Annotated in this window: 57 protein-coding genes and 1 other RNA gene (2 of these 58 only partly in view); 35 read left to right on the top strand and 23 right to left on the bottom strand. The window is 60.9% G+C overall.

Annotation, left to right across the window (positions count from 1 at the left end; translation table 11 throughout):
• From dgcN to ACU0FH_RS17190, 4 genes are all read left to right on the top strand, one after another.
• Positions 1-350 carry the 3' portion of an N-acetyltransferase DgcN gene (gene dgcN, locus ACU0FH_RS17205; protein ID WP_446195894.1) on the top strand. Its footprint begins 652 nt before the window's first position, so the window shows 350 of its 1,002 coding nt (coding positions 653-1,002); its start codon lies off the left edge, out of view; its stop codon occupies positions 348-350.
• Between the two features lie 78 nt (positions 351-428).
• Positions 429-1,394 (top strand): N-acetyl-D-Glu racemase DgcA, encoded by a 966-nt coding sequence (gene dgcA / locus ACU0FH_RS17200; protein WP_446195893.1) that lies wholly within the window; start codon positions 429-431, stop codon positions 1,392-1,394.
• Between the two features lie 10 nt (positions 1,395-1,404).
• Positions 1,405-2,268: a D-amino-acid transaminase gene (locus ACU0FH_RS17195; protein WP_446195892.1), complete on the top strand. Its 864-nt coding sequence runs from the start codon at positions 1,405-1,407 to the stop codon at positions 2,266-2,268.
• A 139-nt stretch (positions 2,269-2,407) separates the two neighbouring features.
• Positions 2,408-3,352 carry an alpha/beta fold hydrolase gene (locus ACU0FH_RS17190; RefSeq protein WP_446195891.1) on the top strand — a complete coding sequence of 315 codons (945 nt, stop codon included), beginning with the start codon at positions 2,408-2,410 and terminating at the stop codon, positions 3,350-3,352.
• A 36-nt stretch (positions 3,353-3,388) separates the two neighbouring features.
• Here the strand turns inward: ACU0FH_RS17190 and ACU0FH_RS17185 are convergent, their stop codons facing one another.
• Both ACU0FH_RS17185 and ACU0FH_RS17180 read right to left on the bottom strand, forming a co-directional pair.
• Positions 3,389-3,703 carry a DUF1244 domain-containing protein gene (locus ACU0FH_RS17185; protein ID WP_446195890.1) on the bottom strand — a complete coding sequence of 105 codons (315 nt, stop codon included), beginning with the start codon at positions 3,701-3,703 and terminating at the stop codon, positions 3,389-3,391.
• 151 nt (positions 3,704-3,854) lie between these two features.
• Positions 3,855-4,280 (bottom strand): N-formylglutamate amidohydrolase, encoded by a 426-nt coding sequence (locus ACU0FH_RS17180; RefSeq protein ID WP_446196109.1) that lies wholly within the window; start codon positions 4,278-4,280, stop codon positions 3,855-3,857.
• 290 nt (positions 4,281-4,570) lie between these two features.
• Between ACU0FH_RS17180 and pyk the strand changes: the two genes are divergently transcribed.
• The 4 genes from pyk (at position 4,571) to rplT (ending at position 6,977) form a co-directional block, all read left to right on the top strand.
• Positions 4,571-6,016 (top strand): pyruvate kinase, encoded by a 1,446-nt coding sequence (gene pyk, locus ACU0FH_RS17175; protein ID WP_238372366.1) that lies wholly within the window; start codon positions 4,571-4,573, stop codon positions 6,014-6,016.
• A 3-nt stretch (positions 6,017-6,019) separates the two neighbouring features.
• Entirely contained in the window at positions 6,020-6,265 is a 246-nt protein-coding gene (locus ACU0FH_RS17170; RefSeq protein ID WP_446195889.1) for a hypothetical protein, read from the top strand.
• 130 nt (positions 6,266-6,395) lie between these two features.
• On the top strand, positions 6,396-6,596 hold the full coding sequence (gene rpmI / locus ACU0FH_RS17165) for a 50S ribosomal protein L35 (protein WP_238372368.1): 201 nt from the start codon (positions 6,396-6,398) through the stop codon (positions 6,594-6,596).
• Positions 6,597-6,611: 15 nt separating this feature from the next.
• Entirely contained in the window at positions 6,612-6,977 is a 366-nt protein-coding gene (gene rplT / locus ACU0FH_RS17160) for a 50S ribosomal protein L20 (protein ID WP_446195888.1), read from the top strand.
• 71 nt (positions 6,978-7,048) lie between these two features.
• Here the strand turns inward: rplT and ACU0FH_RS17155 are convergent, their stop codons facing one another.
• Positions 7,049-7,447 (bottom strand): DUF4174 domain-containing protein, encoded by a 399-nt coding sequence (locus ACU0FH_RS17155; protein WP_446195886.1) that lies wholly within the window; start codon positions 7,445-7,447, stop codon positions 7,049-7,051.
• Positions 7,448-7,704: 257 nt separating this feature from the next.
• Here ACU0FH_RS17155 and ACU0FH_RS17150 point away from each other — a divergent pair, with 257 nt between their 5' ends.
• The gene (locus ACU0FH_RS17150) at positions 7,705-8,487 is read left to right on the top strand and encodes a MauE/DoxX family redox-associated membrane protein (RefSeq protein WP_446196108.1); all 783 of its coding nucleotides are present in this window, start codon (positions 7,705-7,707) and stop codon (positions 8,485-8,487) included.
• On the opposite strand, the gene ACU0FH_RS17145 is transcribed toward ACU0FH_RS17150, so the two are convergent.
• On the bottom strand, positions 8,468-9,652 hold the full coding sequence (locus ACU0FH_RS17145; protein ID WP_446195885.1) for a YbfB/YjiJ family MFS transporter: 1,185 nt from the start codon (positions 9,650-9,652) through the stop codon (positions 8,468-8,470). The genes ACU0FH_RS17150 and ACU0FH_RS17145 overlap by 20 nt on opposite strands.
• A gap of 189 nt (positions 9,653-9,841) precedes the next feature.
• Between ACU0FH_RS17145 and pheS the strand changes: the two genes are divergently transcribed.
• From pheS to pheT, 3 genes are all read left to right on the top strand, one after another.
• The gene (gene pheS, locus ACU0FH_RS17140) at positions 9,842-10,915 is read left to right on the top strand and encodes a phenylalanine--tRNA ligase subunit alpha (RefSeq protein WP_446195884.1); all 1,074 of its coding nucleotides are present in this window, start codon (positions 9,842-9,844) and stop codon (positions 10,913-10,915) included.
• Positions 10,916-11,008: 93 nt separating this feature from the next.
• Positions 11,009-11,287, top strand: coding sequence for a YrhK family protein (locus ACU0FH_RS17135; protein WP_446195883.1), 279 nt, complete (start codon positions 11,009-11,011; stop codon positions 11,285-11,287).
• A gap of 16 nt (positions 11,288-11,303) precedes the next feature.
• Positions 11,304-13,700 carry a phenylalanine--tRNA ligase subunit beta gene (pheT, locus tag ACU0FH_RS17130; protein WP_446195882.1) on the top strand — a complete coding sequence of 799 codons (2,397 nt, stop codon included), beginning with the start codon at positions 11,304-11,306 and terminating at the stop codon, positions 13,698-13,700.
• Positions 13,701-13,713: 13 nt separating this feature from the next.
• On the opposite strand, the gene ACU0FH_RS17125 is transcribed toward pheT, so the two are convergent.
• A complete protein-coding gene (locus ACU0FH_RS17125) occupies positions 13,714-14,475 on the bottom strand; it encodes an ion transporter (RefSeq protein WP_446195880.1) in 762 nt (253 codons plus the stop codon).
• 125 nt (positions 14,476-14,600) lie between these two features.
• Between ACU0FH_RS17125 and ACU0FH_RS17120 the strand changes: the two genes are divergently transcribed.
• Positions 14,601-15,050 carry a YtoQ family protein gene (locus ACU0FH_RS17120; RefSeq protein WP_088632288.1) on the top strand — a complete coding sequence of 150 codons (450 nt, stop codon included), beginning with the start codon at positions 14,601-14,603 and terminating at the stop codon, positions 15,048-15,050.
• A 19-nt stretch (positions 15,051-15,069) separates the two neighbouring features.
• Here ACU0FH_RS17120 and ACU0FH_RS17115 read toward each other — a convergent pair whose 3' ends face one another.
• Positions 15,070-15,768: a glutathione S-transferase family protein gene (locus ACU0FH_RS17115; RefSeq protein ID WP_446195878.1), complete on the bottom strand. Its 699-nt coding sequence runs from the start codon at positions 15,766-15,768 to the stop codon at positions 15,070-15,072.
• 141 nt (positions 15,769-15,909) lie between these two features.
• On the opposite strand from ACU0FH_RS17115, the gene mscL reads away from it, so the two are divergent.
• Positions 15,910-16,341: a large conductance mechanosensitive channel protein MscL gene (gene mscL, locus ACU0FH_RS17110; RefSeq protein ID WP_446195876.1), complete on the top strand. Its 432-nt coding sequence runs from the start codon at positions 15,910-15,912 to the stop codon at positions 16,339-16,341.
• Positions 16,342-16,405: 64 nt separating this feature from the next.
• Here the strand turns inward: mscL and ald are convergent, their stop codons facing one another.
• The gene (gene ald / locus ACU0FH_RS17105) at positions 16,406-17,527 is read right to left on the bottom strand and encodes an alanine dehydrogenase (protein WP_446195875.1); all 1,122 of its coding nucleotides are present in this window, start codon (positions 17,525-17,527) and stop codon (positions 16,406-16,408) included.
• A gap of 138 nt (positions 17,528-17,665) precedes the next feature.
• Between ald and ACU0FH_RS17100 the strand changes: the two genes are divergently transcribed.
• The gene (locus ACU0FH_RS17100; RefSeq protein ID WP_088632284.1) at positions 17,666-18,124 is read left to right on the top strand and encodes an Lrp/AsnC family transcriptional regulator; all 459 of its coding nucleotides are present in this window, start codon (positions 17,666-17,668) and stop codon (positions 18,122-18,124) included.
• A gap of 86 nt (positions 18,125-18,210) precedes the next feature.
• Here ACU0FH_RS17100 and ACU0FH_RS17095 read toward each other — a convergent pair whose 3' ends face one another.
• Positions 18,211-18,807 carry a LysE family translocator gene (locus tag ACU0FH_RS17095; protein WP_446195874.1) on the bottom strand — a complete coding sequence of 199 codons (597 nt, stop codon included), beginning with the start codon at positions 18,805-18,807 and terminating at the stop codon, positions 18,211-18,213.
• A 186-nt stretch (positions 18,808-18,993) separates the two neighbouring features.
• On the opposite strand from ACU0FH_RS17095, the gene ACU0FH_RS17090 reads away from it, so the two are divergent.
• From ACU0FH_RS17090 to ACU0FH_RS17075, 4 genes are all read left to right on the top strand, one after another.
• A complete protein-coding gene (locus tag ACU0FH_RS17090; protein WP_446195873.1) occupies positions 18,994-20,574 on the top strand; it encodes a GMC family oxidoreductase in 1,581 nt (526 codons plus the stop codon).
• A 169-nt stretch (positions 20,575-20,743) separates the two neighbouring features.
• Positions 20,744-21,103 (top strand): hypothetical protein, encoded by a 360-nt coding sequence (locus ACU0FH_RS17085; RefSeq protein ID WP_446195872.1) that lies wholly within the window; start codon positions 20,744-20,746, stop codon positions 21,101-21,103.
• A 95-nt stretch (positions 21,104-21,198) separates the two neighbouring features.
• A complete protein-coding gene (locus tag ACU0FH_RS17080; protein WP_446195871.1) occupies positions 21,199-21,333 on the top strand; it encodes a hypothetical protein in 135 nt (44 codons plus the stop codon).
• 94 nt (positions 21,334-21,427) lie between these two features.
• Positions 21,428-22,153, top strand: coding sequence for an STAS/SEC14 domain-containing protein (locus ACU0FH_RS17075; RefSeq protein WP_446195870.1), 726 nt, complete (start codon positions 21,428-21,430; stop codon positions 22,151-22,153).
• A 95-nt stretch (positions 22,154-22,248) separates the two neighbouring features.
• Here the strand turns inward: ACU0FH_RS17075 and rpsU are convergent, their stop codons facing one another.
• The gene (rpsU, locus tag ACU0FH_RS17070; RefSeq protein WP_007118112.1) at positions 22,249-22,455 is read right to left on the bottom strand and encodes a 30S ribosomal protein S21; all 207 of its coding nucleotides are present in this window, start codon (positions 22,453-22,455) and stop codon (positions 22,249-22,251) included.
• Positions 22,456-22,571: 116 nt separating this feature from the next.
• Between rpsU and ACU0FH_RS17065 the strand changes: the two genes are divergently transcribed.
• From ACU0FH_RS17065 to ACU0FH_RS17055, 3 genes are all read left to right on the top strand, one after another.
• Complete coding sequence (locus ACU0FH_RS17065; protein WP_446195868.1) at positions 22,572-23,264, top strand: COQ9 family protein; 693 nt, start codon at positions 22,572-22,574, stop codon at positions 23,262-23,264.
• Between the two features lie 113 nt (positions 23,265-23,377).
• Positions 23,378-24,367: an NAD(P)H-quinone oxidoreductase gene (locus ACU0FH_RS17060; protein WP_446195866.1), complete on the top strand. Its 990-nt coding sequence runs from the start codon at positions 23,378-23,380 to the stop codon at positions 24,365-24,367.
• 507 nt (positions 24,368-24,874) lie between these two features.
• Positions 24,875-25,570: a VPLPA-CTERM sorting domain-containing protein gene (locus ACU0FH_RS17055; RefSeq protein ID WP_446195865.1), complete on the top strand. Its 696-nt coding sequence runs from the start codon at positions 24,875-24,877 to the stop codon at positions 25,568-25,570.
• A gap of 129 nt (positions 25,571-25,699) precedes the next feature.
• Here the strand turns inward: ACU0FH_RS17055 and ACU0FH_RS17050 are convergent, their stop codons facing one another.
• Complete coding sequence (locus tag ACU0FH_RS17050; protein WP_446195864.1) at positions 25,700-26,347, bottom strand: ribonuclease T2 family protein; 648 nt, start codon at positions 26,345-26,347, stop codon at positions 25,700-25,702.
• A gap of 134 nt (positions 26,348-26,481) precedes the next feature.
• On the opposite strand from ACU0FH_RS17050, the gene ACU0FH_RS17045 reads away from it, so the two are divergent.
• A complete protein-coding gene (locus ACU0FH_RS17045) occupies positions 26,482-27,249 on the top strand; it encodes a DUF1013 domain-containing protein (RefSeq protein WP_446195862.1) in 768 nt (255 codons plus the stop codon).
• Positions 27,250-27,304: 55 nt separating this feature from the next.
• On the opposite strand, the gene ACU0FH_RS17040 is transcribed toward ACU0FH_RS17045, so the two are convergent.
• Positions 27,305-28,171, bottom strand: coding sequence for an alpha/beta hydrolase fold domain-containing protein (locus ACU0FH_RS17040; protein ID WP_446195860.1), 867 nt, complete (start codon positions 28,169-28,171; stop codon positions 27,305-27,307).
• Positions 28,172-28,436: 265 nt separating this feature from the next.
• On the opposite strand from ACU0FH_RS17040, the gene ACU0FH_RS17035 reads away from it, so the two are divergent.
• Complete coding sequence (locus tag ACU0FH_RS17035; protein WP_446195858.1) at positions 28,437-29,621, top strand: type III PLP-dependent enzyme; 1,185 nt, start codon at positions 28,437-28,439, stop codon at positions 29,619-29,621.
• A gap of 133 nt (positions 29,622-29,754) precedes the next feature.
• Here ACU0FH_RS17035 and ACU0FH_RS17030 read toward each other — a convergent pair whose 3' ends face one another.
• The 7 genes from ACU0FH_RS17030 to ACU0FH_RS17000 all read right to left on the bottom strand — a co-directional run bounded on the left by ACU0FH_RS17030 (position 29,755) and on the right by ACU0FH_RS17000 (position 36,102).
• Entirely contained in the window at positions 29,755-31,185 is a 1,431-nt protein-coding gene (locus tag ACU0FH_RS17030; protein ID WP_446195856.1) for a UdgX family uracil-DNA binding protein, read from the bottom strand.
• On the bottom strand, positions 31,185-32,420 hold the full coding sequence (locus ACU0FH_RS17025) for a putative DNA modification/repair radical SAM protein (RefSeq protein WP_446195854.1): 1,236 nt from the start codon (positions 32,418-32,420) through the stop codon (positions 31,185-31,187). Before ACU0FH_RS17025 ends, ACU0FH_RS17030 begins: the two co-directional genes overlap by 1 nt.
• Before the next feature lie 103 nt (positions 32,421-32,523).
• Entirely contained in the window at positions 32,524-33,117 is a 594-nt protein-coding gene (gene recR, locus ACU0FH_RS17020) for a recombination mediator RecR (RefSeq protein ID WP_446195852.1), read from the bottom strand.
• Between the two features lie 7 nt (positions 33,118-33,124).
• Positions 33,125-33,469 carry a YbaB/EbfC family nucleoid-associated protein gene (locus tag ACU0FH_RS17015; RefSeq protein ID WP_088632269.1) on the bottom strand — a complete coding sequence of 115 codons (345 nt, stop codon included), beginning with the start codon at positions 33,467-33,469 and terminating at the stop codon, positions 33,125-33,127.
• Between the two features lie 32 nt (positions 33,470-33,501).
• The gene (locus ACU0FH_RS17010) at positions 33,502-33,900 is read right to left on the bottom strand and encodes a RidA family protein (protein WP_446195850.1); all 399 of its coding nucleotides are present in this window, start codon (positions 33,898-33,900) and stop codon (positions 33,502-33,504) included.
• The gene (locus tag ACU0FH_RS17005; RefSeq protein ID WP_446195849.1) at positions 33,893-35,644 is read right to left on the bottom strand and encodes a DNA polymerase III subunit gamma/tau; all 1,752 of its coding nucleotides are present in this window, start codon (positions 35,642-35,644) and stop codon (positions 33,893-33,895) included. Before ACU0FH_RS17005 ends, ACU0FH_RS17010 begins: the two co-directional genes overlap by 8 nt.
• A 71-nt stretch (positions 35,645-35,715) precedes the next feature.
• Positions 35,716-36,102, bottom strand: coding sequence for a YidH family protein (locus ACU0FH_RS17000; protein ID WP_446195848.1), 387 nt, complete (start codon positions 36,100-36,102; stop codon positions 35,716-35,718).
• Positions 36,103-36,179: 77 nt separating this feature from the next.
• Between ACU0FH_RS17000 and ypfJ the strand changes: the two genes are divergently transcribed.
• Positions 36,180-37,025, top strand: coding sequence for a KPN_02809 family neutral zinc metallopeptidase (gene ypfJ / locus ACU0FH_RS16995; protein WP_446195847.1), 846 nt, complete (start codon positions 36,180-36,182; stop codon positions 37,023-37,025).
• 99 nt (positions 37,026-37,124) lie between these two features.
• Here ypfJ and ffs read toward each other — a convergent pair.
• Positions 37,125-37,223, bottom strand: an RNA gene (gene ffs, locus ACU0FH_RS16990) — signal recognition particle sRNA small type.
• Between the two features lie 44 nt (positions 37,224-37,267).
• A complete protein-coding gene (locus ACU0FH_RS16985; protein ID WP_446195846.1) occupies positions 37,268-39,145 on the bottom strand; it encodes a 5'-nucleotidase C-terminal domain-containing protein in 1,878 nt (625 codons plus the stop codon).
• A 340-nt stretch (positions 39,146-39,485) separates the two neighbouring features.
• Between ACU0FH_RS16985 and nudC the strand changes: the two genes are divergently transcribed.
• The gene (gene nudC, locus ACU0FH_RS16980) at positions 39,486-40,463 is read left to right on the top strand and encodes an NAD(+) diphosphatase (RefSeq protein WP_446195845.1); all 978 of its coding nucleotides are present in this window, start codon (positions 39,486-39,488) and stop codon (positions 40,461-40,463) included.
• 60 nt (positions 40,464-40,523) lie between these two features.
• Positions 40,524-40,991 (top strand): SRPBCC family protein, encoded by a 468-nt coding sequence (locus ACU0FH_RS16975; protein ID WP_446195843.1) that lies wholly within the window; start codon positions 40,524-40,526, stop codon positions 40,989-40,991.
• 14 nt (positions 40,992-41,005) lie between these two features.
• On the opposite strand, the gene ACU0FH_RS16970 is transcribed toward ACU0FH_RS16975, so the two are convergent.
• On the bottom strand, positions 41,006-41,833 hold the full coding sequence (locus ACU0FH_RS16970) for a prephenate dehydratase (protein ID WP_446195841.1): 828 nt from the start codon (positions 41,831-41,833) through the stop codon (positions 41,006-41,008).
• A gap of 110 nt (positions 41,834-41,943) precedes the next feature.
• Between ACU0FH_RS16970 and ACU0FH_RS16965 the strand changes: the two genes are divergently transcribed.
• The 5 genes from ACU0FH_RS16965 to ACU0FH_RS16945 all read left to right on the top strand — a co-directional run bounded on the left by ACU0FH_RS16965 (position 41,944) and on the right by ACU0FH_RS16945 (position 48,371).
• Positions 41,944-42,447, top strand: a complete 504-nt coding sequence (locus tag ACU0FH_RS16965) for a c-type cytochrome (RefSeq protein ID WP_238372401.1) — start codon at positions 41,944-41,946, stop codon at positions 42,445-42,447.
• A gap of 312 nt (positions 42,448-42,759) precedes the next feature.
• Positions 42,760-44,586, top strand: a complete 1,827-nt coding sequence (locus ACU0FH_RS16960; RefSeq protein WP_446196107.1) for an extracellular solute-binding protein — start codon at positions 42,760-42,762, stop codon at positions 44,584-44,586.
• A 7-nt stretch (positions 44,587-44,593) separates the two neighbouring features.
• Positions 44,594-45,691 carry a microcin C ABC transporter permease YejB gene (locus ACU0FH_RS16955; RefSeq protein ID WP_088632258.1) on the top strand — a complete coding sequence of 366 codons (1,098 nt, stop codon included), beginning with the start codon at positions 44,594-44,596 and terminating at the stop codon, positions 45,689-45,691.
• Positions 45,691-46,797 (top strand): ABC transporter permease, encoded by a 1,107-nt coding sequence (locus tag ACU0FH_RS16950; RefSeq protein WP_446195838.1) that lies wholly within the window; start codon positions 45,691-45,693, stop codon positions 46,795-46,797. Before ACU0FH_RS16955 ends, ACU0FH_RS16950 begins: the two co-directional genes overlap by 1 nt.
• Positions 46,794-48,371 (top strand): ABC transporter ATP-binding protein, encoded by a 1,578-nt coding sequence (locus ACU0FH_RS16945; RefSeq protein WP_446195836.1) that lies wholly within the window; start codon positions 46,794-46,796, stop codon positions 48,369-48,371. Before ACU0FH_RS16950 ends, ACU0FH_RS16945 begins: the two co-directional genes overlap by 4 nt.
• 83 nt (positions 48,372-48,454) lie before the next feature.
• On the opposite strand, the gene hemN is transcribed toward ACU0FH_RS16945, so the two are convergent.
• Positions 48,455-49,810, bottom strand: a complete 1,356-nt coding sequence (hemN, locus tag ACU0FH_RS16940) for an oxygen-independent coproporphyrinogen III oxidase (RefSeq protein WP_446195835.1) — start codon at positions 49,808-49,810, stop codon at positions 48,455-48,457.
• Positions 49,811-49,872: 62 nt separating this feature from the next.
• On the opposite strand from hemN, the gene fnrL reads away from it, so the two are divergent.
• Together fnrL and ACU0FH_RS16930 are read left to right on the top strand one after the other, a co-directional pair.
• Positions 49,873-50,607 (top strand): transcriptional regulator FnrL, encoded by a 735-nt coding sequence (gene fnrL / locus ACU0FH_RS16935; protein WP_446195834.1) that lies wholly within the window; start codon positions 49,873-49,875, stop codon positions 50,605-50,607.
• Between the two features lie 263 nt (positions 50,608-50,870).
• Positions 50,871-51,917, top strand: coding sequence for a glycerophosphodiester phosphodiesterase family protein (locus ACU0FH_RS16930; protein ID WP_446195833.1), 1,047 nt, complete (start codon positions 50,871-50,873; stop codon positions 51,915-51,917).
• A 51-nt stretch (positions 51,918-51,968) separates the two neighbouring features.
• Here ACU0FH_RS16930 and ACU0FH_RS16925 read toward each other — a convergent pair whose 3' ends face one another.
• Positions 51,969-52,808: a universal stress protein gene (locus tag ACU0FH_RS16925; RefSeq protein ID WP_446195831.1), complete on the bottom strand. Its 840-nt coding sequence runs from the start codon at positions 52,806-52,808 to the stop codon at positions 51,969-51,971.
• Between the two features lie 197 nt (positions 52,809-53,005).
• Between ACU0FH_RS16925 and ccoN the strand changes: the two genes are divergently transcribed.
• Positions 53,006-54,570 carry the 5' portion of a cytochrome-c oxidase, cbb3-type subunit I gene (gene ccoN, locus ACU0FH_RS16920; RefSeq protein ID WP_446195830.1) on the top strand. The gene runs 40 nt beyond the window's last position, so the window shows 1,565 of its 1,605 coding nt (coding positions 1-1,565); the start codon lies at positions 53,006-53,008; its stop codon lies beyond the right edge, outside the window.

Here is a 54,570-nt window from a genome sequence, read left to right as displayed (position 1 = left end):
GTCAGGGCAGCCTGTTCCACGTGTCCTATTCCGGCGTGACGATGGCGCTGGTGCATGGCGGTCAGCCGGACGCGCTGATCCTGTGCCACGAGCCGACCCGAGAGCATATGCGCGGTCTGCCGGGATACAAGCTGCCGACGCTTGAAGCGCTGCGCGATACCGCGCTGCCGCTGGCTCGTGTTGCCAACCCTGCCTGTGAAGTGGTCGGGATCTCGATCAATACGCAGCACCTGAGTGATGAAGAGGCTGAGGCCTATCTTGCGAAGGTTGAAGCGGACATGGGTCTTCCGACTGTCGATCCCTATCGTCAGAACGCGGACCGGCTTGCCGAGGCGCTGGCTGCGCTTTAATCGCTGAGGACAGAACAAGTTGACCCGCCGGGAGCCTCCGGCGGGGATATTTATGACCCAAAGAAGGATGGGGCGCCCATGAAAATCGATGTGACTCGCGATGTATTCAAGCTGGCGCAGGTGTTTACCATCTCGCGGGGGTCCCGCACGGAAGCGCAGGTTCTGACTGTAAATGTCGAGGATGGCGGTTTTGTCGGTCGTGGCGAATGTGTGCCTTACGCGCGTTATGACGAGACGCTGGAGTCTGTCGAGGCGGAGATCCGATCACTGCCTGCGGATGTGACCCGGGACGCGCTGATGGAGCTTTTGCCCGCGGGGGCCGCCCGCAACGCGGTGGATTGCGCGCTTTGGGATCTGGAATGCAAGCGGTCGGGCAAGCGAGCCTGGGAACTGGCGGGGTTGCCTGTACCGGGTCCGGAAATCACGGCGTATACCCTGTCGCTCGGCACGCCCGAGGATATGATGGCGCAGGCCGCGAAGAACGCGATGCGCCCCTTGCTGAAGATCAAACTTGGTACACCGGATGACATGCCCCGCCTTGAGGCGGTGCGCGCAGGAGCCCCGGCGTCGCGGATCATCGTGGATGCGAACGAGGGCTGGAGTGCCGAGGTCTACGCGGATCTGGCACCGCATCTGACGCGGCTTGGTGTCGAACTGGTGGAACAACCCTTACCGGCGGGTGAAGATGACGCACTGATCGGTATGGACCGCCCGGTGCCGGTCTGCGCCGATGAGAGCTGCCATGACCGCGCGAGCCTGCCGGGGCTGAAAGGTAAATACGACGTCGTGAACATCAAGCTCGACAAGACCGGCGGGCTGACCGAGGCGCTGGCGCTGCGCGAGGCCGCGCTGGCCGAGGGTTACAAGGTGATGGTGGGCTGTATGGTCGGCTCGTCGCTGGCCATGGCGCCTGCCGTGCTGGTCGCGCAGGGCGCTGTGGTGACCGATCTCGACGGGCCGCTTCTGCTGGCCGAGGACCGCGACACGCCTCTGACATTTGACACGGCCGGAGTGCACCCGCCCAGTGCGGCGCTCTGGGGATAAGGAGACAGGGATGACCCGAACAGTATACGTGAATGGTGACTATCTGCCCGAAGAAGACGCCAAGGTTTCGATCTTCGACCGCGGTTTTCTCATGGCCGACGGTGTGTACGAGGTGACCAGCGTTCTGGGAGGCAAGCTGATCGATTTTGACGGTCACGCTGTCCGACTTGAACGGTCGCTTTCCGAACTGGACATGGTCAACCCCACCAACAAGGAGGAACTGCTCGAGATCCACCGTGAGTTGGTGAGCCGGAACGGTATCGACGAAGGGCTCGTCTACCTTCAGATCACCCGTGGCGCGCCGGGTGACCGTGATTTCGTTTTCCCGGATCCGGAAACGACCGCTCCGACCATCGTTCTCTTTACCCAGAACAAACCCGGGCTTGCCGACAGTCCGGCGGCGAAAAAGGGCATGAAAGTCATCTCGATCGAGGATATCCGCTGGGGACGGCGCGACATCAAGACGGTGCAGTTGCTGTATCCGTCGATGGGCAAGATGATGGCCAAGAAGGCCGGTGCCGACGACGCCTGGATGATCGAGGACGGTTTCGTGACCGAAGGCACGTCGAACAATGCCTATATCGTCAAGGATAACCGGATCATCACCCGCGCGCTTTCCAATGATATCCTGCATGGCATCACACGTGCCGCCGTATTGCGTTTCGCACGCGAAGCCCAGATGGAAGTCGAAGAGCGGAGCTTCACCATCGAAGAGGCCCGCGCCGCAGACGAGGCGTTCATCACGTCGGCCAGCAGCTTTGTAATGCCGGTCGTTGAAATTGACGGCACGGTCATCGGCGACGGTGTGCCGGGCAAGGTCGCCCCCCGGCTGCGTGAAATCTATCTTGACGAGAGCCGCAAGGTCGCGATCTAAGCGAAAATGGCGTCTGCGCAGGGAGCAATCGCCTGCGCAGGCCGAAACCGGTTGGCGGCAGGAACGATTTCAGGGCAGACAGTCATTCGGGGACTGGCTCTTGGCCATCGCTGCGTGACAGATCGGGAACCCTCGTGACATGACATTCGTGATTGCACTACTGCTCTTGCTGATCGCACTCCTTCTGGGCCTCTACCTCTGGACCCAGAATATTGCGAAGGCGGCGTCCGCGATGGTTCCGCAGGCCGGAGAGATTCGGCCCGTAAACGGCGGTGCCATTCATTTCGTCGAAATGGGAGAGCCGGGCGCACCGCCGCTGGTTCTGATCCACGGGATATCGGGGCAGCTTCAGCATTTCACTTATGCAATGGCCGGGATGCTGGCCCGGGACTTCCACGTTTACGTGGTTGACCGCCCGGGTTGTGGCTACTCGCACCGAGACCGCGACGAAGATGCGGCGCTACCCGTACAGGCCCGCATGATCGGGGAATTCCTCGATGCGAAAGGCATCGAGGATCCGATGATCGTTGGTCACTCCCTCGGCGGTGCGGTCACACTTGCGATGGCACTGGACCGGCCGGAGAAGACAAGAGCCATCGCCTTGATCGCGCCCCTGACGCATGTTCAGGACGCAGTGGATCCGGTGTTCAAAGGGCTTGAGCTGCGCAGCCCCCGCGCCCGCCGCCTTGTGGCCTCGACCGTCGCGACACCACTCGCACGGGCCGGCGCCGAGAAAGTTCTGGCGCATGTCTTCTCGCCGGAACCGCCGGTCGATAACTTCTTGACCCGGGGAGGTGCGGCTCTGGGCCTGCGTCCCGGGGCCTTCGTCGCCGCCTCGGGCGATCTGGTGGCCCTCGAGAAAGCACTTCCTGAGCAGGTCGCGCGCTACGGTGAACTGACCGTTCCCGGCGGCGTTCTCTATGGCGCGGCAGATGCGCTGCTCGATCCTGAAACACAGGGGCGCAGCATGGAACGCTACGGGTTGACCTGCGAATTCCTTCCTGATCGCGGGCATATGCTGCCCCTTACGGCCCCCGAGGACTGCGCCGACTTCATTCGCCGGATATGGGCGCGGACAGCCTGAAGAACGACGTCCTTCAGAAAAGCCAGCTATCCCGTATCAGACTTTCCGCGCCACATTCTCTTCGAAGGCGGTTTCAAAAGCGGCCTTCTTTTCGGCACCAGCTTCGGTCTGATGCTGACTTTTCCACTCGTCCATCGTCATCCCGTAAAAGATCTCGCGCGCCTCTTCCTTGCCCATTTCGATGCCGCGTTCATTCGCGGCTTCTTGGTACCACCGGCTGAGGCAGTTCCGGCAGAACCCGGCGAGGTTCATCAGGTCGATATTCTGTACATCGGTGCGATCCTGCATCAGATGTAGCCTGAGACGCCGGAACGCCGCTGCTTCCAGTTCGGTTTCGGTCTGCTTGTCCATCTCACCCTCCATTTCACCTAATCGATCTAGGGCGTGACATTATCCATGTCATCCCCGGTGCTACAGGTGTTTTTCCTCTTGCCGATAATATTCCGGGGTCCGGGGCAGCGCCCCGGTCAGACTTCGCCTGCGGAAACACCGGTGACATCAGTCATAGCCCGCTGCAGCACCGGTGCCAGTCATTCCGCCAACCGGACTGCGCCTCTTCCCCCGCAATCAGGTCGTTTCGCAGCTCGACTACCACCCCGGGTCGCCTTGGCAGCGTGGCATGCCTGTCAATGCTATCACCCGGCAGATCGCCTAGATAGCGGATTGGCAAGCCGCTGGTCACGGGCGACAGGATTGCGGCGTCCGGCCACGCCGCGAGCTGCGTCAGCGCTTGGTTGTAGGGGCGATCATAGGCGTCCAGCCGCCTTCCCTGCTCCGTCCCGTCCGCGTGACGAGTGGCCCGGATGATCGTGCTGTCGTAAAGTTTCATTAACAATGTAGAAGCATCCTCGCCGCGAGTGGGATCGATCACGAGGCGGGAAAAACTCGATGCGATCACCGGGCCGTTCAGCAACCGGGCAACGTGCAGGGAAAGGCCACGGGCGCCTATGTCATAGGCAATATGTCGTTCGATGTATTCCTGCGGCAGGCCAAGTTAGCTTTGGTTTCACACCTGATGATACGGTGTTGCGGGTATGATCAGAGGTCACAAGCCACCGCCCGGGACGGGGTTCGCCGTGGATGGAAAACGGAAATATGTCATATGCCTGTGCTGATTTTTACCGAAGGCTTACGCCAGTTGTTCCACGACGGGAATTGGGTCATAAGGTTTTCAACTATGTTTGCGATAACGGGTAGCGATCAGAGGAGAGCCGAAAAATGAAACGCTCAAGAAACGTCAAGATCGTCGCCACACTCGGACCGGCATCCGACACTTACGAGATGATCCGTGCCCTGCACGAGGCCGGTGCCGATGTCTTTCGCCTCAACATGAGCCACGGAACACAGGATGATATCCGCGAAAGACACAAGATCATTCGACAGGTCGAAAAGGATCTCGAAAGTCCGATTGCCATCCTGGCCGACCTTCAGGGGCCGAAACTGCGGGTGGGCACTTTTGCCAATGGCGAGGAGATGCTGGAACAGGACGCGGAATTCCGGCTCGATCTCGACCCTGCAGAAGGCGACGCAACCCGTGTCCGACTGCCCCATCCCGAGATTTTCGCGGCCCTTGAAGAAGGCGCGCACCTGCTGGTCAACGACGGCAAGATCCGCCTACGCGTAACGGATTGCGGCGAGGATTTCGCAAACTGCGTGGTCGAGGCGGGCGGTGTGATCTCGAACCGGAAGGGCGTGAATGTGCCCGACGTGGTACTGCCAGTCGCGGCTCTGTCGGAAAAGGATCGTGACGATCTGGAATTCGCCTGCTCGCTGGGCGTCGACTGGCTGGCCCTGTCCTTTGTGCAGCGTCCCCGCGATGTCGAAGAGGCGCGGGAGCTGGCGCAGGGCCGTGCCGCGATCCTTTCCAAGATCGAAAAACCGTCTGCGGTCGATAACTTCGATGCGATCCTCGCGGCCTCCGACGGGATCATGGTCGCTCGCGGCGATCTGGGCGTGGAATTGCCCGTCCACGCGGTGCCGCCGATCCAGAAACGCCTGACCCGGAAATGCCGTGCCGCCGCCAAGCCGGTGATCGTGGCCACACAGATGCTGGAATCGATGATCGAAAGCCCGATGCCCACCCGGGCCGAGGTTTCGGACGTGGCGACAGCGATCTACGAAGGCTCGGATGCGATTATGCTCTCGGCTGAATCCGCCGCCGGTTCCTATCCGATCGAGGCCGTCACGACGATGAACAACGTCGCGATCGAGGTCGAGGCCGATCCGAATTACATGCAGATCATCGCCGCATCACGGGGCGGGCGCGCCTCGGGCGTCGCGGACGGCATCGTGGCCGCCGCCCGCGAAATCGCGGAAACCACCGATATCAAGGCGATTTGCTGCTTTACTCAGTCCGGCACCACCGCTCTGCTCACCGCGCGGGAACGTCCCGGCGTTCCGATCATCGCGCTGACATCCCAGCGTGGGACGGCGCGTCGTCTGGCGCTGAGCTGGGGATGTACCTGCGTCATGGTGGGCGAGCTGAACCGCTTCAAGATGGCCGTGGTAAGTGCTGCCCGCGCCGCGCGCGCCGGTGGATTTGCAACCGAATCCGATCAGATCGTCGTCACCGCTGGCGTGCCTTTCAACGTGCCGGGCACCACGAATATTCTGCGCGTGGCGCCCTGCGACGAAAAGCTGATCTTCAACACCGATCCGGGATGATCCATGCCCATATCCGCCGATCCGAACCTTTTGCTAGCTCTTGGCCTTTTTCTCGCTTGGCTATCGATCCCGGCGATGGTTTCGGCCTATAGCGACAGTCGCCCGCCGCGGGTCTCGGCTGTGGTGGTGGTGACCGGGGGCCTTCTGGTCCTCTGGGCGTTTCAGGTCAAACCCGGCGGTTATGCTCTTTCGGAAATTCCCTTGGCGATCTATGACGTGCTGGGCCGCATCCGGTTTTTCGGTCACTAGCGCTATTTCCTGCGCAAATTGCCTCTTGCAACCAAATCCCTCTTTTCGTAAACGGCGCCTCTACACGCGCGACCGGCCAGAGTGGCATGCCGAGTCGTGTTCACGACCGACCCGAATAAAGGAGACGGAAATGCCCAAGATGAAGACCAAGGCAAGCGCCAAGAAGCGCTTCAAAGTGACGGCGACCGGCAAGGTCCTCGCCGGACAGGCCGGCAAGCGTCACGGCATGATCAAACGCACCAAGAAGTTCATTCGCGATGCCCGTGGTGTTACCACGCTGAGCGCACCGGATGCCAAAATCGTCAAGGGCTATATGCCCTACGACCGCTGATAGGAGTCTGATCACATGTCACGTGTTAAAGGTGGTACCGTAACCCACGCCCGTCACAAGAAGGTCATCAAAGCCGCAAAAGGCTATTATGGTCGTCGCAAGAATACCTTCAAGGTTGCATCGCAGGCCGTCGACAAGGCCAACCAGTACGCAACCCGCGACCGCAAGCAGCGCAAGCGCAACTTCCGCGCCCTGTGGATCCAGCGGATCAACGCAGCTGTCCGCAGCCATGACGAAGCGCTGACCTACAGCCGCTTTATCAACGGCCTGACGCTGGCCGGTATCGAAGTTGACCGCAAGGTTCTGGCCGATCTGGCCGTGCATGAGCCCGAAGCGTTCGGTGCTATTGTCGCACAAGCCAAAGGCGCTCTCGCAGCCTGATCCGGGTTTCGACAGGAATCAAAAAAGGCCGTCCCTTGGGGCGGCCTTTTGCTTTGCGGTTCGGCTTGTGATCACTCCGACATTTCACGCTGGCGCATCGGCATACGGTCGATGACGGCGAAAAGCTCTTCAGGTTGCAGTACCGTATTCTTCTCTAGCTTGACGCCCCCGTCCTTGCCCACCAGCACCAGCTTAAACCCATTGGGCGAAAAGGTCTGTCTGATCGGGCTTGGGTTCTTCGGGTCAAGGTCGCTTAAAACGACAATATCGCGCTCGGCAAGCGCCGCTTCGGTTTGTCGAAATAACGCCATTTGCTCTGTGTAATCCGCACTGTCTTCTGACGGCGCAAATAGCAGAACCGGACGATGCTGCCATTTCAGGTCTTTCAGATCGCGGGCTTCTGCGGGAAGCTGACGAAACAGATCGGCGTCACTGGCGCCGGCGTCCGTTCCGGCAGAGATCGCGGCCATCCCCAAAAGGGAAGCGGCACCGATTTTGGAAAACTTGCTAATGCGTGTTGTCATCTTTCTGCTCCTCTTCGGTTAAATAACACTACGCCAGAACCGGTGTTCCGGATCGTTCACGATTTCCGGCGGCGGTGCAGACAGAATGTGTCAGCCTTTCCGATTTCGCAAAAATGAGGGAAATGGGAACCTTCCAGCGCTGGAAGGGCGTTTTACCTCTGATTCATGAACGACAGGAGCGCCCCATGACGGATACGACATCCATGTCGCCGGGCCTGAGTGACACAGACCCCGCGCAATCAAGCAGCAGCAAGAAAGCGGTCCTATACCGCATGGTGATGCCGGATCACCTCTGTCCCTTCGGTCTAAAGAGCAAGTATCTGCTCGAACAGCAGGGTTTCGAGGTCGAGGATCACTGGCTGGAGACACGCGAGGAAACCGATGCGTTTCTTGAGAAATACGATGTGAAGACAAGCCCTCAGACCTGGATCGATGGCAAGCGTATCGGTGGCCATGACGATCTGCGGGTTTATTTCGGCAAGGACGATGCTGAAGACGACGGCAAGAGCTATCGACCGGTTCTCACCCTTTTCGCCATCGCCGCTCTGCTCGCGCTCGCTGTGACGGCCTTTACCGCGATCCCCTTCGGTCTGCGGACATTCGAACTCTTCATCTCGATTTCGATGACGTTGCTCGCGCTGCAAAAGCTTCAGGATGTGGAAAGTTTTTCGACCATGTTCCTGAACTACGATCTGCTCGCGCGGCGCTGGGTGCCCTACGGGTACATATACCCCTATGGCGAGGCGCTGGCCGGTATCCTGATGACCGCGGGCATTCTCTGGTGGATGTCTTCACCAATTGCGATTTTCATCGGCACTATCGGCGCAATCTCGGTTTTCAAAGCCGTTTATATCGACAAACGCGAGCTGAAATGCGCCTGCATGGGCGGCGACAGCAACACACCGCTTGGATTTATCTCGCTGACCGAGAACGTGATGATGCTTGGCATGGGGATCTGGATGATCGTCAAGCATCTGCTGATTTAAGCGTCGGCTGCAATACCGCACAACCGGCTCCGACCAGCAGGATCGCCGAGGCGGCAATCAGGCTGGTGCCGATATTGCCGGTCAGGTCGCCCAGCCAACCGGCGGCATAGGGGCCAATGGTCTGGGCAATGGCAAAGACCACGGTGAACAAGCTGATCGCCGCGCCCCAGCTGTGCGGCGTCAGGTTCTGACGCACAAAACTTGTCACCGCACCGGGCGACATGAACACGCAAAGCCCAAAGACAGTGGCCGAAATCACAAGGCCCAACCCCTTGGGCCATATCACGGGCATGACCGACCCGAGAGCGATCCCGGTCAGGATCATGGCCAACGGTATTCCTCCCGAAAACCGCGCCAGCACCGGTCGCCAGACAAAGGGCGAGAGGCACAGGCAAAGCCCCAGCATGACCCATGTGGCCGAGATCAGCCACGCGCCCGACCCCTGCTCGGTCATCCATGCGCTGAGAAACGTGAAATAGACGATATAGCCAAGGCCGAATCCCGCATATCCCAGCAATTCTGGCAACATGGCCCGCAGGGGCAGGTCGGGCTTTTGCCGTTGCTTTTGCGCTGGCGGACGTACCTGAAGCGCGGCCCAGAAACTAAGCGGCAGCATGACGAAACAGGTCAACCCGATGATCGTCCAAGCCCAAGGCCACGATCCGTTGCCCCAGTAATCGATCATCAGCGGCAGCGCGGCACCAGCAAGGACGATCCCCAGACCGCCGCCAAAGCCGAACAGGATGGCAATGGCCAGCGCATTGCGTTTCGGATCGCTCTGGAAAAGCTGCGCTGTCAGTGCGCCTGCAGTTGAAAATGACATAGCCCCGAACATGCCCGCAAGGATGCGCCACATGGTCTGCCACCACAGCGCCTCGTCATGGCCTGTAGCAAAGAGGCAGAGCGCGGTGCTCACCAGCCCGAAATTGAACAGGTAGGACGGGTTCATACGGGAAATCATTACCATGGTGATAACCGCGCCGATGATATAGCCGATCGCGTTCGCCGTGTTCAGCCAGCCCGCCTGCGCATAGGTCCAGTGCAGCTCGGCCTTCATTGCGGGCAAGATCAGCCCATAGGCAAAACGGGCGAACCCATTGGTCACGCAAACACCGAACGACAGGCCGATCAGGACCAGCCACGGATGGCGTGGCTCTGCGCTCATGACGGCACCCTATCGGCCACAGCTCTCCCGTTCACGTCGCGTCCCCCCGCCTTCTCCCTTGCGGCAAGCTATCTGTCAAAGCCGGATATTGTCCATGCTACATGCCATGCGCCCTGCAATCGCGCCTGCCCGGCTTGCATTCGGGGGTTGCTGCGGCTAGCACGGCTGGGAATTTATCAGGGGGCCGTCATGGACGATCTGAAAAACAAATACTTGGGCCAAATCGCCGATGCGGGCGATGAAAACGCCCTCGAAGCGATCCGCCTTGCTGCCGTCGGCAAAAAGGGCGAGGTCGCGCTGAAGATGCGCGAGCTGGGCAAGATGACACCCGAGGAACGCCAGACGGCCGGTCCCGCGCTCAATGCGCTCAAGGATGAGATCAACTCGGCTTTGGCCGCGAAAAAGGCGGCCCTTGCGGACGCCGCGTTGGACGAACGCCTGCGCAGCGAATGGCTCGACGTGACTCTGCCCGGCCGCAACCGCCCGCAGGGCACGCTGCACCCCGTCAGCCAGGTGACCGAAGAACTGACCGCGATCTTCGCCGAGATGGGCTTTTCGGTGGCCGAAGGTCCCCGGATCGACACGGACTGGTATAATTTCGACGCGCTGAACATCCCCGGCCACCACCCCGCGCGGGCCGAGATGGATACGTTCTACATGGCGCGCGCCGAGGGCGACAACCGTCCGCCCCATGTGCTGCGCACCCATACCAGTCCGGTCCAGATCCGCACGATGGGGGCGCAGGGCGCCCCGCTGCGCATCATTTGCCCCGGTGGTGTGTACCGTGCCGATTACGACCAGACCCACACGCCGATGTTCCATCAGGTCGAGGGCCTTGCCATCGACAAGGACATCTCGATGGCAAACCTGAAATGGGTGCTCGAGGAATTCTTCTCGGCCTATTTCGAAATCGACGGCATCAAGACTCGGTTCCGCGCGTCGCATTTCCCCTTTACCGAACCGTCGGCAGAGGTCGACATCCAGTGTTCCTGGGTGGACGGCACGCTCAAGGTGGGCGAAGGCGACGGCTGGCTCGAAGTGCTGGGCTCAGGCATGGTGCACCCTAAGGTGCTTCAGGCCGGCGGCATCGACCCGAACGAATGGCAGGGCTTTGCCTTTGGCATGGGGATCGACCGCATCGCCATGCTGAAATACGGCATTCCCGACCTGCGCGCCTTCTTTGACAGCGATCTGCGCTGGCTGCGCCACTACGGTTTTGCCAGTCTCGACCAGCCCGCGCTGCACGGGGGTCTCAGCCGCTGATCGGGCAGGGGGCAACCCCGCCCAGCTTGCATCCAATGGCTTTCTTTGCCATTGCCGAGCATAACCGAAACTAACCCGCCGGGACATCCGACCATGCTGTTTCATCAGGACCAACGCGACCGGAATGCCGATACCAAACGCATCCATGCGCTGTTCGAGATTGTCTACACGCTCGTAGATTTCATGGCAGCGCTGACCTTCCTGATCGGCTCGGTGATGTTCCTGTATGAAAGCTGGCAAACCTTCGGCACGTGGCTTTTCATCGTCGGTTCGATCCTGTTTGCGACGAAACCGACATTGCGGCTGGCCCGCGAACTGAAACTTGCGGCGATGGGCGACGCCGATGATCTCGCCGACCGGCTGAACGGCTGAGCAAGGATACAACACCATGAAATTCACCCTGTCCTGGCTGAAAGACCACCTCGACACCACGGCCACACTTGAAGAGATCGGCGAGGCGCTGACCGATCTCGGGCTTGAGGTCGAAGAAATCTCGAACCCCGCCGACGCGCTCAAGGATTTTACCCTTGGCTATGTGACTCATGCGGAAAAGCACCCCGATGCGGACAAGCTGCGGGTCTGCAAGGTCGACACTGACGAAGGCGAGATGCAGATCATCTGCGGCGCGCCCAATGCCCGCGAAGGCATCACCGTCGTCGTATGCAAGCCCGGCATGTATGTGCCGGGCATCGACACCACCATCGGCGTGGGCAAGATCCGCGGCGTTGACAGCTTTGGCATGATGGCGTCCGAACGTGAGCTAGAGCTTTCCGAGGAACATGACGGCATCATCGAACTGCCCTCGGGCAAAGTCGGCGACAAGTTCATCGACTGGCTGGCCGAAAATGACCCGGCCAAGGTCGACCCGGTGATCGAAATCGCGATCACGCCAAACCGCCCCGATGCGCTGGGCGTAGAGGGCATCGCCCGCGATCTGGCCGCGCGCGGCCTCGGCACGCTCAAACAGCACCCGGTCGAACCGGTTCCCGGAACCTTCCTCTGCCCGGTAGAGGTGAGTATCGACGAGGACACGCTCGATGGCTGCCCGGCTTTTGCGGGCCGCGTGATCAAGGGCGTCAAGAACGGCCCCAGCCCGCAGTGGTTGCAGGATCGTCTGCGCGCCATTGGGTTGCGCCCGATCTCGCGGCTGGTGGATGTCACGAACTTCTTCACCTTTGATCGCAACCGCCCGCTGCACGTTTTCGACGTCGACAAGATGTCGGGCGGTCTGCGTGTGCATCGTGCCGAAGGTGGTGAAACGCTCGAGGCGCTGGATGAAAAGACATATGCGCTGCAGCCGGGCATGATGGTGATCTCAGATGCAAACGGGCCGGAAAGCCTTGCCGGGATCATGGGTGGTGAAGAAACCGGCGTGACCGACGAGACCGTCAATGTCTTCGTCGAATCCGCATTCTGGGATCATGTTCAGATCGCGATGACCGGTCGCGCGCTCAAGATCAATTCGGACGCGCGGTATCGCTTTGAACGTGGGGTAGATCCGCTCTTCACCGCTGATGGTCTGGAACTGGCCACGCAGATGATCCTCGATCTCTGTGGCGGTGAAGCTTCCGAGGTGGTTCTGGCAGGCGCGCTGCCGGATCACTCCCGCGCCTACAAGCTCGATACAGACCGAGTGCAAAGCCTTGTCGGCATGGACATTCCTGCCGATACGCAGCGCGAGACGCTGACCGCGCTGGGTTTCCGTCTGGATGGTGACATGGCCCATGTCCCAAGCTGGCGCCCAGATGTGCAGGGCGAGGCCGACCTGGTCGAGGAGGTCGCGCGCGTTGCGTCTCTCACCAAGCTTGAAGGCCGTCCGCTGCCGCGCCTGACCCAAGGTGTGCCGAACCCGGTGATGACCCCGATGCAGCGCCGTGAGCAGGCGGCACGACGTATGGCAGCGGCACTGGGCTACAACGAATGCATCACCTACAGCTTCATCGATCAGGCCAGCGCGGCGCTGTTCGGCGGCGGCGATGATGCGACCCGGCTGGAAAACCCGATCAGCTCGGAGATGAGCCATATGCGTCCGGCGCTTTTGCCGGGCCTGCTGCAGGCGGCCGCCCGCAATCAGGCGCGCGGCTTCATGGACATGGCTCTGTTCGAACTCGGGCCGGCCTTCCACGGCGGCGAGCCGGGCGAGCAGCACACGCTGATCTCGGGCCTGCTGGTCGGACGTACCGAACCCAAGGATGTGCACGGCGCGTCGCGCCCCATCGATGTGTTCGACGTCAAGGCCGATGCCGAGGCGATCCTGTCGGCGATGGGCGCACCGGCCAAGGTGCAGATCCTGCGCGGCGCGCAAGGCTGGTGGCACCCGGGCCGTCACGGCAAGATCTGTCTGGGTCCGAAAAAGGTGCTGGGCGTCTTTGGCGAGTTGCATCCCAAGGTTCTGAACGAAATGGGCGTCAAGGGACCGGCGATGGCCTTTACCCTCTGGCCGGGCGAAATCCCGATGCCGCGCAAGACGGGCGCGACCCGTCCGGCACTGGCGCTCAAGGACCTGCAGGCGGTTGAACGAGACTTTGCCTTTGTCGTCGACGCCGATGTCGAGGCGCTGACGCTGGTCAACGCGGCCAGCGGTGCCGACAAAGCACTGATCTCGGATGTGCGCGTCTTCGATGAATTCATCGGCGGCTCGCTGGGTGAGGGCAAGAAATCGCTCGCCGTGACCGTGCGGCTTCAGCCCAGCGATAAGACTCTAACCGAAGCGGAAATCGAAGCGGTCAGCGCCAAGATCGTCGAGAAAGTCTCAAAAGCCACCGGCGGCAGCCTGCGCGGCTGAGACTGTCGATCCGCTAATAGACCCCTTCGGTCTTGATGCGGATCGTCTCGCCACAATGCTTGCAATGCACGGCGTCCGCGTCGTGCAACACCAACCCGCAGCTCGGGCATTCGTGGCGTACCTTGGTCGGGCGGAACATGACCTGTGCCAGCCGCAGGAATAGTGTGACGCCCACGATCATCACCCCGACCGACAGCATCCTCCCCGACGTGCCTTGCAAGGTGATGTCGCCAAACCCGGTCGTGGTCAGCGTGGTGACAGTGAAATAAAGCGCATCCGCGTAATTGCCGATTTCGGGGTTCTCGGGGTACTGCGTCGCATAGATCAGCCCCGTCATCACGAACAGAAAGACAAACAGGTTGATCGCCGCAAGGATGATCTCCTGGTTCTCGCGGAAGTATCTGAAATCCTGCCGTAGCCGCGAGCTGAGCTCATACGTGTGCAATAGCCTCAGGGTCCGTAAAACGCGCAGGAACCCGAAGCCTTCGCCCGCGATCGGGGCAAGGAAGGACGCGATCGCGATGACATCCGCAATGGTCGCGACGCGGAACATGAAAGTCTTCTTGTTCTTTTCTATCGCGAACCGGACAAGGAAATCCGCAAGGATGATCACGCCAAGCACCGCGTCGATGATCTCGATGGCGGGTCTATGTGGGAAGAACGAGGTCACGACGACGAAAGCAATGGTGCCAAGGTCGAAGGCCAGCAGCCCGTAACGGAACCGGTGCGCGGCAGGCGTATCGTCCTGATATAGCGACGCAAGTTTGGACAGCATGGTGGCTCCTTGACCCTGATCGGTGGATCATAGCGCGGGCGGGCTTGGCGCCTCAACCTCTCACCGGGGTTTCGACCGTGGCCGTGATCCGCTAGCAAGAGCGCAGCAGCAAGCAGGAGAAAGCCATGGCACTCAACGTCTATCTGAGCGGCGAAATCCACACCGACTGGCGCGAGCAGATTACTGCGGGCGCCGAGGGGCTGGATATCACCTTTAACGCGCCGGTCACCGATCACGGGGCCAGCGACGATTGCGGCGTCGCGATCCTTGGGGCAGAGCCGAACAAGTTCTGGCACGACCGCAAGGGCGCGCAGGTCAACGCGATCCGTACCCGCAAGGGGATCGAGGACGCGGATGTGGTCGTCGTCCGTTTCGGCGACCAGTACAAGCAGTGGAACGCGGCCTTTGATGCGGGCTATGCCGCCGCGCTTGGCAAATCGCTGATTATCCTGCACGGGCCTGATCATGCCCATGCGCTGAAAGAGGTCGACGCGGCCGCGCTGGCGGTGGCCGAAGAGCCGCGTCAGGTGGTCGAGATCCTGCGCTACGTGCTGACTGGTAAACTGCCCGGCTGAGACCGGGCAGCAGAAATCATCAGGGACGGGGCGGGATGTTCTTGCCCTTTTCCACCGCCGGACGAGCGTAGAAGCGTTCAAGATAGGCGATCAGGTTGGGATGTTCCGACCAGTTCACCACGTCCTTAGCACCGTAGAAGTCCAGCGCATTGAGCCAGGGCGCAATGGCTATATCGGCGATGGAATAGTCGCCTGCCACCCAGTCCTGACCATCAAGCTGCTTTTCCAGAACCGCCAGCAGGCGCTTGGCTTCGTTTATGTAGCGGTCACGCGGGCGGGGGTCTTCGATCTCGGCACCGGCGAACTTGTAAAAGAACCCCAGCTGGCCAAGCATCGGACCCAGCCCGCCCATCTGGAACATCACCCACTGGATAATCTTGGCCTTGTCCGTCGCGGAATCCCCGATCAGCTTGCCGGTCTTTTCCGCCAGATAGATCAGGATCGCGCCGCTTTCGAACAGGCCTACCGGGGCGCCGTCCGGCCCGTTCGGGTCGATGATCGCGGGGATCTTGTTGTTGGGGTTCAGCGACAGAAAAGCATCGCTTTTGACATCGGCATCGGCCAGCGTGACCAGATGCGGCTCGTATTCAAGGCCCATCTCTTCCAGCGCGATAGACGCTTTTACACCATTGGGCGTGGGAAACGAATAAAGCTGGATGATTTCCGGGTTTGCGGCGGGCCATTTTGCGGTAATGGGAAATTGGGTGAGGTCAGTCATGAAAGCGCTCCTGATAGCGTAACCTTAGTTAAGGTAATGATATTCGCCCGGACGGACAGGGCTGAATGAGTGCGTTGGTGCCCGGTCCGATGTGTGAATGCGAACAGTTGCCGCAGGGGCTTTCGATCGAGGAGCAAGGAAATGATCCAGGAATTCAAGGATTTTATCGCCAAGGGCAATGTCATGGACATGGCCGTCGGCATCATCATCGGCGCGGCCTTTACGGCGATTGTCAGTTCGCTGGTCGCCGATATCATCAACCCTTTCATCGGGTTGTTCACAGGTGGGTTCGATTTCACGGACAAGTACATCGTGCTGGGTGGCAACGTGCCGGAAGGTGCCAGCCTGGCCGCCGCGCGGGAATCCGGGGCGTCGATCTTCGCCTATGGCAGCTTCCTGATGGCGGTGCTCAATTTCCTGATCATCGCCTGGGTGGTCTTCCTTCTCGTCAAGATGGTGAACCGGGTCAAATCGCTGGCGGAAAAGCCGGATGAGGTCGCACCCGAGGTCCATACGGGACCGTCGGAAAAGGACATCCTGATCGAAATCCGCGACGCGCTTCAGCAGCGTTGACCCGAACCTTCAGAAAAAGGGCGTTATCCGCGGGTTTCTGCGGATAACGCCCTATATCAAGCGGTTAAGCCGCTTTGACAACCAGCTGGGGCGACGTCACGTCGATCCCCAGCGCCTTGCCCACGGCGAAATAGGTCAGCTTGCCCGCGTGGACGTTCAGACCGTTCAACAGGTGCGGATCGTCGGCGCAGGCCTGTTTCCATCCCTTGTCGGCCAGCGCCAGCAGGAAGGGCATGGTGGCGTTGCCAAGCGCGATGGTCGAAGTGCGTGCCACGGCGCCGGGCATGTTCGCGACACAGTAATGCATGATGCCGTCTACCTCGTAGATCGGGTCCTGATGGGTGGTTGCGCGCGATGTCTCAAAGCAGCCGCCCTGATCGATGGCGACGTCGACGATGGCCGCACCGGGCTTCATGGTGGAAAGCTGAGCTTTGGTCACGAGTTTCGGCGCGGCGGCACCGGGGATCAGCACCGCGCCGATCACCATATCGGCCTCGGCGACCAGTTCGGCTGTATTGCCCGCACTGGCGTAGGAGGTCTTGAATTGCCCGCCGAACACATCGTCGAGATAGCGGATACGGGGCAGGGAGCGGTCGAGCACGGTGACATCCGCGCCCATTCCGGCGGCGATCCGTGCGGCATGGGTGCCGACTACGCCACCGCCGATCACGGCCACCTTGGCCGGACCGACGCCGGGAACGCCGCCCATCAACACGCCACGTCCGCCGTTGGCCTTTTGCAGGGTCCATGCACCGACCTGCGGCGCAAGGCGGCCCGCGACTTCGGACATCGGCGCCAGCAGGGGCAGCCCGCCCGCCGCGTCGGTCACGGTTTCATAGGCGATGGCGGTGACGCCCGAGGCAATCAGGTCATGGGTCTGGGCCGGATCGGGCGCAAGATGGAGATAGGTGAACAGCAACTGGCCCTCGCGCAGCATCTTGCGCTCGACCGGCTGGGGTTCCTTGACCTTGACGATCATCTCGGCGCTGGCAAAGATTTCTTCCGCTGTTGCAACAACTTGCGCGCCCGCCTCGGTATAGGCGGCATTCTCGAAACCGGCACCTGAGCCAGCGTTCTTCTCGATCATGACGCTGTGGCCATGCGCGACCGCTTCCCGGACCGCGTTGGGTGTCATGCCGACGCGAAATTCCTGCGGCTTGATCTCTTTGGGGCAACCGATCTTCATGTTCTGACCTCCCTTGTGTAAATGTACCGATTATGCGCTTCCCATCTTGCAAAATCTGTGAGAATTCTGGGCGCTCGGCGGGGTTTTTGTCGAAGACTCTGCGAAATTTGGATCTCTTTACGCAAGGGAATTGCGCGGATGGAGCTGGATGCAACCGATCGGCGGATACTCGCGGCCCTGCAGGTCAGGGGGCGGCTGTCGAACGCGGACCTGTCCGAAAAGGTGAACCTGTCACCCTCGGCCTGCCATCGCCGGGTGCAGCGGCTTGAGGCCGAAGGGTTCATTCGCGGTTATGTCGCCCTGCTGGATCCGCGTCGGCTGGGTATGTCTACAACTGTCATTGTCGAGATCAAGCTGCAGAGCCAGTCGGACGAGGTTCTGGATGCGTTCGAAAAGGCGGTACGGCGGATCCCGGACGTGCTTGAATGTCACCTGATGGCGGGGACGGCGGATTACATCCTCAAGATCGTGGCCGAGGATACCGAGGATTTCGCCCGCATCCATCGCCAGCATCTGAGCCGCCTTCCGGGCGTGTCACAGATGCAGTCTAGCTTTGCCCTGCGGACGGTTCTGCAGACCACGGCCTTGCCGGTCTAAGAGGCAAAACAGGGGGGTGAAAGCCGTACACTCCCTGTACACCCCCTGTACACCGTTTGTATGACTTTTGCCCGTTTTTGCGGTGTTCAGTGCCGCAAACCGAGATAGAGCGAGCCGACGAGCAAAAGCGCCATGACGATATTGAAGGCGCGCAACCGGGTGGGTTTCGACAACCAGCGCTGCACCATCGTCCCGGCGAAAACCCAGAATGTGAGCGAGGGCAGGGTGACCGCGACAAAGGCAGTGGCGACGATCAGCACGGCGGAGAGTGTGTGTTCCGGCGCATAGAGGGTGATGGCCGTGGTGCCCATCGCCCAGGCCTTTGGGTTGACCCACTGAAAGGCGCTTGCCTGCAGAAAGCTGAACGGTTTTCCCACGTCGCCGCCCGCTTGCGGCGGGGCGGCAGTGGCGATCTTCCAGGCCAGCCAGAGCAGATAGGTGACGGAGGCTACGGTGAGGATGGTGTTGAGGATCGGGAAGGTTTCGAACAGCGCCATCAGACCAAGCCCGACCAGCACGATCATCACGGCGAACCCGATGCCGATGCCGAACATATGCGGCAGGGTCCGGCGAACGCCGAAATTCGCTCCCGAGGACATGACCATGATATTGTTTGGCCCCGGCGAAGCGGCGGCGACAAAGGCAAAGCCAATCAGAGCGGGAAATTCGGCAATGCTGGGCATGGGAACCTTCCATGGCTGGGTTCGGAAAGACTAACCGTCGCCGAGGGCGTCCTGCAACGGCTCATACCCCCTTGCGTGCGGCATTTTCGTGATGCGCCCCATCAGGTCCGGCGATGAAAGGAGCTGGACAATCGCGCTTGCGGTTCCGGGTTCGCTGCCCGACAAATGGCCCAAGGGGAGAGAGATATGGAATTCGATTACATCATCGTCGGGGCCGGCAGCGCGGGCTGCGTTCTGGCCAATCGACTAAGCCGTGCCGGCCATCGGACCCTGCTGCTCGAGGCGGGCGGGCGCGACAATTACCACTGGATCCATATCCCTATGGGGTATCTCTATTGCATCGGCAACCCGCGCACGGACTGGATGTATCGCACCGCCGAAGAGGGCGGTCTGAACGGTCGGTCGCTGCTTTATCCGCGCGGCAAGGTGCTGGGCGGATGTTCTTCGATCAATGGGATGCTCTATCTGCGCGGGCAGGCGGCCGATTACGATGGTTGGCGACAGCAGGGCAATCCGGGATGGGGCTGGGACGATGTGCTGCCCCTGTTCAAGCGGCTGGAAGATTACGTCGATGGCCCGGACGATATGCACGGGGTCGGTGGCGAATGGCGGGTCGATAACCAGCGGCTACGCTGGGACCTGCTGGATGACTGGATGGCAGCGGCCGAAGCCGAAGGCCTGCCCCGGACGACCGATTTCAACCGGGGCAATAACGAGGGTGTCGGGTATTTCCGGGTTAACCAGCGCAAGGGCTGGAGGCTGAACACAGCGCGCGCTTTTCTGAAAGCGGCGCGGAAAGATCGGCTAAAGGTCGAGACTAAAGCCCATACCACGCGGATCTTGCTCGAAGAGGGCACGGCCGTCGGTGTCGAGTACCGTCAGAACGGAGAACTGCGTCAGGCGCGGGCGCGGGCCGAGGTGATCCTCTCGGCGGGCGCGGTGAATTCGCCGCAGATCCTGCAATTGTCCGGGTTGGGGCCGGGGGCTCTTTTGCAGGAACACGGGATCGACGTGCAGCGGGACATGGCGGGGATCGGTGCGAACCTGCAGGACCATCTGCAACTGCGCTGTGCCTGGCGGCTGAAGGATGCGCTGACGTTGAACACCATGGCGGCGACCCTGTTCGGCAAGGCCAAGATCGGGCTGGAATACATGCTGCGCCGGGACGGGCCGATGTCGATGGCGCCCAGTCAGTTGGGTGCCTTTTCCAAGTCGCGCCCGGATCTTGAGACGCCCGATGTTGAATACCATGTGCAGCCGCTCTCGCTTGAGGCGTTCGGCCAGCCTTTGCACGATTACCCGGCGATTACGGCGAGTGTCTGCAACCTGCGCCCGGAAAGCCGGGGCAGCGTAAAGATCGCCTCGCCCAACCCCGAGGACGCACCGGTGATCTCCCCCAATTACCTGTCGACTGAAGGCGACCGCACGGTGGCCGTGGCGGCGATCAAGCAGGCGCGGCGGATCATGGTGCAGGGGCCGATGGCGAAATATGCGCCCGAAGAGATGAAGCCGGGCATGTCGATTGAGACCGATGCGGATCTCGCGCGGGCGGCGGGCGACATTGGGACGACGATCTTTCACCCGGTGGGCACGGTGCGGATGGGCGCGGGCGAGGAGGCGCCGCTTGATCCGCAATTGCGTCTGCGCGGGGTGGCAGGGTTGCGCGTGGTCGATGCCTCGATCATGCCGACGATTACCAGCGGCAATACCAATTCGCCCACGATCATGATCGCGGAGAAGGCGAGCGAGATGATTTTGGCGGGGTGAAGGGGGTATCCTTGCAATCGTTCCGCTCCGGGCGTCATCCTGCCCCTGCGCAGCCAGCTTGGAGGGCATCATGCATATCGGTCTGGTAGGTGGTATCGGCGTTGCGGCCAGCGTGGTTTACTATCAGTGACTTGCGGCGGCGATGGAGGCTAAGGGAGCAAAGCTGCGCATGACCCTGTCGCACGGGGATATACATACGCTGATCAAATACAACCTCGCCGATATCCGCGCGCCGCAGGCCCGTATCTTTGCCGATCAGATCGCCGAGTTGAACGGCGCAGGGGCCGAAGTGGCCGCGCTAACCTCGCTTGGCGCGTTTTGCTGTTTTGACGAACTGGTGGCGATTTCGCCTTTGCCGCTGGTCTCGGCGGTGACGCCGCTCGACAGGTATCTTGTCGAGGATGGCATCCGGCGGGTCGGGCAGCTGGGGACGCGGGTCGTGATGCGGACACGCCTGTACCGGCAGCTTGAGCAGACCGAGGCGATGGTGCTGGATGCAGAGATCGAAACGCTGGGGAAGAGCTATTAGGAGGTGGCCATCGCCGGGACGTGCACGCCTGCGCAGCGGCAGATGTTTCTGGATGCAGGCCAGCGGATGATTAAGGAGCAGGTGGCAGAGCCATCGTGCTTGCGGGCACCGACCTTAACCTCGCATTCGACGGGCAGGACCCGGGCTATCCGGTCATCGACTCGCTGGATGTGCAGGTGGCGCTGCTGGCGCGCATTGCCGCCGGGGAGGTCGATCCGGCGGACCTATGAAACAAGCAGAACCCATTGCCGTACTGACGCAGGTCAAAGCCGCGTCACATCCGGTGTGGTAAGATTCCAGCATGGCTTGAGGGAGGTCTGAGACATGATTGAACTGAAAGAAACGGCGCGGGACGGCATGCTGGAAATCCGCATGAGTGGCGCGATCACGGACGAAGATTATCGGGAGGTTCTGGTTCCGGCCATCGACAAGGCGATAGAGGATTCGGAACGCATTCGGCTGCTAATCGAACTTGAGAGCGATATCAGCGATTTCACCCTTGGGGCGATGATGGATGATGCGCGGATGGGGCTGAAACACTGGCGAGGTTTTGACCGCTGCGCGGTGGTGACCAGGTCGGATGCGATGCGCCGTGTGGTCAAGGCGTTCTGGGTGTTCATGCCCTGCCCGGTGAAGGTCTTTGCCCCGGAGGAGATCGACGAGGCGCGGCGCTGGCTGTCTGAATCGCTGGGGTCCATCCACCAGACCGATCTGGGCAATGGCGTGCTTCATGTCCAGTTGCTCGGGCAGCTCGATGCAGCAGTCTATGCCGAGGAAAGCGCGGATCTCGATGCGTTCATCCGCAAGAACAACAGGTTCCGGATGCTGTTGGACATTCGTGAGTTCGACGGCTGGCAGGGGCTGGGCGCCATCGGCGAGCATCTCAAGCTGGTCCGCAACCATGCCGGGCTGGTCGACCGGGCCGCAATTGTCGGCGATGCTGGCTGGCAGCGCATGGCGGCAGAGGTCGGAAAGCGGGTGTTGTCGGGCGAGGTCAGATATTTTCCCGGCGCAGAGATCGAGGCTGCGAAGAGCTGGCTTGCGGCTTGAGTTGACCCTAGAAACGTTGGCCCCAAAAAAGCAAAACCCCCGCGGTTTCCACCTCGGGGGTCGCTCATTCCGTTCGGAATGCTGCGGCGGGTGACTTACATCATCCCTTCGCGCTGTGCTTTTTTCCGTGCCAGTTTCCGGGCGCGGCGGATCGCTTCGGCTTTCTCGCGCGCTTTTTTCTCGGACGGCTTCTCGAAATGCTGCTTGAGCTTCATTTCACGGAAAACGCCTTCACGCTGCAGCTTTTTCTTCAGGGCGCGGAGCGCCTGATCGACATTGTTGTCGCGAACACTAACCTGCATGTGGTTGTCACCACCTTTCTAAGTTAAAGTTGCAAGAGATTGCAGGAAGTGGCCCTATAGCAAGACCGGGCTATCTTGTCCAGTCTGACAGGATTTTTAGCGACGGGAGTGTCCGAATGACCGATGCAGAGAGTGATCCACGGGAAAAACTGCTGGATGCGGCGCTGAACCATGTGCCGTTCGATGGCTGGAGCGATGCCGCGTTCCGCGCCGCAATCGCCGATTCGGAGATTGAGCCGGCGCTGGCGAAATCGTTGTTCCCGCGCGGCGCGGTGGATCTGGCGCTGGCCTATCACGCGCGAGGCGATGCGGCGATGCTGGCCAAGATCGAAGCCGCCGACATGGAGGCGATGCGCTTTCGCGACCGGATCGCGGCGGCGGTGCGGTTCCGCCTTGAAGTGGCTGACCGTGAGCTGGTGCGCCGGGGCACGACGCTGTTCGCGCTGCCGCAGCACGCGGCGGACGGGACCAAGGCGATCTGGGGCACGGCGGACGCGATCTGGACCGCGCTGGGCGATACCTCGGAAGATGCGAACTGGTACACCAAGCGGGCGACGCTTTCGGCGGTTTACTCCGCGACGGCGCTTTACTGGCTGGGCGACGACAGCGAGGGCAATCGCGCGACCTGGGAATTTCTTGACCGGCGGATCGAGAACGTCATGACCATTGAAAAGATCAAGGCCGACGTGAACCGGAACCCGCTGCTGAAGCCGCTGATGATGGGGCCGAACTGGGTGATGAGCCAGATCAAGGCGCCGGGAAAACACCGTATGCAGGGCTTTCCGGGGTCGACGACTCCGCGCGGCTGAGGCGGTCGAATCAACTTCTTGAAATGTGGGGAAAAGTCAGGTTTCCTAGGAGGAGCCGAGACTTACGCGCGATTTCCCATCCCGGGGACGCGCAGGAAAGGATAGCCAGAGCCATGACGCAGACCATGCGCGCCGTTGAGATTTCCATGCCCGGCGGGCCGGAAGTTCTTGTGCCGACGACCCGTCCGATCCCGGAACCGGCGCCCGGTCAGGTGATCATCAAGGTGGCCTATGCCGGGGTGAACCGCCCCGACGCGCTGCAGCGTGCGGGCAGCTATGCGCCGCCGCCGGATGCCAGCGATCTGCCGGGGCTGGAGTGCTCGGGCGAGATTGTCGGCATTGGTCAGGGCGTCAGCGAATGGAAACTGGGCGACAAGGTTTGCGCCCTGCTGCCCGGCGGTGGCTATGCGGAATACGTGGCGACACCGGCGGTGCACTGCCTGCCCGTGCCCGAAGGCATGGGCATGAAAGAGGCCGCCTGCCTGCCCGAAACGTTCTACACCGTCTGGACAAACGTGTTCATGCGCGGCGGGCTCGACGGCGGAGAGAAGTTCCTTGTGCATGGGGGGTCTTCCGGGATCGGGACGACTGCGATCCAACTTGCCAAGGCTTTTGGCGCGCGGGTCTTCGCGACCGCCGGATCGGCCGAGAAATGCAAGGCCTGCGAGGATCTGGGCGCGGAAAAGGCGATCAACTACAAGGAAGACGATTTCGTCGAGGTCATGAAGGCCGAGGGCGGCGCGGACCTGATCCTTGACATGGTGGGCGGCGATTACATCCCGCGCAACATCAAGGCGCTGGCCGAAGACGGGCGGCTGGTACAGATCGCGTTTCTGCAGGGCCCGGTGGCCGAGGTGAACTTTGCCCTTATCATGGTGCGCCGCCTGACGGTGACGGGCTCGACCCTGCGCCCGCAGAGCGTGGCGGCCAAAGCAGAGATTGCCCGTGAGCTGCGTGAAAAGGTCTGGCCGCTGCTGGACTCGGGGCGGGTGGCACCGGTGATGGACAGCAGTTTTGACTTTGAAAAGGCGGCGGATGCCCATGCGCGGATGGAAAGCTCGGGCCATATCGGCAAGATCGTTCTGGAGGTCGCGGGCGGTTAAAGTTACCCCGCCCGGCTGTGGCCATCGCGACCCTAACTTATCTGGTATCGAAACCTATAAGGATTTGAACTGACGTGAATCCGGGCGCTTGCTTGCCGGGATTTGCGGTCGAACGGCCCGTGATTATTGAGATACGTTTTTCGAAGGGGCGGACGATGACTGGATACGCGCTTAACTGGAACAGTTACTCTTCCCATTAGAACATCTTGCCGTCGACGCCTCGCGATTCCGACTAGGTGGTCGAAACCGATAAAGGGGCGATCTTTATTAAGGACGTTCCTTGGCGAGGTCGGATTGTTGACCTTTTGGGACCGGTCTTTACGAGGGTGCAATCGCGGAACATTGGAATTATTGATTTATTCCAATAAGTTGCCCTTCTTTCCCATTTGTCGCCTGCTGCGAACAGATAGTTTCCATTTCTAAGATTGAGAATTGGGGCGGATTTGTGTCAAAGGTTTGTCAACACGGTGGGGGCCGACCAACAACCCAATGTTAGGACGAGTTAAAATGGTTAAGAACTTTGTTACCGGCGCAGCAATTGCGCTTTCCCTGATCGCTGGCGCGGCTTCCGCTTCGACCGAGTACACGATCACGCACCAGTCCTCGGGCGTCTTTGGTTCGGGCAACCTGAAAGAGCGTGTAAAGATCGAGAACGGCAGCAGCACTTCTTATGTTGATGCGGGCATGTTCCACCTGACCGGCAACAACGGTCTTGGCGATTTCCTCGCCTTCTGTGTCGACCTCGACCAGTATCTTGGCAACCCGCAGAAAGCCACGATCGCGCCGAACCTGTTCAACAGCACCATCACCAACAACCTGTCCAAGCTGTTTTCGAGCGTTCTGGGCGGTGGCACCCTTGGCGACGTGATTACGACGTCGGTTCAGGCGGCCGGTCTTCAGGTTGCGATCTGGGAAGTTGTCGAAGACAGCGACAGCTACTGGGGTTTTAACCTCGACCGCGGTTCGTTCGAGGTGAAGAGCAACTGGGCCGTCAAAAGCCAGGCGAACAGCTACCTGAGCGCCCTGTCCAGTGGCAGCCTTGACGACTACGACATGACTTTCTTTGCCAGCGCGAAGAACCAGGATCTCGTCACCGCGAACCCGATCCCGGAAACCACCCCTGTGCCGGTTCCGGCCGCTGGTCTGATGATCATGAGCGCGATGGGTGCCCTTGGCGTCATGCGTCGTCGCAAGAAAGCATAAATTCGGGAAGCGATTGACAGCTGGCCCGTTCCGGCGGGCCACGCGAAGGGGCATATCGCGCGCCTGACAATCTATGCAGCAACCCAATGCGGCTTCGCGTTCAGACGCGGAGCCGTTTTTTTCTTTGCCTTAGCGGATCGGGTTGAACAGCGCGTCGTCCAGTGAGCAGTCCCTGATCACGTCAGGCCCGCAGGTCACCGGATCGAGCGCGCGCGAGAGACACAGCCGCGCTTCCTGAATGTGGCCCTGTTTGCAGGTGACAGTCAGCATGTCGGATTCCCATCGGGGATTGGCCTCCAGAAAGGCCTCTTCGATGACCGAGGCCGGCAGGCGAACGGGCTTGTCGAGCTTGCGCAGGATTTCGGGACGCTTCACGCCTTCATAAGCCAGCCTTGCCAGCGCGAAATACCGGTCGGCGGCAAGGCCCGAGCAGGTCCCGTGCTTTTTCCACTGGTACCACGCTAGGCCCGGGGTGCCCATGATATCGGCCATGTCAGAGGTCATCTTGCGCGAGGGTGCGCGATGATGGGTCGGGCAGTGCGACGGGTAGCCTTGGGCATATTGCGGCCAGAGACCATGCATGATCCAGCCGTGATCATGGCGCGCGTCGCATTGATCGGAACCCTGCGCGTCGCCCGTCATCGCGCACCAGTTCGGCGACCAGCTGAGCGACAGGACGTAATAGTCGAATTCACCGGACTTCTCACCTCCGGCATCGGCGGAAAGAGGCAGGGCCAGCAGCGCGGCGCAGAGGATACCTGTTATTGACCGCTTCATTCGGCTCTTTCCAATTTGCACAGACCTGACTATATAGGCCCCAAGTTCCCCGACAACGGAAGCCCGCCCCCGAGTACCGGAGGCCGCCTGCGAAAGCCGGGCAACGGGGAAGAATTGAGTTTAGGAGATGTGACATGAGCAAGCCGCTTATGGCAAGAGCCACAGCCGTCTGGCTGGTGGACAACACGACGATCAGCTTCAAGCAGATCGCGGATTTCGTTGGAATGCACGAGCTTGAGATTCAGGGCATAGCGGATGGCGACGTGGCAGCCGGGGTCAAGGGGTTTGATCCGGTCGCCAACAACCAGCTGACGCAGGAAGAAATCGATGCGGCCGAGAAAAGCCCGCTGCATAAGCTGAAGCTGAAGTACAACGCCGCCGCGCAGGGCGAGGAAAAACGCCGTGGGCCGCGTTATACGCCGCTGTCCAAGCGTCAGGACCGTCCGGCGTCGATCCTGTGGCTGGTCAAGTTTCACCCGGAGCTGTCGGATGCGCAGATTTCCAAGCTTGTCGGCACCACCAAGCCGACGATCCAGGCGATCCGCGAGCGGACCCACTGGAACATCGCCAACATCCAGCCGATCGACCCGGTTGCGCTGGGGCTCTGCAAGCAGTCCGAACTGGACATGGTGGTGCAGAAGGCCGCCGCGAAGAAAGCCGCCGAAGGCGCGGTGATGAGCGACGACGAACGCCGCAAGCTGGTGTCCACCGAGCAGTCGCTTGGCATGGAAGCCGAGCCGCGCATGCCGACCGCGATCGAAGGTCTGGAGACCTTCACGCTCAGCGGGACCCCGGCCGAGGAAGAGGAAGAGGAAGAAAAGCGCAACGCCAAGGAATATTCCGACGCGGACAGCTTTTTTAACCTGCCGGATGCGGATGACGAGGATGAAGACGAGGATTGATCCCGGCCTTACGGGATGAAGAGCGGCGCGGGATCTTCCCGCGCCGTTTTGCGTTTCAGGAGCCGAGCGCGTCGCGTTCGATTCGACGGTAGGCCAGTTTCGATTCCGGCAGGAAGGTCACCGCCGGGAACACATGGATCGCGCCGGGGTATTCGTAATAGCGCCCCGTATTTCCCGCCGCCGCAAGCCGGGTGGCGTAATCGCTCGCATCGGGCCAGCAGAGATCGGCCGTGCCCTGATGGATGTCGATAGGAGGAAACCCATCCACCGGGCCGAAGAGCGGGCTGAGATGCGGCGCACGCGGATCTTCCGGCCCGGCCCACCATTTTCCACACTGGCGCACGACCTCAAGCCCGATGATCGGGTCTTTCGGTTCAAGCTCGGGGCCCTTCGGGTTGGCGCAGGTCAGGTCGAGCCAGGGGGCGAGCAGGATTAGCCGTTCGGCTGTCGGCACTTCGCCAGCGCGGCCAGCCAGCGCCATCGCCAACGCAAGGTTGCCACCGGCGGAATCGCCCCCCATCAGAAATGATTTCCCTTCCTGCGCCTGCAAGAGCGCGCGTGCCTGCGCATGGGCAGGGCGGTGATCGTGCTGGGGCGCAAGCGGGTAAGTGGGCACGATCATCTCGGCGCGGAGAACCTCTCCGAGGCGCGCGATCAGGCGCCAATGCACCTTGCGCATCGGGTTCACAAAGGCACCGCCGTGGAAATAAATCATCCGGTTCGAAAGCGGGCCAGGGGGTGTCACGCGGAAAAAAGCGCAATCGCCGATCTCATCGTAGGAAACATCTATATCCGAGGGAGGATCGACCCGTATCGGGTCCTCCCGGTTCTTTCGCTCGGCAAGATATCGGGCCGGTTTGTTCATCGGCTTTCCCGCCGCTTTCAGGGCCAGTCGCACCGCGTTCATCATCAGGCTGGCCATCTCTATCCCTCTTTCAGTATCCCGTTTCCCGGGCTTCATCCTTCGGTGAAGAGTGCCTGAAAATCCACAGTTTTTAGTCTCGAAAATTCGCTAAATTCTTCTCTTGCAAGAATCCGAAAATGGCTTAAATGGCGATTCAAGACGCCAACGCACGCGCCTCTGGCCTGTGTCGGGTTCCAACCCCGAACCACGTGTTTACGTAGCGACGGTAACGTCTCCCTTGGAAGTAAGTGGCCCTGTGGGGCCGGTTCTATTGGAGATGACCATGAACGCCTACGTAACCGACCTTGTCGGCGCATTTGCTGACGCGCGCACCCAAACCATCGACAGCTTCATTGCCGCTAATACCTTTGACCGCCCGACGCTGGTGCTCGACACCGCGCTGGTGGCTGAACAATACGATGCGCTTGCACGTGGGCTGCGCACCGGCAAGGGCGGCGCCGATATCCACTATGCGGTCAAGGCGAACCCGGCCCGTGAGATCATCGAAATGCTGGTCCACAAGGGCTGCCGTTTCGATGCGGCCTCGCGCGGTGAAATCGAGCTTTGCCTGAGCCAGGGCGCTGCGCCCGAGCACATCTCTTTCGGCAATACCGTGAAACGCGCGTCCGACATCGCATTCGCCTACAATGCAGGGATCCAGCTCTTCGCTGCAGATGCCGAGGAAGAGCTGGAAAAGATCGCCATCCATGCTCCCGGCGCGCAGGTCTATATCCGCGTGATCGTCGAGAACTCGCAAGCCGATTGGCCGCTCTCGCGCAAGTTCGGCGTGGCAACCGGTCATGCGCTCTCGCTGCTCGGCCACGCCCGCGATCTGGGCCTGCGGCCGGTTGGCCTCTCCTTCCATGTCGGCTCGCAGACCAAACGCGCCGAGATGTGGACCGGCACGCTCGATCAGGTGGCCGGGATCTGGCACGCGGCGCAGGCGGCGGGCTTCGGCCTGACCCTGCTCAACATCGGCGGCGGTTTTCCGGCTTTCTACGGCGAGGCGATCGACCATCCGAGTGCCTATGCCGCCGCGGTGATGGACCTGATCCACGACCGTTTCGGCGATGTGCCCCGCATCATGGCCGAGCCAGGCCGCGGCCTTGTCGCCGAGGCGGGCAAGATCGTGGCAGAGGTCCTGCTCGTGTCGAAGAAATCCCCAGAAGACCTGCACCGCTGGGTCTATCTCGACATCGGCAAGTTCTCGGGCCTCGCGGAAACCATGGACGAAGCGATCCGCTACCAGTTCCAGACCGCCCGCGATCACGAAGACATGGGAGCCTGCGTCCTTGCCGGCCCCTCCTGCGACTCCGCAGACGTGCTTTACGAAAACCGCCCCGTGCAGCTGCCCCTCGGTCTGCGTTCGGGCGACCGTATCGTGATCCGCGCCTGCGGGGCTTACACCTCGTCCTATTCCTCGGTTGGCTTCAACGGCTTCCCGCCTCTGGACGTGGTCATTCTCTGAGCAGGGCAGGGCGGGTCGCGGCTCAATCAACCGCGATCCGCCCTTCTTTGGGTCTAAAATATCCCGGGGAATCCGCGCCTGCGCGGATGGGGCAGAGCCCCGAGTCCGACTGCCCCCGTCACGCTCTTTGCTATCAAAGCGTTCGAAGATGGGCCATCGCCTCCCGTAAATCGCTTTCGAACTGCGCTTCGGCCTCTGTGCGCTCTGCATCGGGCAGGCGCAGCAGGTACGATGGATGCACGGTCACGAAAACGAGTGTGCCATCGGGAAGCGTCTCGATGGTGCCGCGCCGCTTCAGCAGGTCACGCCGGTTGCCGGTCAGGCTCTCCAGAGCCGTCGCGCCCATGGCGAGGATCAGTTTCGAGCGCACCGTCTCGCGCTCCATGTCGAGCCACCAGCGGCAATGCGAGACCTCGCCCCGGTTCGGGGCCTGGTGGATACGGCGCTTGCCGCGTGGCTGGAATTTGAAATGCTTGATCGCGTTGGTCACATAGGCTCGCGACCTGTCGAGCCCGGCGCGTCTGGCAATCTGGTCGAACAACTGGCCCGCCGGGCCGACAAAGGGGCGGCCTGTCAGGTCCTCGTGATCGCCCGGCTGTTCCCCGACGATCATCAGCGCGGCGTCTGCCGGGCCTTCGCCGGGGACCGCTTGCGTCGCGTTTTCCCAGAGCGGGCAGCGGCGGCAGGCGGCAAGCTGCGCTTTCAGAGACTGGCCTGTATCGTCTGGCCGAGCTATGGCCTGATCTGACCGGAGCCGTTCGGTGATCGCTTCGGCGCGCTTGGGCGCAAGACTGGGCGCGGCCTCGGCCATCGCACGCGCACGGGCATGGGCCGACGCGACCATTTCCGGGATCAGCGTGGTTTCGGGCATGTTGCGCCAGTATTTCTTTGGCATCTCCGCCTGCATTGCTTTCAGCTTGACCCGCGCCGGGTTGAAGATGTTGCGGAAATAGGTGCGCCAGAGATCCTCGGCCGCGTCATCGGGCAGGTCGGGCCGTGGCGCGGGCGGGGCGAGGCTTAGGTCACCGCCAAGGAAATGCGCGCTGAGGTCGGGGGTGAAGATCGACCAGTCCATATCGCCAAAGCGTTTGACGAAGAACGGCGCTGTCGGTTCGAGGATGTAATGCGTAGGTTCGAACCACGCCGCAAACCGCCGCCGGTTCGCGCCCGGATCGCCGATTTCGCGGAACCGCACGAAAGCGGTCATCTTGTGCCGGTCGCGCCCGACCTCCTTGGCCAGACGGTTCAGCCGGGCCACGCGGGCATCGCCCCGATCTTCCAGCAGGCGGCGGTCCGATTTCAACGCCCAGAGCAGGGCGTAGAGCCGGGCAAAACGCTCGGGGTCGCTGTGCCAGACGACCTGTCGGGCCAGATCGACAAAGCCGCGCGGTACAGTTATGTCGCCACCGGTCAGTGCCGGCAGGGGGTCGGCAAAGAGGTCCGCGTCGCCCTCGCCACGCTGCCAGAGCAGGTCTTCGGGCGGGATACCGGCGGCGAGCAGGGCGCGGGCCTGATCGCGCCATGCCTCGAAGGTGCCGATCTCGGGGAGGGTGACGCGGCGCATCAGATCAGTTGCAGCTGCTCGGGCGGCGGGGCAAAGCGGGCGCGCAGATCGGCGATGTCCGAGAGCGCCCGTGGCCGCCAGTCGAGCAGCGTGATGAAAGGCTTGGCCTGTTTCAGGTTCGCGCCCATACGCCGCAGATCGTCATAGCGCAGGCTGCGGTGTCGCCGTGTGGTGAGGATACGCGCAACGGTTTTGGTCCCCAACCCCGGCACGCGCAACAGGTTTTCTCTCTCAGCCCGGTTCACGTCGAGCGGAAACAAGTGCCGGTTGGACAGCGCCCATGCAAGCTTTGGGTCGACTTCAAGATCGAGATTACCGTCGCGCGTGGCGCCGGCGATTTCATCCGCGTCGAAACCGTAAAAGCGCATCAACCAGTCGGCCTGATAAAGCCGGTGTTCGCGTACCAGCGGCGGTTTGATCAGGGGCAGTGCGGCAGAACTGTCGGGTATCGGCGAAAAGGCCGAATAATAGACCCGTTTGAGTTTGTAACTGGAATAGAGCCGGGTAGAGGTTTTCAGGATCGTGGCGTCATTGGCGCCGTCCGCGCCGACGATCATCTGGGTGGACTGGCCTGCCGGGGCAAAACGCGGCGGGCGCTTGCCGGAAAAACTGCGCTCCTTGCGCGATTCCCGCGCCAGCCGCACATCGGCCATCGCGCGGCGGATCTGGTCGGGGTCCTTTTCCGGCGCATAGGATTTCACCGCGTTGTCGGTGGGCAGTTCCACGTTGATCGAGAGCCGGTCGGCGTAAAGCCCGGCTTCTTCGACCAGGGCGGGATTGGCGTCGGGAATGGTCTTGAGATGGATGTAGCCGCGGAAGTGATGTTCGAGACGCAACATCCGCGCGATGCGCACCATGTCGCCCATGGTATCGTCGGGGCTGCGGATGATACCCGAGGACAGGAACAGCCCTTCAATATAGTTGCGACGGTAGAATTCTGTGGTGAGGGTCACGACCTCTTCAGGGGAAAATCGTGCCCTTTCGACGTTGGAGCTGACCCGGTTGATGCAATAGGCGCAGTCGTAGATGCAGAAATTGGTCATCAGAATCTTGAGCAGACTGATGCAGCGCCCGTCGGGCGCATAGGCGTGGCAGATACCGGAGCCGGTGGTCGAGCCCAGTCCCTTGCCATCGCGCGAGTCGCGTTTCTGACCGCCGCTCGATGCGCAGGAGGCATCGTATTTGGCGGCGTCTGAGAGAATCGCGAGTTTTCTGTCCAGTGTGAGTTTAGCCATTCGTTCACGATATGTTCGCAATCGGACAGGCGCAACTGGAGTCGGTGGGGCTTGCGATCAACTTTTCTTTGAGGGCTGATTTTCGCCGGGCAGCGGCGGCAGGTCAGAGCGCCTTGCGGGCGCGCATGGCGGCACTGATCGTGCCGTCGTCGAGATAGTCCAGTTCGCCGCCGATGGGCACGCCCTGTGCCAGCGACGTGATACGGACCCGTTCGCCCAGTTGATCAGCGATGTAATGGGCGGTGGTCATGCCGTCGACGGTGGCATTGAGCGCGAGGATAACCTCGGTGATGCCTTCGGTTACCACCCGGTCGAGCAGGCGCGGGATGCGAAGCTCTTCGGGGCCGACTGCATCGAGGGCGGACAGCGTGCCGCCCAGCACGTGGTAGCGGCCGCGAAACACCTGCGAGCGTTCCATGGCCCAGAGATCGGCCACGTCCTCGACGATGCAAAGCTCGCCTGTGGCGCGTTTCTCGGAGTCGCAGATGTCGCAAATGTCACTGGTGCCGACATTGCCGCAGTTCAGGCATTCGCGCGCGGTGGCGGCGACCTGCTGCATGGCCCCAGCCAGAGGGGTCAGCAATTGCCCGCGTTTACGGATCAGGTGCAGTACCGCGCGACGTGCCGAACGGGGGCCGAGGCCCGGCAGGCGGGCCATCAGCTCGATCAGGCTGTCGATATCGCTGGTACTGCTCAAGCGGGGCTCAGAACGGAAGTTTCATGTCCTTGGGCAGGCCCATGCCTTCGGTCAGCTTGCCCATCTCTTCCTGAGCGCGATCGCTGGCCTTGCCCTGCGCGTCCTTGATGGCGGCGAGGATAAGGTCTTCGACCACTTCCTTGTCGTCGCCGTTAAAGATCGACGGGTCGATGTCGAGCGATTTCAGCTCGCCCTTGCAGGTGCAGGTCGCCTTGACGAGACCGGCCCCGGATTCGCCGGTGACCATCAGGTTGTGCATGTCTTCCTGAAGTTGCGCCATCTTGGTCTGCATTTCCTGCGCGGCTTTCATCATCTTGGTCATGTCGCCAAGACCGCCTAATCCTTTGAGCATTTCAGTCTCCTGATTGTTCGTTTCGCGGTGGTTTACACGTTTGGCAGGCGGGCCACCACCTTCACTTCGATGAAGTTGCCGGGAATGATGAATTCCGTCACGCCGACCGCCGTCCATGCAGGATATGGGGGCGAAACCCGCGCATTCCAGACCTTGCGGAAGGTATCGAGATGTTCCTGAAGCCCGATGTGAAAGGTCGTGACGTCAACAACGTCGGCGAGCGTCATGCCAGCCTCGGCAAGGATCAGGGTGATATTGTCGAACGCGGTTTCATACTGTTCCTCGGGCGTTTCGGGGATCACGCCGTCGATACGCTGGCCAGTGATGCCGGTCAGAAAGACATGATCGCCCGAGATCAGTCCCGGCGACATGCACCAGTCGCGTTCGATGGCGGCAAGGCTGTCGGGGATCAGCGCCCTTGTTTCAGTCATCCTCGAACGGGTCCCATTCGTCCTCGACCTCGGGCAGCGCCTCGGTTTCTACATCGGCCGCGATCTGTTCCGGGGTACGGATATCCTTGATCACCGCTTTTGGGAAACGGGCCAGAACGGCCTGCACCATCGGGTGGGTGCTGGCCTCTTCGCGCAGGGCGTTTTCCTTGGCATCGCGTACCTCGGCCACGGTGGGTGCGCCGCCGGTGGCGACGACGCTGACCGCCCAGCGGTTGCCGGTCCAGCGTTGCAGCGCGGAGCCGAGCCGCTGCGCCATGTCACCGGGTGCGGTATCGGTTGGCGAGAATTCGATGCGGCCCGGTGAATAGGACACGAGACGCAGGCCGGTTTCGACCTCGACCAGCAGTTTCACGTCGCGGTTGGCACGGATCAGTTCGAGGACGTGCTCGAAGCTCGGATAATGGGCCAGCGCGCTGTTTGGTGCCTCGGCCGGAGCGGGCTGTGCGCCGCCACTGCTGCGGTGGGATACCGCGTTGGTGCTGGACTGGTGATGCGCGCTGTGCCCGCCACCGCCACCACCGCCGGTGGGGGGCGGTGCGGAAGGCTGGGGGGGCTGCGGGGTGGTGCCCAGCTTGCGGACCAGTTCTTCGGGGCTGGGGAGGTCGGCGACATGGGTCAGGCGGATCACGGCCATTTCGGCGGCCATCATCGCGTTGGGTGCGGCGGCGACTTCTTCCATGGATTTCAGCAGCATCTGCCACATGCGCGACAGCACCCGCATCGGCAGGTTCGCGGCCATGTCGCTGCCGCGCGCACGTTCGTCGGGCGAGATGGTCGGGTCTTCGGCGGCATCCGGGGTGATCTTTACGACCGAGACCCAGTGCGCGATCTCGGCCAGATCGCGCAGCACCGCCATCGGATCGGCACCCTCGGCATATTGGGCAGAAAGTTCGGTCAGCGCCCCGGCGGCATCGCCGCGCTGGATCATATCCATCAGGTCGAGCACGCGGCCCCGGTCGGCAAGGCCCAGCATGGCGCGGACCTGATCGGCGGTGGTTTCGCCTGCCCCGTGCGAAATCGCCTGATCGAGCAGCGAGGTCGCATCGCGGGCCGAACCTTCGGCGGCGCGGGTGATCAGGGCAAGCGCATCTTCGGAGATCTGCGCGTTTTCCGCCCCGGCGATCTTTTTCAGCAGGTTGATCATCACCTCGGGTTCGATCCGGCGCAGATCGAAGCGCTGGCAGCGCGACAGCACCGTGACCGGAACCTTGCGGATCTCGGTCGTGGCGAAGATGAATTTCACATGCTCGGGCGGTTCTTCGAGCGTCTTGAGCAGCGCGTTGAAAGCGCTGGTCGAGAGCATGTGAACTTCGTCGATGATGTAGATCTTGTAGCGAGCCGAGGCGGCGCGATAGCGGACGGAATCGATGATTTCACGGATGTCGCCGACGCCGGTTCGCGACGCGGCGTCCATTTCCAGCACGTCCACATGGCGGCCTTCCATGATGGCCTTGCAATGTTCGCATTCGCCGCAGGGATTGGTCGTCGGGCCGCCATTGCCGTCGGGGCCGATGCAGTTCATGCCCTTGGCGATGATCCGCGCCGTCGTTGTCTTACCTGTGCCCCGGATGCCGGTCATGATGAAGGCCTGCGCGATTCGATCGGCCTCGAACGCGTTTTTCAGCGTGCGGACCATCGCATCCTGTCCGACCAGATCGGCAAAGGTTTCCGGGCGATACTTGCGGGCAAGAACGCGATATTGAGAAGGCGCGGTTTCGGACATGCAGACCTGTGGGGAATAGGATTCGGGTGCTCGTTTCGGCACAGGTTAATGCGAGCGCGCGGCAAGGTCCACTAAAGCAGCCAGAGCAATGTGCCGGTGGCCAGCGCGCCAAAGGTCAGGCTGGCGGCAAGCAGGGTGAAACTGCGCGGGCTGAGCGGCTGGGCGCGGTGGTCGTTTAGCCGTTCGAGCGTTTTGGACGCGTTGCGTCGTGCGGTCCAGAAAATGCCAATGGCGGTAAGCAGGAAGATACTCGCGACCGTCTTGGCGAGCCATGTCGGCTCGAATGCGCCGAACAGCGCCCTGAGGCCAAGCGCGAGGGCCACCGAGGCCATGCCGGTGCGCATCCAGCCCGCAAAGGTGCGTTCGTTGGCCTGCAGTGTACGGTCCTCGGCCCAGTCGGTCCGGTTTTCCGCCCAGCGGGTGTTTCGGTCTGCGTCGGGAGCGCCGTCATCCTGCATCTGTCATCTTTCCGGAACCATAATACCTCAAGTTATGTTAACTTTGAATTGAATTAGTGTGATTGGGAGGTGTCGCCATGCGCTTGGGTGGAATTGGTCGCAGCCGTAACGTCGAAGACCGCCGCGGGCGGGGCATATCGGGCCGTGGCGGGGCGGTTGGTGGTATCGGGCTTGTCGGGTTTCTGGCGATCCTTGCCTTCGGGTATTTCACCGGTGTGGATGTAACGCCGCTGCTGACTGGACAGGACAGCACCCAGATGGTTGCCCGCGAGCCGACCCCGGCCGAGGAGCAGGAGGCGGAGTTTGCCTCTCGTGTGCTGACCACCACCGAGCAGGTCTGGACCGAGGTCTTTGATGCGCAGGTTGACGGCGATTACGTGCCGCCGCAGCTGGTGCTGTTTTCCGGCGTTACGCAGAGCCCCTGTGGCGGGGCCTCGGGTGCGACGGGGCCGTTTTATTGCCCGGCGGACCGTAAGGCGTATCTCGACACCGCGTTTTTCGAGACTATGCATCGGCAGCTGGGTGCGAATGGCGACTTTGCGGCGGCCTATGTGATCGCGCATGAGGTAGGCCATCATGTGCAGAACCTTCTGGGTATCCTCGGGCAGGTCGATAACGCGCGCCGCCAGAGCAGCCAGGTCGAGGCCAATGCGCTGACCGTGCGGCTGGAATTGCAGGCGGATTGCCTTGCCGGGATCTGGGCCCAGAAGGTCGGCGGGCTGATGGAGCGTGGCGATCTGCAGGAGGCGCTGAACGCGGCCCGCCAGATCGGCGATGACAAGTTGCAACGCGATGCCGGAAGAGTGCCGCAGCCGCACACCTTTACCCATGGCACCTCGGAGCAGCGTGAACGCTGGTTTGCCACGGGGTATGACAGTGGCGATCTGCGGTCCTGCGATACGTTTAGCGCGGATCGGTTATAGGGGGCGGCGCAGAGCTACTTTGAAGAGAGCCTGCGCGTAAATCGCTATGCGATTTATCGCTTTCGGCTTTCGCGCAAATCCCTTTGGGATTTGACGCTTAAGTGAGAGGCTGGACATCGACCCAAGCGGGGCTCGTTGTGGCTGCTTCCTTCCGGACCTGACCAGGTTGGCGAGGCGCTTGCCCGCGCCAACCTCTCAAGACCCCATATAGGGGTCGTGTTCCGGATTCGCAAGCGGGCGGTCTAAAGCGGGAGCGAGAGCCGAAGAAATCCGCATTCGTCGATACCGTTGCTGGTGACGTCGAGCGGCGCGATTTCTTCAAGGTATCTCTGGGCGTCCGGGCCAGTCTGAACGCTGACTGAGGTGCCGGGCATTGGGGCAAAGCGCCACGGGTGGGGCGCGGATTCCAGCGGATCGCGGGGCAGTTCACCGGCCAGATAGGCGCGCAGGACACTACGCAGCCCGACCGGATCGACCGGCAGGTGCCGCGCGTTTTCGAGGACTTTGAACCGGCCGCCGGCAGCACGAAAACTGTTCAGGGCCACTGCAAAGACATCGTCATCGTCGACCGCTTGCCCCTTGTGGCAAAGATCGCGGATACGCCGGTGGTTACCGGGCCGGAGTGTGCCATCGGGTTCAAATCTTGGCGGGACGGCGAGGTCGATCACGTAGGTCAGCCCGTAGATGACGTCGAATTCGTGCCCAGGCAGGTCCGGATCTATCAAGGCGGCGTGCTCGGCACCCGGAGGGATCTGGCGGAACAGGCAGGCGGACATTTCGAGCCAGTCCACAAGCTGCCCGCCGGAGACCATCACCGCGTGCAGATCGTTCTGAAAGGTCTGGAGGTCGCTCAGGTGGCGCAATGCAAGCGGACCCGCTGGAACATCGGTGTAATTGCCGGGGCCACTGCGTGCGCCATAGCGGCCCGGGGATGTTGCCGACAACAGCGGCAGCTCGGCAGCCGGCGTGCCCTGCAAGAGCGGGCGCAACGCGGCCGCCTGCGCGGCAGCGACGGTTGCGAGAGAGCGATCGGGGGCGATGAAGGAAAAGTAGCTGTGCAGCGGCTGACTGACGCGGCCGACGGGACGGTTCAGCATCTCGACGGTATCGGCGTGATCCTCCGCCAGTTGCGCGACCAGCTCGGGGTCTTCCTCGGCGAGCGATTCAAGCTGCCCTTCGGGGGTGCGGCGGGCGATGGCACGTAAGCTCGAGCGGCTACGGGCAATTTCCCAGCCACTGTCCCGGCGTTTCAGGTCGAGGTCTATGAGACCGAGGTGAGAACCTGCCGCGCCCGCCATTACCACGGGCTTGCCGCGCACCTTGCCGGCGCCGTGGTCGAGACCGTCGATCCCGGCGAAATCCGGGCCTGGTAAAAGCATGTGGCTGTGCCCGGCGATAATCACGTCGATCCCGTCGATTTCGGCGAGCGGGAGCACGGCGTTTTCCATGCGATGATGCGCGGGAGAACGGCTGATACCGGCGTGACAGAGGGCGATGATGATATCGCATTCCAGTGTTTGAAGCGTGCTGAGACTGGCGCGGGCGCTGTCGACGATATCGCCGATTTCAAGCTGGTGCCGGGGCAGATGGGTATTCCACATCAGGGTCTGCGGCGGCAAGAAGGACAGGATGCCAAGCCGGATCGGCACTTCGACCGGTTCGGTAGGAGACGGTTCTCCTACTCTTTCGGCCGAAGAATGGATCTGCACGATGCGGTCAAGGATCGCGAAACGTGAAAAGCAGGGTGTCTGGGCCGGGCTGCGGCAGGTGGTATTCGTCGATAGCACCGGACAAGGAGCCTGAGCAATCGCCGAGCTGAGCGGTTTCAATCCGAAGTCGAAATCGTGATTGCCAAGTCCGATGGCATCGTACCGTAGAGTGCCAAAGGCGCGCATCATCGGATGCGGCCGGTCCGGGTGGTGACGGACAAGATCGGCAAGCGGCGTACCCTGAAGGGAGTCGCCATTGTCGAAGAGAAAACAGGTCATGCCGTCCCTCTCGGCCTCGCGGCGGGCGTTGCGGATCAGGGTTGCCGTGCGGGTCATGCCAACGGAGGGGTCTTCACGGTTACTGCGATAATCGTAGCTGGTGAGATGCATGTGCAAATCGGTTGTCGCCATGAGGCGCAACCTTGCATTCGTGCCGACGTCAATGAACCGTGAGCCGTTCATGCTGCCGATGCCTCTCCCCTGAGGCGGATTTGCCTGTGATCGTGTTTCTTTCGAATGTTCTGCCAGAGACAATTATTCATAAAAGATATAGGGAGATTGCTAATTTACTAATTTTTGGTGACGCAACTTGTGTCAATTTTGGCGCTATATCGCGTCGGTCGTGCCTCTCGGAAAATCGGGCCTCTCGTGAAATCGGGCGGCCCCTGCGTATGAACCCGCCGCCGAATTGAATTGTGGGAAAAGCTGTGCGATTGGAACGAGTAACGGGTAAGTGGGGCGGGAACAGAGAATGAAGCACGCGGAGAAAGTGACGTTTGGCGGGTCGGGGCTTAACCGCGCGGCGCATATCAGGATGGACGAGGACGCTTTGGCGGCGGCGATGGCCCATCCCAAGGCTGCCTGCGTACTGCTCTGGCGGGGCAAGCCACTTATGCGGGGCGAAGGCGAGCTGGCGCTGGTGCCGATGAACCACCCGATCCTCAAGCAAGGGCTTGGCGGCGACATCGAAGCACCGGTCTTTCTGGGACTCGAAGAAAGCGGCGCGCCGGATTTTGCCTGCGATATCTCGAAATGGGAGCCGGAGGGGCAGGATACCGGCAGCCTTGGTATGTTCGCGGATCTTTCCATGCAGCATCATCCGGATTTTCCGGAGGACTGCGTGTTCACCGAGTTGCGCCGGGCCATGGTGCATATCACGCCGCGCGATGCGGAACTGGCGGCGACGGCCAAGGCCATCGTGAACTGGCACGGGTCGCACCGGTTCTGTGCCCGCTGTGGTTCGCCGAGCAATGTAGCGCAGGCGGGCTGGCAGCGGATTTGCCCGAATTGCGGCACGCATCACTTCCCCCGTACCGATCCGGTTGTCATCATGCTGATTACGTATGGAAATTCGGTGCTGATGGGCCGGTCGCCCGGGTGGCCTGAAGGCATGTATTCGCTGCTGGCCGGTTTTGTCGAACCGGGCGAGACGCTGGAGGCAGCGGTGCGGCGAGAGGTTTTTGAGGAAGCGGGGGTGAGCGTCGGGAAGGTCGGCTATCTGGCCAGCCAGCCCTGGCCGTTTCCAGCCTCTCTCATGTTCGGCTGTCATGGCGAAGCGCTGAGCCGCGAGATCACCATCGACCCGGTCGAGATCGAGGATGCGATCTGGGTCAGCCGTGAGGAAATGATGTCGGCTTTTGCCGGGGAACACCCGGTTCTCAAACCGGCCCGCAAGGGCGCTATCGCGCATTTTCTTTTGGACAACTGGCTTGCAGATACGCTTGATTGATACAACTACCGTAGGGCGCAGCCTTGCCATCGGCGGCGTCCAGAAGAAATCGGAAACTACATGAAATTCTCAACCCAGGAAGATGTCGAAGCGCCGATCGAGGCCGTATACCTCATGTTGAGCGATTTCGAGAGGTTCGAGCGCGCCGCGATCCGGCGCGGTGCCGAAGTTCAGCGTACCAGCAAGGTGCATCCGCCCCATGTGGGCGCGGCATGGGACGTCAAGTTTTCCCTGCGGGGCAAGGCCCGTACGATCCAGATCGAACTGGTAAAGGCCGTCGCACCCGACGAGTTGCTGTTCGACGCGACGTCGCAGGGGCTGGAGACGCAAATGTCGGTCGAGCTTGTCGCGCTTTCGCAGAAACGCACGCGGGTTTCGATTGATCTGGCACTGACGCCGAAAACGATTTCGGCGCGGCTGCTGGTTCAGTCGCTCAAGCTGGCCAAGTCCAACCTGACCAAGCAATTCGAGGATCGGGTTGCCGAATATGGCAGGTTCATCGAGGACCATCACAGCCGAACGGCGTGATGGTTGATGCAGCCTTATGTTCGGTCTGCTGCGGCCGGGTACACTCCGAGAATTTTCAGACGCGACGTGAAATAGCCCAGCTCATCGAGCGCGCGTTTCACATGGGCGTCCTCGGGGTGGCCTTCGATATCCGCATAGAACTGCGTCGCGGTGAATGAACCGTCCATGTAGCTTTCGAGCTTGGTCATGTTGACGCCGTTGGTCGCAAAACCGCCCATTGCCTTGTAAAGCGCCGCCGGAATGTTGCGGACCTGAAAGATGAAGCTGGTGATCATCGTGTCGCCGCGACGCGAAGAATCAGCCTTTGGAGACATGATCAGGAAGCGTGTGGTATTGTCGTGATTGTCTTCGATATGGCGGGCAAGCACGTCGAGACCATAGATTTCACCCGCAAGTTCCGCGGCCAGTGCGGCGGTCGCCGGGTTGCCTGTCTCGGCCACCTGTTTGGCGGATCCTGCTGTATCGGCGCCGGTGATGCGGTGGATGCCATGTTCTTTCAGGAAACTTTTGCACTGGCCGAGAAGCACCGTGTGGCTCATCGCGTGGGTAACCTGATCGAGCGTGGTGCCTGGCACTGCCAGAAGGTTGATGTGCACGCGCACGAAGGCTTCGTCGATGATATGCAGCCCCGATTCAGGCAGCAGCGTATGGATATCGGCGACCCGGCCATAAGTGGAGTTCTCGACCGGGAGCATCGCGAGATCGGCGGCTCCGGATTTGACCGCGTCGATGGCGTCCTCGAAGGTCCGGCAGGGCATGGCCTCCATCTCAGGGCGCGCCTTGCGGCAGGCCTGATGGCTGTAGGCTCCGGGTTCTCCCTGGAAGGCTATGCGATTGGTCATGACGGGACTTTCTGGGTGGTGGGCGAATAGTCGCGGTGTCTATACCTTGCCTCCGGGAAGGGGAAGGCTTAGACAATCGTCCGAAACGGATCAAATGGACTCGCGATCAAATGGACACGATGACCTCAACCAAAGTGGTTGCCTCTCTCTGTGGCGCCTTACTGGTGCTCCTGCTCGGCAAATGGGTAGCGGAAGAATTGTATCACGTCGGAGGTCATGGCGAGGCTGCCTATGTCATCGACACTGGCGCCAGCGATGAACCGGCCGAAGCTGAACCGGAAATCGATTTCACCGAGGTCATGGCATCGGCCAGCGCTGACAAGGGCGCGAATGTTTTCAAGAAGTGTCAGGCCTGCCACAAGCTTGGCGCGGGCGAGAATGCAACCGGTCCGACCCTGCATAACGTCGTTGGCCGCGATATCGCCGGCGTTGACGGGTTCGGTTATTCCGGCGCGCTGACCGAGATCGAAGGCGTCTGGGATTACGATCACCTGAACCGCTTCCTCGAGAACCCCAAGGGCTATGCGCCGGGCACTGCGATGGGTTTCGCCGGTCTGAAGAAGGCCGAGGACCGCGCGAACGTGATCGCCTATCTTGAAAGCGTTGGCGACTAACCCTCAAACCTTTCGGAAATTTTACGGGCCGCAGCATGGTGCTGCGGCCTTTTTTGCATTTTGATGCCGGATATTAGGACGTGTGGGCGCTCTTCACGTTTTCCTTACATAATCTCAACTTGAATGTTGGCGCGCTGGCCAATTAGCCTAGGTCAGCAAGCAGCAAGGCGGAGAGAACACCGCCAATGGAGGAAGTGCCCGATGAGACAACCCGCCACCCGTTCGCAAAGCCGTGCCCTGGATCGCAGACCGGTCTTTCATGCCCTGACGGGATTGGTCGTTTGTTTCGCGACCGCGCTGGCACTGGCGGGGATGGCGCGCGGGCAGGAAGCCTCGGCGGAAGAAGGCGAAATGATCGTCTCGCACGGGTATTCCTTTTACGGCGATCTGAAATATCCGGCGGATTTCGAGCATTACGATTACGTAAACCCGGATGCGCCCAAGGGGGGCGAAATTTCCTATGCGGCGCTGGGCACGTTCGATTCGATGAACCCCTACACCGTGAAAGGGCGCCGGGGTGAGTTGAGCTGGATCATGTACGAGAGCCTGCTGGGCGATGGTCCGGCGGATGCCTATGGCGAGGCCTATGGGCTTTTGGCCGAGAGCCTCGAATATCCGGCCAGCAAGGACTGGGTGATCTTTCACATGCGTCCTGAGGCCAAGTTTTCCGATGGCACGCCCGTCACGGCAGAAGACGTGATGTTCAGCCATAACCTGTTGCTGGAGCAGGGGCTTCCGTCTTACGCGGCGGCGGTAAAAAAGCGCATCCCTCGGGTCGAGGTGCTCGATGAGCACACGATCAAGTTCTACTTTACCCCCGGTATTTCGCGCCGCAGCCTGATTGATCAGGTAGGGGGCGTGCCGGTCTGGTCGAAGAAATGGTTCGAAGAGTCCGGCGCAAGGCTGGATGAATCGCGGATGGAGACCTCGCCCGGTTCGGGGCCCTACATGATCGACCGGATCGATGTGAACCGCCGCATCGTCTACAAGCGGAACCCGGATTACTGGGGCAAAGATCTGGCAATCAATCAGGGCAGGCACAACTTCGACAGCATCCGTGTCGAGTATTTCGGCGACGACACTGCGTCTTTCGAGGCCTTCAAGGCGGGGGAATACACGTTCCGCGTCGAGGGAGATTCCAAGAAATGGGCAACCTCTTACAACTTCCCCAAGATTCAGGCGGGTCAGGTGGTGAAAGCGGAATTGCCGGATGGTACGCCGCCTACGCCGTCGGGCATCGTGTTCAACCTGCGCCGCGAGGTGATGCAGGACAAGAACCTGCGCGAGGCCCTGTCTCTGGCCTTTAACTTTGAATGGACCAACGAAAGCCTGCAGTACAACCTTTTCGAACAGCGGGCCTCGTTTTCGCAGGATACGCCGTTGATGGCGACGGGCGTGCCGGAAGGGGCAGAACTGGCGTTTCTTGAATCGCTGGGCGATGTGGTGCCAGACGAGATGCTGACGGAAGAGGCCCGGATGCCGCATAGTTCGGATGGCTCACGCCTGACCGACCGTCGCAACCTGCGTCGGGCCATGAAGCTGCTGGACGAGGCCGGTTGGCCAGTGGGCAGTGACGGTGTGCGTCGGAATGCCGATGGCAAGACGCTGAGCCTGACCCTGCTGTTCAACACGGCTGCCGAGGGCACGCTGGGGGCTATTCTTGAAAACTACGTCAACAACGTCCAGACGATGGGGATCGACATCACCCTCGAGAAGGTCGACCCGGCGCAATATACCTTGCGCGAACGCGAGTTTGATTACGACCTCGTCTTCGACTCGTACCGGCCTTTCCTTGGCACAGGCACTGGGCTGATGCAGATGTATGGCTCGAGCGAAGCGGCGTTTTCCGTATTCAACCCTGCCGGGCTGGCCAGCCCGATGGTGGATGCGATCATCGAGGCTTCGCTGATGGCGGAGAATACCGAGGAAGAGGAAACCACGCTGCGTGCGCTGGATCGGGCGCTGAGGTTCGAATTCTTCATGATCCCTGTCTGGTACAAGGCAGATTACTGGGTGTCCTATTACGATCAATATGGTTATCCCGAGCCTCTGCCACCCTATGATCTGGGCTATCTCGATTTCTGGTGGTACGACGCCGAGAAAGCCGAGGCACTGAAGACCGCCGGCGCATTGAGGTAATCGCCAGATGGGCGCCTATATACTGCGGCGATTGCTGCTTATCATTCCGACCCTTTTGGGCGTTCTGATCATCAACTTCGTCCTTGTCCAATTTGTCCCCGGTGGCCCGATCGAACAGGCCATCGCGCGGGCGCAGGGGCAGGGCGACACGTTCGGGTCGTTCGCTGGCGGTCAGGGGGATGCCGGTATGGGCGGGTCCGGCGGCGGGGACCCGCAATCCGAGGAATATATCGGAGCGCGGGGGCTTCCGCCCGAGTTCATCGAAAAGCTTGAAAAGGAATACGGGTTCGACAAGCCGCCGCTGGAACGGTTCGGGCTGATGCTATGGAACTATGCACGTTTTGACTTCGGCGAGAGTTATTTCCGCTCGGCCAGCGTGATCGACCTGATCCTTGAAAAGATGCCGGTTTCCATCTCTCTCGGGCTGTGGTCGACGCTGATTGCCTATATCGTGTCGATCCCCCTTGGCATCCGCAAAGCGGTGCGCGAGGGGTCGCTGTTCGATACATGGACCAGTGCGGCAATCATCGTCGCCTATGCGATCCCGGCCTTTCTTTTCGCGATCCTGCTGCTGGTGCTCTTTGCGGGAGGGTCCTACTGGCAGATCTTCCCGCTGCGCGGGCTGACCTCGGACAATTTCGACCAGTTGACCACGATGGGCAAGATTCTGGACTATTTCTGGCATATCGCGCTGCCGACGATCGCGCTCACGATTTCGTCTTTTGCGACGCTGACCCTGCTCACCAAGAACAGCTTTCTAGACGAGATCAAGAAGCAGTACGTCATCACGGCGCGGGCCAAGGGCCTGTCGGAAAAGCGGGTGCTTTACGGGCATGTTTTCCGCAACGCGATGCTGATCGTGATCGCCGGTTTCCCGGCCGTGTTCATCGGCGTGTTTTTTGGGTCGTCGATCATTATCGAGACGATCTTTTCGCTCGACGGTCTGGGGAGGCTAGGGTTCGAGGCCGCTGTAGCGCGGGATTATCCCATTGTGTTCGGCACCTTGTTCATCTTTGGCCTGATGGGCCTTCTGGTGAATATCCTGTCGGACCTGATGTATGTCTTTGTCGATCCGCGGATTGATTTCGAAAAGAGGGAAGGCTGATGGCTCTGTCCCCCCTCAATCAGCGGCGCTGGCGCAATTTCAAACGCAATCGGCGCGCGTTCTTTTCGCTCTGGATCTTTGCGGTACTTTTCGGGCTGAGCCTGTTTGCCGAGTTCATCGCCTATGACAAGCCGATCCTCGTGCGTTATCAAGGCCAGTTCTATACGCCGATCTGGAATTTCTATCCCGAGACCGCCTTCGGCGGGGATTTCCAGACCGAGGCGGTCTATCGCGACCCCGAGGTGGAATGCCTGATCCAGACGGGTGGTAACATCGACTGTTTCGACGACCCCGAAGCACTGATCGTCGATGCGCAGGACGGGGTGATCGACGGCGAGGAAATCCAGAAAGGCTGGACGATCTGGCCGCTGATACCATACTCTTATGACACGCCGGTGGATCGGCCCGGTGCAGCGCCGCTGCCGCCGAACGGGCAGAACCTGCTGGGCACCGACGATACCAAGCGCGATGTGCTGGCTCGGGTGATCCACGGCTTCCGCCTTTCGGTGGCCTTTACCCTGATCGTGACAGCTCTATCGAGCCTGATCGGTATTGCCGCAGGGGCGGTTCAGGGGTTTTTCGGTGGGCTGACCGACCTGCTGTTCCAGCGTTTCATCGAGGTCTGGAGCGCGACGCCGCAGCTTTATGTCATCATCATCATGTTCGCGATACTGGGACGAAAGGTCTGGCTGCTGATCCTGCTGATGGTACTGTTCGGATGGATGGCGCTGGTGGGCGTGGTCCGGGCCGAATTCCTTCGGGCACGAAACCTTGAATACGTGCGCGCGGCCAAGGCGCTGGGCGTGGGTAACATGACGATCATGTTCCGCCACATGCTGCCCAATGCGATGGTCGCCACGCTGACCATGCTGCCGTTCATCGTGACCGGCACCATCGGCGCGCTGGCCAGTCTCGACTTTCTCGGCTTTGGTCTGCCGTCTTCGGCGCCGTCATTGGGCGAATTGACGCTTCAGGCAAAACAGAACCTGCAGGCACCGTGGCTGGCCTTTACCGCCTTCTTCACCTTTGCGCTGATGCTGTCGCTGCTGGTGTTCATTTTCGAAGGGGTGCGTGACGCGTTCGACCCCAGAAAGACCTTTTCATGAGCCTGCTGGACGTTCGCGATCTGAAAGTGTCGTTCCGGCAGGACGGCAAGGTTACGCAGGCGGTCAAGGGCGTGTCCTTTACCGTCGACCGCGGAGAGACTGTTGCGCTGGTCGGTGAATCCGGCTCGGGCAAATCGGTGACGGCCCTGTCGACGGTTTCGCTGCTGGGTGACAGTGCCGAGGTCGAAGGCTCGGTCACCTACGAAGGTCAGCAGATGATCGGCGCGTCGAAGGATTTGCTGCACAAGGTGCGGGGCAATGACATCAGCTTTATCTTCCAAGAGCCGATGACCTCGCTGAACCCGCTTCATACCATCGAAAAGCAGATGGGAGAATCGCTGGCCCTGCACCAGGGGCTGAGCGGGAGCGCGGCGCGGGCGCGGATTCTCGAACTGCTGAATCGTGTTGGGATCCGGAACGCGGAATCGCGGCTGGGAGCCTATCCGCACCAGTTATCAGGCGGCCAGCGCCAACGTGTGATGATTGCGATGGCGCTTGCGAACAAGCCCGCCGTGCTGATCGCGGATGAGCCGACGACGGCACTGGACGTGACGATTCAGGCGCAGATCCTCGAACTTCTGGCCGAGCTGAAGGCGGATGAGGATATGGGTCTGCTGTTCATCACCCATGATCTGGGCATTGTGCGCCGGATCGCGGACCGCGTCTGCGTCATGAAGGATGGCGAGATCGTGGAAACCGGCCCGACGAAGGAAATCTTCGAGAACCCGCAGCACCCCTATACGAAAAAGCTGCTGGCGGCAGAGCCGACGGGCGAGCCCGAACCGGTAGCGGCGGACGCCAAGGTGATCGCGGAAACCGAAAAGCTGAAAGTCTGGTTTCCGATCCAGCAAGGGCTGCTGAAACGCACGACCGGCTACGTCAAGGCGGTGAACGAGGCGACTCTGCGGGTGCGGGCCGGGGAAACGGTGGGCATCGTCGGGGAATCTGGGTCGGGCAAGACCACGCTTGCCCTCGCCATCATGCGGCTGATCGCATCGGAAGGGCGGATTGCCTTTGTCGGGGAAGACGTGCGCAAATGGTCGACTCGCCAGCTACGGCGCCTGCGTGCTGAAATGCAGATCGTGTTTCAGGACCCTTACGGAAGCCTCAGTCCCCGGATGACCTGTTTCCAGATCATCTCCGAGGGGTTGAACGTGCACAAGGTGGACGCCAGCCGCGATCAGCGGGAACTGGTTGCCGAGGTCATGCGCGAAACCGGGCTGGACCCGCAGACGATGGATCGCTACCCGCATGAGTTTTCGGGTGGGCAGCGCCAGCGTATCGCGATTGCACGTGCGATGGTCCTGCGGCCGAAACTGCTGGTTCTGGATGAGCCGACCAGCGCGCTGGACATGACCGTGCAGGTTCAGATCGTGGAACTGCTGCGCAAGTTGCAGCAGAAATACGGGCTGGCCTATCTGTTCATTTCACATGACCTGAAGGTGGTTCGGGCCATGTCACATCAGGTGATCGTGATGAACCAAGGAGATGTGGTCGAGCAGGGGCCGGCGGCAGAAGTTTTCGACCGCCCGAAGGAAGAATACACCAAGACGCTGGTTGCCGCGACCCACTGATCGGGCGCGGCAAGGTCGGCCAAGGGCGACAAGAATTTTGCAGCAAAATTCTTGGGAAAACTTTTTGCAAAAGTTTTGGTCGCTCAGATCGCGGAGCTGTGGCCGTGGACGCTCATGTCATAAAGGTCGAACTGCCTTGCAATCATGCGTGTCAGCGGGCGCATGTCCTCCGGGATGTTGAGGCCTTTATCATCCACCTTAAGCCCGTTTTCGAACCTCTCGTTCGCCCGATCCAGGAGGCGACGGACATGGTCCCGTCCGACGCCGAAATCGCGAACCAGTTCGTCGGTTGCGATACGAAAATCACACATGATCATTTCGATCATCCGCGCATGAAGGCGGTCTTCGCTGCTGAGTCTGTGGCCCCGCGTGGTGGCGAAACTGCCCGAGCGGATATGTCCGACGTAGGCAGAGGTGGCCGGGGCGTTCTGGGCATAGCCCTGGGGCAGTCTCGAGATCGACGAGGCGCCCAGCCCGATCAGGGCATCAGACTGATCGTCAGTATACCCTTGGAAGTTGCGCCGGAGCCTGCCGGCCTTTTGCGCCTTGGCAAGCCCGTCTTCGGGGCGGGCGAAGTGATCTATGCCGATGGCCTCGTACCCGTCCCATGTCAGCAATTCATGCGCCGTATCGAACAGGGCGAGCCTTTCTTGGGGAGAGGGGAGCGTATCCGAGGGGATCATCGACTGACGCCGGGCCATCCAGGGCACATGCGCGTAGCCATAGAGAGCAATCCGGTCGGGGTTGAGCGACAACAGTTTCTGGACGCTTTGTGTCATCTTTTCCCGCGACTGGCCGGGTAGACCGAACAGGATATCGGTGTTGAGGCTTTCTATGCCCTTGTCACGAATCATATCCGCCGCACGCTGCGTGATTTCAAAGCTTTGCTGGCGGCCGATCACTTTCTGAATCTCGGGGTCAAAGTCCTGAACGCCGATCGAGGCGCGGGTCATGCCCATTTCAGCGAGCGCGTCGACCCGTTCCGTGTCGAGCTCGTTCGGGTCGATTTCGACGGAAAATTCAGCGTCCCCGGCAAGCGGTGCCACCGAGAAGATGGATTCCGCAAGATCGCGGATCATGTCCCCGCTTAGCAGCGTCGGTGTGCCGCCGCCCCAGTGCAGCCGCGATAGGTGGATACCCTTGGGCAAGGTCGCGGCGAGCAACTGAAGTTCCTGCTTCAGCGTCTCAAGGTAACTGACGACGGGCGCCTGTTTCTGGGTGCCCTGTGTCCGGCAGGCGCAAAACCAGCATAGCCGGCGGCAAAACGGGATATGCACATAGAGTGAAATCTCGCGCCGGGGGGCAAGGCCAGCGATCCAGTCGCCAAAATCACCGGGCCCGGTGGCGTCGCCAAAGTGGGGCGCCGTGGGATAGCTCGTGTAGCGAGGCACGCGAGCGTCAAATAGCCCCATGCGGGAAAATCGGGTTTGAGTCAGCATGTGCAATCGATATTCGATGTGTTAGATTCGTCTCATTGATCCAGATCAATCGGCTCGGCCTAATGACAGTTGCAACGAAATCTCTTCTTTCAAATTGCGCGGATTGTCCGATCCGTCACCGTGCAGTCTGTGCCCGGTGCGAAGCGGACGAGCTTGCCCAGCTTGAGGAAATAAAGTACTACCGCAGCTTTGAGGCGGGGCAGACGATTGTCTGGTCCAATGACCGGATGGATTTTGTCGCCTCGGTCGTGAGCGGTGTCGCAACCCTGACCCAGACAATGGAAGACGGCCGGACTCAGATGGTCGGATTGCTGCTCCCTTCGGATTTTGTCGGGCGTCCCGGGCGCAAGGGTGCGGCCTATGACATCGTCGCGACGACGGATCTAATCATGTGTTGTTTCCGCAAGAAGCCGTTCGAGAAGATGATGATCGACACTCCGCATATCTCGCACCGGCTGCTCGAAATGACATTGGACGAGCTAGACGCCGCGCGGGAGTGGATGCTGGTGCTGGGTCGCAAGACCGCGCGGGAAAAGATCGCGAGCCTTCTGAATATCGTGGCGCGGCGGCAACCGACCTTTTCCCCCCATGGGGACGTGGTCTTTGATCTGCCGCTGACGCGCGAAGCCATGGCGGATTATCTTGGTCTGACGCTTGAGACGGTCAGCCGGCAGATGTCGGCCCTGCGTAAGGCGGGAATCATCTCGCTTCAGGGCAACCGGCATGTGACCGTGCCGGACATGGCACGGCTGATGGAAGCGGCGGGCGATGACAGCGATGGTGGTCACCTGATCTGAGCCCAAGGGCAGCGGACTGATTTTCAGCAAGCTGCCGGGGTTGTGCGTTACCACGGGGTGCAAGCTGTCCGTTTGGCTGTAGCGCAGCAAAGATTTTCAACTGAACGGGTCCCGTGTGCCGGGCGCGCAAGGCGCGGGCGACCGGAAAGCTGTCATGTTAACTTAGTAAATGTGTCGGAAAAGTGTCGTTTGGCGCGGGTAGATGTCTGATTGTTGGCGCATTTGCGCCGCGAAAATTACACAATTGAAGACAGGATCTCCTCATGTTTCGCCTGATCGCGACCGGCTTTGCCGTCGCTACCGCATTTGCTGCGCCGTCTTTCGCTGCTTCCTTCAACACTCTTTCCGGAGAAGCCCCGCTGGTGATCGCTCACCGTGGCGCAAGCGGATATCTTCCCGAACACACGCTGGCTGCGTATGAGCTGGCGATCCAGATGGGTGCGGATATCGTCGAGCCCGATCTCCAGACCACCAAGGACGGCTACCTTGTCGCGATGCACGACAGCTCGCTGGCCCGCACGACCAACGTGGAAACCGTTCTGGGTGAGCGCAATGGCAGCTACAACGTCTCCGAATACACGCTGGCCGAGATCAAGACGCTGACCGTCGAAACCTCTGCCGGCAATAGCTATCCCGGTTACACGCCGTCGATGGCGGAGCCGTTTAAAGTGCCGACTTTCCAGGAGGTCATGGACCTTGTGAAGGCGCATAACACGGCAACGGGCGACAAGATCGGTGTCTATCCCGAAGCGAAAGTGCCGAGCGCGGAAACCATGAACCGCCAGATCCTGACCGAGATGCAGGCCAACGGGTTCACCACCCGCGAGGATAATTCGTTCGTCCAGACATTCAGCGCCCAGGGCGCGGCCGATCTGGCTGCGATTCAGGACGAGCTGGGCATGGATAACCAGATCGCGGTTCTGGGTTATGCGCAGCTGACCGCCGAAGGGTTCGGCGTTTACGATTATCCTACGGGAACCATCAACCAGCTCGCCGATCTCGCACTGTTTGCCGACGGTGTAGGCGTAAACCTTGGCTCGCTAACCTCCGAGTTCATCGTCGCGGCCCATGATCTTGGCCTTGCCGTGCATGGCTGGACCTTTAACCAGTCGACCGAAGAAGATGCCTTGGCAGCTCAGCAGGCTTGGATCGACGCGGGCATGGACGGTCTGTTCACCAACTACACGGACCTGACCCGCGCGATCGTGGACGCGAATGTTTCGGCCGTGCCGCTTCCCGCTGGTCTGCCGCTGATGCTGGCAGGGGTTGGCAGCCTCGCGGTTATCCGTCGTCGCCGCAAAGCCGCCTGATAAAGGTTGTGTTGTACGAGTTGATTGGCCGCCCCGAAACGGGCGGCCATTTTAATGCGCCATGAGTACCGGCACTGTGGCTTTTTCCAGCATGTGCCGGGTTGCGCCGCCAAGTACCGCTTCCCGCAGGCGGGAGTGGCCATAGGCCCCCATGACCAGCATATCGGCGCCGCTATCGGCGACATGGCGGTTCAGGATGTCAGAGACCTTTGGCATGGTTTGCGACAGCACGTCGATCTCGCAGCTGACACCGTGCCGCGCCAGCATCTGGCCGAGCATCCCGCCGGGGTCCGAGCGTTCCGGACCATGCGCGGGCGGGTCGATGATGGTGATCCGAACCCGGTTCGCAGCTTGCAGGAAGGGGATGGACCGGCGGATGGCGTTCAGCGATTCCGCGCTTTCGTTCCATGCCACGACCACGGTCTGTGGCAGCGAAATCGGCTGACCCTTGGAGGGCACGACGAGAACCGGGGCCTGACCGCCGAATAGCGCCGCTTCGATTACCGCTTCGGCGTCGCGGTCACCGTGTTCGCCATAAGGCTGCGGCGCGATCACGAGGTCGGTGAAACGGCTGTGGAACGCGACCTGCCGTCCGAGATTGGTCACCGGCACGACGCTTTCCTCCGCGGACCAGCGTATGTCGCTCTTGTTCATGGTCTCGTTCACATAGGTCAGCAGCTCGGTGGCGTCCGACTGGGCCCGGTCGATGGATTCCTGAAGCACCATCGCCGTGGCACCGGCATCGTAATAGCCCAGTTGGGTGCGATCCAGACCCATGCAGAGGATTTCGGCGTGGCTGTCGAGGCGGTCGGCCAGTGCCGTCATCTGCGCCAGTGCCGGTTCGGCCGACTGTCTGTCGGTCACCACGCACAGCAAAGATTTGTATGTCATCAGATTTCTCCCAGAATACGTGTCCACCAGAGCTGGCGATGGCAAGCGGTGGTCGCTCATAATGACTGCCACGGATCAACCGCATTTTTGTTGACACAGATCAAAGCTGCCTGCCTTCGATTTCAGCAGTATCTGCCGCGAACGGATCTGTCTTGGGTGGCATAAGACTTGCCCAGACCAGAATAAGGGACAAGAAAATGTCTAATTATATCAAGCTGATCGTGCTTGGTGTCATTACCTTGATCGCGATGATGGGAATCAACTATGCGCGCGATCTTGCGTATATGGTCCATGCCGCGATCGTCGTGATCGTCGCCGGCGGGTTGTTTCTTTACACGCTGCGGAACATGGAGGAGCCGGTGGTTCCCGTATCGCAGGGCGACTATTTCGATAGCGTCATCCGCGCCGGGGTCATCGCGACAGCCTTCTGGGGCGTCGTCGGCTTCCTCGTCGGGGTGGTCATCGCCTTTCAGCTCGCCTTTCCGCAGCTTAACTTTGAAGTCCTCCAAGGCATCGGCAATTTCGGCAGGTTGCGGCCGCTGCACACATCGGCGGTTATCTTTGCCTTTGGCGGCAACGCGCTGATCTGTACGTCATTCTACGTGGTGCAGCGCACCTCGGCTGCACGTCTTTGGGGCGGTAACCTGGGTTGGTTCGTGTTCTGGGGCTACCAGCTTTTCATCGTGCTGGCAGCGACCGGCTACCTCCTCGGGGCGACGCAGTCCAAGGAATATGCCGAACCGGAATGGTATGTCGATCTGTGGTTGACCATAGTCTGGGTGGCTTATCTGGCCGTCTTCCTTGGAACCATCGTGAAGCGGAAAGAGCCGCATATCTACGTGGCGAACTGGTTCTACCTTTCCTTTATCGTTACCGTCGCGCTTCTCCACGTCGTCAACAACCTGTCCATCCCCGTCTCCATCTGGGGGTCGCGTTCAGTGCAGGTGTTCTCGGGTGTGCAGGATGCGATGACGCAGTGGTGGTATGGCCACAACGCTGTGGGCTTCTTCCTCACCGCCGGCTTCCTTGGCATGATGTACTATTTCGTGCCGAAACAGGCGGAGCGCCCCGTTTACAGTTACAAGCTGTCAATCATCCACTTCTGGGCGCTGATCTTCCTGTATATCTGGGCCGGTCCGCACCACCTGCATTACACGGCGCTGCCTGACTGGGCCTCGACCCTTGGGATGGTGTTCTCGATCATCCTCTGGATGCCGAGCTGGGGTGGCATGATCAACGGTCTGATGACGCTGTCCGGCGCATGGGACAAGCTGCGCACCGACCCTGTCATCCGCATGATGGTCATTTCGATCGGTTTCTACGGCATGTCGACCTTTGAAGGCCCGATGATGTCGATCCGCGCGGTGAACTCTCTGAGCCACTATACCGACTGGACCATCGGACACGTGCACTCGGGTGCGCTGGGCTGGAACGGCATGATCACCTTTGGTGCGCTCTATTTCCTGACCCCGGTCCTGTGGAAGCGCGAGCGGCTATATTCCCTGTCGCTGGTAAGCTGGCACTTTTGGCTCGCGACTATCGGTATCGTTCTTTACGCGGCGTCGATGTGGGTGACCGGTATCATGGAAGGCCTGATGTGGCGTGAAGTCGATGCGAACGGTTTCCTCGTCTGGTCCTTTGCCGACACCGTTGCTGCCAAGTTCCCGATGTATGTGACACGCGGTCTGGGCGGGGTCATGTACCTGGGTGGTGCGCTGATCATGTGCTATAATCTCTGGATGACTGTCCGTGCGGCCCCTGC

Source organism: Heliomarina sp. (assembly GCF_052826185.1).
The sequence above is the reverse complement of the archived record's forward strand: the minus strand, read 5'-3'. Positions and strand labels throughout refer to the sequence as shown.

Excerpts from the sequence above, each read along its gene's own strand:
- dgcA (WP_446195893.1), top strand. The coding sequence starts at position 429 with ATGAAAATCGATGTGACTCGCGATGTATTCAAGCTGGCGCAGGTGTTT.
- ald (WP_446195875.1), bottom strand. The coding sequence starts at position 17,527 with ATGAAGATCGGTTGCCCCAAAGAGATCAAGCCGCAGGAATTTCGCGTC.
- ACU0FH_RS16965 (WP_238372401.1), top strand. The coding sequence starts at position 41,944 with ATGGACACGATGACCTCAACCAAAGTGGTTGCCTCTCTCTGTGGCGCC.
- ACU0FH_RS17100 (WP_088632284.1), top strand. The coding sequence starts at position 17,666 with ATGGAGCTGGATGCAACCGATCGGCGGATACTCGCGGCCCTGCAGGTC.
- fnrL (WP_446195834.1), top strand. The coding sequence starts at position 49,873 with ATGACAGTTGCAACGAAATCTCTTCTTTCAAATTGCGCGGATTGTCCG.
- ACU0FH_RS17150 (WP_446196108.1), top strand. The coding sequence starts at position 7,705 with ATGTCGCCGGGCCTGAGTGACACAGACCCCGCGCAATCAAGCAGCAGC.
- ypfJ (WP_446195847.1), top strand. The coding sequence starts at position 36,180 with ATGCGCTTGGGTGGAATTGGTCGCAGCCGTAACGTCGAAGACCGCCGC.
- ACU0FH_RS17135 (WP_446195883.1), top strand. The coding sequence starts at position 11,009 with ATGCTGTTTCATCAGGACCAACGCGACCGGAATGCCGATACCAAACGC.
- ACU0FH_RS17085 (WP_446195872.1), top strand. The coding sequence starts at position 20,744 with ATGACCCTGTCGCACGGGGATATACATACGCTGATCAAATACAACCTC.
- ACU0FH_RS16945 (WP_446195836.1), top strand. The coding sequence starts at position 46,794 with ATGAGCCTGCTGGACGTTCGCGATCTGAAAGTGTCGTTCCGGCAGGAC.
- ACU0FH_RS17010 (WP_446195850.1), bottom strand. The coding sequence starts at position 33,900 with ATGACTGAAACAAGGGCGCTGATCCCCGACAGCCTTGCCGCCATCGAA.
- ACU0FH_RS17005 (WP_446195849.1), bottom strand. The coding sequence starts at position 35,644 with ATGTCCGAAACCGCGCCTTCTCAATATCGCGTTCTTGCCCGCAAGTAT.
- mscL (WP_446195876.1), top strand. The coding sequence starts at position 15,910 with ATGATCCAGGAATTCAAGGATTTTATCGCCAAGGGCAATGTCATGGAC.
- ACU0FH_RS16950 (WP_446195838.1), top strand. The coding sequence starts at position 45,691 with ATGGCTCTGTCCCCCCTCAATCAGCGGCGCTGGCGCAATTTCAAACGC.
- ACU0FH_RS17015 (WP_088632269.1), bottom strand. The coding sequence starts at position 33,469 with ATGCTCAAAGGATTAGGCGGTCTTGGCGACATGACCAAGATGATGAAA.
- ACU0FH_RS17075 (WP_446195870.1), top strand. The coding sequence starts at position 21,428 with ATGATTGAACTGAAAGAAACGGCGCGGGACGGCATGCTGGAAATCCGC.
- ACU0FH_RS16930 (WP_446195833.1), top strand. The coding sequence starts at position 50,871 with ATGTTTCGCCTGATCGCGACCGGCTTTGCCGTCGCTACCGCATTTGCT.
- nudC (WP_446195845.1), top strand. The coding sequence starts at position 39,486 with ATGAAGCACGCGGAGAAAGTGACGTTTGGCGGGTCGGGGCTTAACCGC.
- ACU0FH_RS17095 (WP_446195874.1), bottom strand. The coding sequence starts at position 18,807 with ATGCCCAGCATTGCCGAATTTCCCGCTCTGATTGGCTTTGCCTTTGTC.
- pyk (WP_238372366.1), top strand. The coding sequence starts at position 4,571 with ATGAAACGCTCAAGAAACGTCAAGATCGTCGCCACACTCGGACCGGCA.
- ACU0FH_RS17030 (WP_446195856.1), bottom strand. The coding sequence starts at position 31,185 with ATGCGCCGCGTCACCCTCCCCGAGATCGGCACCTTCGAGGCATGGCGC.
- ACU0FH_RS17090 (WP_446195873.1), top strand. The coding sequence starts at position 18,994 with ATGGAATTCGATTACATCATCGTCGGGGCCGGCAGCGCGGGCTGCGTT.
- ACU0FH_RS17145 (WP_446195885.1), bottom strand. The coding sequence starts at position 9,652 with ATGAGCGCAGAGCCACGCCATCCGTGGCTGGTCCTGATCGGCCTGTCG.
- ACU0FH_RS16955 (WP_088632258.1), top strand. The coding sequence starts at position 44,594 with ATGGGCGCCTATATACTGCGGCGATTGCTGCTTATCATTCCGACCCTT.
- ACU0FH_RS17040 (WP_446195860.1), bottom strand. The coding sequence starts at position 28,171 with ATGGCCAGCCTGATGATGAACGCGGTGCGACTGGCCCTGAAAGCGGCG.
- ACU0FH_RS17045 (WP_446195862.1), top strand. The coding sequence starts at position 26,482 with ATGAGCAAGCCGCTTATGGCAAGAGCCACAGCCGTCTGGCTGGTGGAC.
- ACU0FH_RS17050 (WP_446195864.1), bottom strand. The coding sequence starts at position 26,347 with ATGAAGCGGTCAATAACAGGTATCCTCTGCGCCGCGCTGCTGGCCCTG.
- ACU0FH_RS17195 (WP_446195892.1), top strand. The coding sequence starts at position 1,405 with ATGACCCGAACAGTATACGTGAATGGTGACTATCTGCCCGAAGAAGAC.
- hemN (WP_446195835.1), bottom strand. The coding sequence starts at position 49,810 with ATGCTGACTCAAACCCGATTTTCCCGCATGGGGCTATTTGACGCTCGC.
- ACU0FH_RS16975 (WP_446195843.1), top strand. The coding sequence starts at position 40,524 with ATGAAATTCTCAACCCAGGAAGATGTCGAAGCGCCGATCGAGGCCGTA.
- ACU0FH_RS17065 (WP_446195868.1), top strand. The coding sequence starts at position 22,572 with ATGACCGATGCAGAGAGTGATCCACGGGAAAAACTGCTGGATGCGGCG.
- ACU0FH_RS16985 (WP_446195846.1), bottom strand. The coding sequence starts at position 39,145 with ATGGCGACAACCGATTTGCACATGCATCTCACCAGCTACGATTATCGC.
- ACU0FH_RS17185 (WP_446195890.1), bottom strand. The coding sequence starts at position 3,703 with ATGGACAAGCAGACCGAAACCGAACTGGAAGCAGCGGCGTTCCGGCGT.
- ACU0FH_RS17170 (WP_446195889.1), top strand. The coding sequence starts at position 6,020 with ATGCCCATATCCGCCGATCCGAACCTTTTGCTAGCTCTTGGCCTTTTT.
- ACU0FH_RS16925 (WP_446195831.1), bottom strand. The coding sequence starts at position 52,808 with ATGACATACAAATCTTTGCTGTGCGTGGTGACCGACAGACAGTCGGCC.
- ACU0FH_RS16970 (WP_446195841.1), bottom strand. The coding sequence starts at position 41,833 with ATGACCAATCGCATAGCCTTCCAGGGAGAACCCGGAGCCTACAGCCAT.
- ACU0FH_RS17000 (WP_446195848.1), bottom strand. The coding sequence starts at position 36,102 with ATGCAGGATGACGGCGCTCCCGACGCAGACCGAAACACCCGCTGGGCG.
- ACU0FH_RS17055 (WP_446195865.1), top strand. The coding sequence starts at position 24,875 with ATGGTTAAGAACTTTGTTACCGGCGCAGCAATTGCGCTTTCCCTGATC.
- ACU0FH_RS17120 (WP_088632288.1), top strand. The coding sequence starts at position 14,601 with ATGGCACTCAACGTCTATCTGAGCGGCGAAATCCACACCGACTGGCGC.
- pheS (WP_446195884.1), top strand. The coding sequence starts at position 9,842 with ATGGACGATCTGAAAAACAAATACTTGGGCCAAATCGCCGATGCGGGC.
- rpmI (WP_238372368.1), top strand. The coding sequence starts at position 6,396 with ATGCCCAAGATGAAGACCAAGGCAAGCGCCAAGAAGCGCTTCAAAGTG.
- rplT (WP_446195888.1), top strand. The coding sequence starts at position 6,612 with ATGTCACGTGTTAAAGGTGGTACCGTAACCCACGCCCGTCACAAGAAG.
- ACU0FH_RS17155 (WP_446195886.1), bottom strand. The coding sequence starts at position 7,447 with ATGGCCGCGATCTCTGCCGGAACGGACGCCGGCGCCAGTGACGCCGAT.
- ACU0FH_RS17115 (WP_446195878.1), bottom strand. The coding sequence starts at position 15,768 with ATGACTGACCTCACCCAATTTCCCATTACCGCAAAATGGCCCGCCGCA.
- ACU0FH_RS17190 (WP_446195891.1), top strand. The coding sequence starts at position 2,408 with ATGACATTCGTGATTGCACTACTGCTCTTGCTGATCGCACTCCTTCTG.
- pheT (WP_446195882.1), top strand. The coding sequence starts at position 11,304 with ATGAAATTCACCCTGTCCTGGCTGAAAGACCACCTCGACACCACGGCC.
- rpsU (WP_007118112.1), bottom strand. The coding sequence starts at position 22,455 with ATGCAGGTTAGTGTTCGCGACAACAATGTCGATCAGGCGCTCCGCGCC.
- ACU0FH_RS17025 (WP_446195854.1), bottom strand. The coding sequence starts at position 32,420 with ATGGCTAAACTCACACTGGACAGAAAACTCGCGATTCTCTCAGACGCC.
- ACU0FH_RS17060 (WP_446195866.1), top strand. The coding sequence starts at position 23,378 with ATGACGCAGACCATGCGCGCCGTTGAGATTTCCATGCCCGGCGGGCCG.
- ACU0FH_RS17125 (WP_446195880.1), bottom strand. The coding sequence starts at position 14,475 with ATGCTGTCCAAACTTGCGTCGCTATATCAGGACGATACGCCTGCCGCG.
- ACU0FH_RS17035 (WP_446195858.1), top strand. The coding sequence starts at position 28,437 with ATGAACGCCTACGTAACCGACCTTGTCGGCGCATTTGCTGACGCGCGC.
- ACU0FH_RS16960 (WP_446196107.1), top strand. The coding sequence starts at position 42,760 with ATGGCGCGCGGGCAGGAAGCCTCGGCGGAAGAAGGCGAAATGATCGTC.